Raw genomic sequence first — 56,104 nt, forward strand, 5'->3', positions numbered from 1 at the left:
CGTTCCTCGCCGCCGCCGCGCTGTTCGTCCCCGCCCTGCCCGCCGCGGCGCATGACGAGTTGATCTCGACGGATCCGTCGTCCGGAGCGGCCCTCGAGGCACTCCCGGCCGCGATCACCCTGTCGTTCAGCGCGGACGTCCTGCCCGACGCGGGCGCGACCGTGATCGAGGTGACCGACGCCTCCGGTGCCTCGCTGACCGCCGGCGTCCCCGAGGTCTCGGGCACCGAGGTGACCCAGGCGCTCGCGGGGCCGGCATCCGGAGCCGTCGCCGTGCAATGGCGCGTGGTGTCCAGCGACGGTCACCCGATCGACGGGGAGTTCGCCTTCACGGTGCCGGAGTCGGCACCGACCCCGACCCCGTCGCTCACGCCGTCCGCGTCGCCCACCGAGACGCAGGCCGCGGCCTCCTCCTCCCCCGCGGCGACCTCCGAGCCGGTCGCGGAACCGGTCGACACGTCCGCGCCCGCGTCGCCGTTGCCGTGGATCCTGCTCGCCGTGGCGCTGGTCATCGTGGCCGGTGTGCTGGTGTACGTCTTCGCCTCGCGGGGACCGCGAAAGCCCGCCGATGGCGGCACCGCCGGACGATAGGCTGGGAGCATGCCTCATTACGATCTGGTCATTCTTGGTGCGGGTCCCGGCGGGTACGTCGCCGCCGTCCGCGGCGCACAGCTCGGACTGTCGGTCGCGATCGTCGAAGAGAAGTACTGGGGCGGTGTGTGCCTCAACGTGGGCTGCATCCCCTCCAAGGCGCTTCTGCGCAACGCCGACCTCGCGCACACGTTCCACGCGAAGGCCGACCTCTTCGGCATCTCGGGCGACGTGCACTTCGACTTCGGCAAGGCGTTCGACCGCTCACGCAGCGTCGCCGCCGGCCACGTCAAGGGCATCCACTACCTGATGAAGAAGAACAAGGTCACCGAGTACGAGGGCCGTGGCTTCTTCGCCGATGACCACACGATCGACGTCACCAAGACCGACGGCTCGAAGGAGCAGGTGACCTTCGACAACGTCATCATCGCCACCGGCTCGACCGTGCGCCTCCTCCCCGGGGTCACGCTGAGCGAGAACGTCGTCACCTACGAGGAGCAGATCCTCACCCGCGAGCTGCCCGAGTCGATCGTCATCGTCGGCGCCGGCGCGATCGGCATGGAATTCGCCTACGTCATGACGAACTACGGCGTGAAGGTCACGATCATCGAGTTCCTCGATCGCGCTCTCCCCAACGAGGACGCCGAGGTCTCGAAGGAGATCCAGAAGCAGTACAAGGGCTACGGCGTCGACATCCTCACCTCGACCAAGGTGGACTCGGTCACCGACCACGGCGACAAGGTCACGGTCGCCTACACGGCGAAGGACGGCGCGCAGGGCTCGATCGACTCCGACCGCGTGCTCATGTCGATCGGTTTCGCCCCCAAGGTCGACGGCTTCGGCCTCGAGAACACCGGCGTCAAGCTCACCGAGCGCGGCGCGATCGACATCGACGACCACATGCGCACGAACGTCCCGCACATCTACTCGATCGGCGACGTCACCGCCAAGCTGCAGCTGGCCCACGTCGCCGAGGCACAGGGCGTCGTGGCGGCCGAGACCATCGGCAAGGCCGAGACGCAGACGCTGGGCGACTACCGCAACATGCCGCGCGCCACGTTCTGCAACCCGCAGGTCGCCTCGTTCGGCCTCACCGAGCAGCAGGCCCGCGACGCCGGCCACGACATCAAGGTGTCGAAGTTCCCCTTCTCCGCCAACGGCAAGGCGAACGGCCTCGGCGAGCCGGTCGGCTTCGTCAAGCTCGTCGCCGACGCTGAGACCCTCGAGCTCATCGGCGGTCACCTCATCGGCCCCGACGTGTCGGAGCTCCTGCCCGAGCTGACCCTCGCGCAGAAGTGGGACCTCACCGCGCTCGAGGCCGCACGCAACGTGCACACCCACCCGACGCTGTCGGAGGGCCTGCAGGAGGCCTTCCACGGCCTCACGGGCCACATGATCAACCTCTGATCGAGGGAACGACGAAGCCCGCCCGGTTGCTCCGGGCGGGCTTCGTCGTTGTACTCCCGCGACCGCGTGCCCTCAGCGCCCGAGAGCACGGCGCGCTGGTGTCGGTCCGGATCCCCGCGACCGCGTGCCCTCAGTGCCCGAGGGCACGGCGCGCTGGCGTCGATCCGGATCCGCGCGATCGCGTGCCCTCAGTGCCCGAGGGCACGGGCGAGCTTGGAACCGGATGCCGCGACGCGGCCGCCCGCCGCGATCACCGCCGCGTCCACGGCGGCGAAGAACGCGGCGCGTCCAGCGTCGTCGGCGGGGGCTGCGGGGCCGAGCTCCACCTCCCACTCGCGCCACGCGGACTCCACGCCGCGGCGCTCGTCGCGAGCGCGAACACGATCGTCGACGAACTCGGCGATCTCGCCGCCCTGGGTGTCGAGTAAGGCATACGCCGTCCGGTTGTTGCGCACCCGCGCCAACGGCGTGAAGGGCGGGGCGGCGACGGAGGCCACGGCATCCTGGACCGCCGGCGGGGCCACGGGATCGGCGTCGTGATCGAGGACGTCGCCAAGCGGCCACTGACGCTCGGTGCGCCCGCCACCCTGCGCCGGGCTCTTCACGTGCCAGCCCTCGTCGGGGCCGCCGCGCCGGCGCCGCACCGCGATCCCGGCTCGGGCGAGCTCGGTGGTCTCGGTGTCGATGTAGCGGGCGTCGAGATCGCGGGGCTCGGGGTCACCGATGCGTGCGACACCCGGCAACGCCGACCAGTCGGGTAGGGGGGTGTCGTCGTCGACGTCGTACTTCGCCTCGACCTCGACGCTCGAGGCGCCGTGGGCGGCTGCGCTCAATCGTCGCGTCCGTCGGCGTCGGGGTTGATGTCCTCGGTCTCCTCTGCGTACGCGAAGACGGCCTGGGTCGGGCCGTCGGATTCGCCGGTGCCGGTCGGTTCGCCCTGGCGACGGTAGACCAGCTGCCCCTCGCTGTAGGGCATGATCAGCGTGTCGTCGGTCTCGTTGTCGAGCGGGAGAACCTGCCCGTCGAGCGGGCCTCCGGTCAATCGTGCAATAGCCATTCCGAAAGCGTAGACCGCGGCTCCGACACCGCCCGGCACCTTGACACAGCTCGCCTAGAATCGCTCGGGTGACATGGACGGACCTGCCCGGCGATCGCCCGTTCGTCCTGCTCGCCACCCGGGCCGAGGACCGCCCGGCCGACGAGGAGTACGAGCTGTTCCTCCGCTACTCGGGACTGCCGCCCGAGCGTCTGCGACGGGTGCGCGTGGAACGCGAGGCGATGCCGTCGATCGACCTCGATGAGGTCGCCGGCATCCTGGTCGGCGGAAGTCCCTTCAACGCCTCCGATCCGGTCGCGAAGAAGTCGTCCGTGCAGCTGCGGGTCGAGGCGGAGATGGCCGCTCTCGTCGACGAGGTCGTCGCGCGCGACGTGCCGTTCCTCGGCGCCTGCTACGGCGTCGGAACCCTCGGCACGCACCTGGATGCCACGATCGACGGCACGTTCGCCGAACCGATCAGCGTGGTCGAGGTGACCCTCACCCCCGAGGGGCGCGTCGACCCGCTGGCCGCCGAACTCCCCGACACGTTCTCGGCCTTCGTGGGACACAAGGAGGCGATCTCTGCGCTTCCGGCGCGTGCCGTGCTGCTGGCCTCCTCCCCGACGTGCCCGGTGCAGATGTTCCGCGTGGGCCGAAACGTCTATGCGACGCAGTTCCACCCCGAACTCGACCTGGACGGCATCGTGACGCGCATCCACGCCTACGCCGGATACGGCTACTTCGCCCCCGCGGAATTGGAGACGACCCTGGCGGCGGTCGGTCGCGCTCCGGTGACGGCGCCGTCACGCGTGCTGCGGACGTTCGTGGAACGCTACGCGCACTGATCCCGGGGGCCGACCCGGAGTCCGCGCTACGCCGCCCGGCGGTCAGAACCGGTGACGCGCGGGTACCCGCACGACCGTGATCGGACTGGTCGCTGCGGGGTGCGCGCGCCGTAGAGCGGGTTCGAGTCCCAGGTCCACTAGATGCACCCGACCCGCGAGGTCGGGGCCGCGACCCCGGACGAGTCCGACCTTCACCGCACCGAACGTGACCGTGATGTCGGCGGGGAGGACTCCGGCATCCGCGGTCCCCTCATCGGGATCGAGGCCGCTGGGCAGATCGACGGCGACGACACGCGGGCGCTCGGCGAGGGCGAGCAGCGACTCGACGAGCGCTCGAGCCGATCCGCGAAGACGCCGGTCGCCGAGGCGTCCGATGCCCAGGATGCCGTCGAGCACGAGACCGTACTCGGTGAGCTGCGCGCGCGCGTCGGACACGGACACGACGCGTGCCCCCGCGGCGGTGGCGGAGTCCAGCGCGCCGCGGTGCACCCGGTCGCGCACGAGCACCGCGTCGACCTGCTCGCCGCGGCGTGCGAGGTCGGCCGCCGCGTAGAGGGCGTCACCGCCGTTGTCACCGGCACCGGTGAGCACGAGAACCCTGGCGGGTGTCGATTCGAGCTCGGCGGCGACGATCTCGGCGAGCGCCTGGGCCGCCCACTGCATGAGGGGTTGTCCCGCGGCGAGGAGCGGGGCCTCGGCCGCGCGGACGGCGTCGGCCGTGTAGGCCGGGGTGCGCTGGGGCACCGTCGGCGAACCATGCGTGCTCTCGGCGCCCGTCTCCCGAGCGCCGGGTGTCTCAGACATCGCGCGGCGTCCCGACGTCGTCCGCGGCATCCGGCCGGCGATCGCCCGGCGTCTCACGCACCACGCTTCGCCCCCGCGTCGCGCTCGGCATCCGTTTCGCGGGCTGCCGCGGCGGGGTCGCTAGCGGCGAGGGTCTCACGCTCCTTGGCCTCGGCTTCGCGGGCGGCGTCGAGCTCGCTGAGCGCGGCGCTCATGGCTTTCTCCGCGCGGCGGACGCGGAATTGGATCATGGTCGCTGCGCCGTACTTCGCGCGGACGCGGTCGTGATCCTCCTCGGTGGCGACGGTGATGTAGGCACCGGCGATGAGGATGACCTGGCTCGACAGGTTCAACCACAGCAGGAGGGCGATGAGCGAGGCGAAGGTGGCCAGCAGCGGGTTGCTGCTCGCTCCCCCGACGAACAGTCCCGACAACTGCTGGAGCGCGACGAGGCCGATACCACCCAGGAGGGCGCCGCGGATGAGGGTGCGGCGGCGGGCGCGCACTCCCGACAGCACCGCGAATGCGGCGGCGATCGCGGCGGAGTCGAGGGCGAGCACGACGAGCGTGGACAGCAGCCAGGTGATCACGGCGGTGACCCAGGAGTCGGCGGAGACGCCGAGCAGTCCGCGGACGAAGGTGAGTCCCGCCGTGGCGAGGAAGGTGACCGCGGCGCCGGCGACGAGGGCGACACCGATGCCGATCGCGAGGGCGAGGTTTCGCAGCAGGACCCAGACGATGAGCGTGTCGTCAGTGGTGACCCCGGCGATCTGTCGCAACGCCGTGCGCAGCGAGCCGATCGCCCCGATGGCGGCGCCGATCAGACCCACCGATCCGAGGATGCCGGCGATGGTGAGACCGCGGGGCGCCTCGATGTCCTCCACCTGGATCAGACCGTCGGGTCCGACCAGACCCGGAATCACGCTGTTCACCGAACGGACGAGGGCGTTCATCCCCTCGGGGTTGCCCGCCAGCCAGAGCGCGGCGAACGAGAAGCCGATCAGAACGGCGGCGAAGAGACTGAAGAGCGTGCGGTACGTGACGCTGTCGGCCAGTGCCGGACCGCGCGCCCCGGAATAGACGAGGAAGGCACGGACGAGGCGGAGCGACAGTGCCCACGCGGTCACGCGACGGAGGAGGTCGAGCATGCGGCCAGCGTATCGACGGAGCGGGATCGCTCCCGCAGGGTTGACCGCGGCGCGCGGGGAAGACAGCCGATCCCGGATGCCGCCGCCATCGAAGCAGGTCGACGACTCCCGCCGCGTCAGGGCCGCGGGCGCCGGTCACCACGGCCCCGCGACCAGTCGACCCCACGTCCCGAGCAGCAGGAACGGACCGAACGCGAGCGGGGCACCGCGCGCTCCCGCGAGCACGACGCCCGCCGCGGCGGCCCCGCCCGCGAAGAAACCGAGGGTGATTCCGGATGCCACGGCCTCGGGGCCGACCCATCCGAGCACGGCGCCGCACAGCCCCGCGAGTTTGACGTCGCCCCCGCCGAACGCGGCGGGGCGGGCGAGGTGCACGACGAGGCAGATGACGAACGCCGCCGCCGCTCCCCCACCGACTGCCACCACACGACCCGGTTGGCCGGTCACGGCCGCCGCTGCGCCCAGCAGGCCGAGCACGACGCCGGCACCCGGCAGCAGGATCGCGTCCGGAAGGCGGTGGGTGCGCACATCGATCACCGCCAGCGCGACGGCGAGCACCGCGAACGCCGCCAGCGCGGGGGCGAGGGCCCACGGCATCCGTGAACCTCAGGCGTCGAGCACGACGAGGTCGACCTCGACGCCGGCGCCGGGGTCGATCCCCTCGGCATCGCGCACCGCGCGCTTGAGGGGCAGAACGTAGACGCCACCGGCCTGCGGAAAGATCGAGGTGCGCCAGGTGGACCCGCCGATCGTCGCCTCCACCCGAACCCCACCGAAGCCGCGTCGGTACGTCTGCATCTCGCGGACGTCGTCGCTGAGCGCGGGCGGAAGAGCGACGAAGTACCAGTCGCTGTCGGTGCGGGCATCCCACCGGAACACGTCGCCCTCGAATCGCACGATCACACCGGCCCCTTTCGTCGCGGTCACCCTACTCGCGACGCCGGACCTCGGCGGAGGACCGCTCACCGGGGAGGAGGCGTGCGCCCACCACCGCGTCGACCGACGAGACGACGAGCACCGCTGCCGCGTAGACGGCGAGGTCGCGGGCGTCGAAGCCGGTTCCGAGCACGAGGGCGACGGGCGGCATCCGCTCGGCGAGGGTCGCCGGCACCCCTGTCAGCTGCAGCAGCTCGACGGCCCCGCACCACCCGGCTGCGGCGAGCGCGATCGCCCCCCGTCGCGCCCGGGGAAGGAGCAGGACGAGGCCCGTATAGACGGCGACGGCGTAGAGGGCGTCGCCGGCGATGTCGGTGGCCGGGGACGACGGCAGGCCCCGCGAGACGATGAGGCCCGCCACCACGACCACGACGAGCGCCCCCAGGGCGGCGGGACGCCGACGCGCCGGGGTCACGACAGCACCCCGGCCGCGCGGGCGGGTTCGGCGTAGGCCCGGGCCAGGGAGGCGACCGTGTCGTGCGCGTTCAGCCCGCTCGGGTTGGGCAGCACCCACGTGGGCACGCCGGCGATCGACTCGTCCTGTCGGCCGGCGACGGCGCGGGGGCGGTGGAACCCCTGTCGGTAGGCCGTCAGGCCCACGACGGCCACCACCCTCGGACGCCACATCGCAACGCGGTCCGTGAGCGCATCGGCCCCGGAGCGCAATTCGTCGCGGGACAGTTCGTCGGCGCGCGCGGTCGCACGGGCGACGAGGTTGCTGACCCCGACGCCGGCGTCGAAGATCATGCGACGGTCGTCGTCGCCCAGCTCCTCGGCGTAGCGCGGCAATCGGGGAAGCACGCCCGCCTCCACGAGCGCGGGCCAGAACCTGTTTCCGGGACGGGCGAACGGGGTGCCCGTCGCCGCGGTCCACAGCCCCGGGTTGATACCCACGAAGAGCAACCGCACCCCCGGTTCGACGAGGTCGGGGATCGTGGCATCCCGGAACGACTCCAACTCGGCGCGCGTGAAACCCATGAGACCACTATGACCACTACCCCGGACGTCGCCTGAGCGTCTGCCAGGATCGGAGGAATGGATGCCGTGCCCGCCCTGACCGAGATGCCCGCGCCGCAGTACGTCATCGTCGGCGACAACGTGCGCCTGGCGACGTACACCTGGGGTGACCATGAGGCGGATCCCGTGCTGTGCGTCCACGGTTTCGGCTCGAGCACGCGCGACAACTGGGTCAACACCGGGTGGGTGCGCGACCTGCTGCGCGGGGGGTTCCGCGTGGTCGCGGTCGACCAGCGCGGCCACGGCGCGAGCGACAAGCCGTTCGACGCCCTGGCGTACACGATGCCCACGCTGGTGTCGGATCTCGTCGCCGTGCTCGACACGTATCTGCTCGATTCGGTGCGTTACCTGGGGTATTCGCTCGGCGGCCGCGTCGGGTGGCAACTCGCGGTCGACGCACCCGAGCATGTCGAGCGGGCGGTCCTCGGCGGCATCCCCGACGGTCGCCCCCTGGCGCGGTTGAAGGTCGAACAGGCGAGGGCGTTCCTCGACCACGGCACCCCGGTCGAGGATGCGACGACCCTGCGATACGTCTCGCTCGCCGAACGGGTGCCGGGCAACGACCTGCGGGCCCTCGTCGCGATCGCCGAGGGGATGCGCCTGGGCGAGACCGATCCCGATCCGGCGTCGCCCCCGCAGCAGCCGGTCCTGATCGCCACGGGCACGCAGGACCCGATCCACGACCAGTCCGCGCGTCTGGCGTCCCTCCTGCCGCAGGGCGAGTTCGCCGACATCCCCGGACGTCATCACGTGAACGCACCCGGGGCGCGCACGTTCCGTGAGGCGGGCCTGGAGTTCTTCGACCGCGGCCGCTGACGCACGGAGGCACGCAGGGTCATCCCCTCGATCACGCACCAGCGACGGTTTCCGCGCCGTTACGTCCCCGTGAAGCTCGAAATCATCATTGATATGGGCGTGTCCACGCTGATACCGTCGCCCATCATGAGTCCCTCCACGGAACGCAGCGCGGTGCTCGACGACGTGTCGAAAGCGATCGTCGAGCAACTGCAGGAGGACGGGCGCCGTTCCTACGCCGTGATCGGCAAAGCGGTCGGTCTCAGCGAGACCGCGACGCGCCAACGCGTGCAGAGACTGCAGGATGCCGGCATCCTGCAGATCGTCGCGGTCACCGATCCGCTGCAGCTGGGCTTCGCGCGCCAGGCCATGATCGGCGTGCGCGTCTCGGGCGACACCCGGGTCGCCGCAGCGCATATGACGGAGCTCCCCGGCGTGACGTACGTCGTCTCGACCGCGGGATCGTTCGACCTCCTTGTCGAGGTCGTGTGCGAGAGCGACGACGACCTCATCGACCTGCTCAACGACCACATCCGCTCGCTGCCCGGCATCGTCTCGACCGAGACGTTCGTCTATCTCAAGCTCCACCGTCAGCTCTACAACTGGGGAACACGATGACCCTTCTCGACACCGACCAGAACTCCACCCTTCAGGCGAAAGCCCGCGACCACCTCTGGATGCACTTCTCCCGTCAGTCGGTGATGACCGACGGCCCCGGCGTCCCGATCATCGTCAAGGGCGACGGCCACCACATCTTCGACTCCACCGGCAAGCGCTACATCGACGGCCTGGCCGGGTTGTTCGTGGTCAACGCCGGCCACGGGCGACGACGCATCGCGCAGGCGGCGGCGAAGCAGGCCGAGGAGCTGGCGTTCTTTCCGCTCTGGTCCTACGCCCACCCCGCCGCGATCGAACTCGCCGAGCGACTCGCGCACCTCGCCCCCGGTGACCTCAATCACGTCTTCTTCTCCACCGGCGGCGGAGAAGCCGTCGAAACCGCGTTCAAGCTCGCCAAGCAGTACTGGAAGACCCAGGGCAAGCCCAGCAAGCACAAGGTCATCTCGCGGGCGATCGCCTACCACGGCACCACACAGGGTGCCCTGGCGATCACGGGGCTCCCGGTGATGAAGCACATGTTCGAGCCCGTCACCCCGGGTGGCTTCCGCGTGCCGAACACGAACTACTACCGCGCCGAGGAGTCGGGGTTCGGGGGCGGCACCCCCGAGGAGTTCGGCCTGTGGGCGGCCGACCGCATCGAGCAGATGATCCAGTTCGAGGGTCCCGAGACGGTCGCCGCCGTCTTCCTCGAACCGGTGCAGAACGCCGGAGGATGTTTTCCCGCCCCGGCGGGGTACTTCCAGCGGGTGCGCGAGATCTGCGACAAGTACGACGTGCTGCTCGTCTCGGACGAGGTGATCTGCGCCTTCGGCCGCCTGGGCCACTATTTCGGCGCCTCGGCCTACGACTACCAGCCCGACATGATCACCTTCGCCAAGGCGGTCACCAGCGGATACGCCCCTCTCGGCGGCACGATCATCAGCGACCGCGTCTACGAGCCCTTCGCCCACGGCGACGCGACGTTCCCCCACGGCTACACCTTCGGCGGGCACCCGGTGTCGGCCGCGGTCGCCCTCGAGAACCTCGACGTGTTCGAAGAGGAGGGACTGCTCGAGAACGTCCGGACCCACTCTCCGATCTTCCGCTCGACGCTGGAGCAGCTGCTCGACCTGCCGATCGTGGGCGACGTCCGCGGCGACGGGTACTTCTTCGGCATCGAACTGGTCAAGGAAAAAGCGACGAAGGAGACGTTCGACGACGACGAGTCGGAGCGCCTCCTGCGCGGGTTCCTGTCGAAGGCGCTGTTCGACGCGGGGCTCTACTGCCGCGCCGACGACCGGGGCGATCCGGTGATCCAGCTCGCCCCACCCTTGACCATCGGCCCATCCGAGTTCGTCGAGATCGAACAGATCCTCCGCGCGACCCTCACGGAGGCGGCGAACCGCCTCTGAGTATCGAGGATGCCGGGCCCACCCCGTCCGGCATCCTCCTCCGTCCTGCTCCACGGCCAGACCCCGGCCGACACGTCCGCTCCCACTCCGAGCGGTGCTCTGCGTGCTGTACCCCGCCATCAGCCCCACGGACGCGACACCCGATCGCACACCGCACCCGCTCGCGCGAACACCCGATCGCGCACCGCACCCCTTAGGAGGAGCCACGAACGAGAAATTCGCCGCTACGGCGGCATCGCCTGACACGGGAGCCAGACTCGCCCGCACCCTCGGCCTCTGGTCGATCGTCGGCCTGGGCCTGGGCTACATGACCCCCACCGTCGTCTTCGACACCTTCGGTCTCGTCGCCGAGGAGACGAACAACGTCGTCCCCGCGGCCTATGCGGTCGCCCTCATCGTGCTCGCTTTCACCGCCGTCAGCTACGGCAAGATGGTCCGCGTCATCCCGAGCGCCGGGTCCGCCTATACGTACGCGCGCGAATCGATCCACCCCGGTGTCGGATTCGTCGTCGGGTGGACCGCGCTCACCGACTATCTGCTTCTGCCGATGGTGAACGCGCTCATCCTGCGCAGCTACATGGAGGCGCTCTTCCCCGACGTCCCCGGCTGGCTCTGGGTCGTCGTCTTCACCGCGGGCGTCACGGGCGTCATCTACCTGACGATGCGCGGCACCTCGAACGTCAACATGATCCTGCTGGTGTTCTCGATCCTGGTCATGACGGTGTTCGTCGTCATGGTGCTCGTGCAGCTCGTCGGCGCCGGCGCCGGTACCGCCGTGTCGCTCGCCCCGTTCGCCCACAGCGACGTGCAGTTCGGCGCCGTCCTGGCCGGGGCCACGATCGTATGCTTCTCGTTCATCGGTTTCGATGCGGTGTCGATGTACTCCGAGGAGGCCAAGACACCCAAGATCATGCCCCGCGCGATCCTGCTGACCCTCATCGCCGGTGGCGTGATCTTCCTCATCGCGGCGTACGTCACGCAGCTGCGCTTCCCCGACTCCGCGGCCTTCCCGCCGGAGGCGGTCGAGAACAGCACGTTGCCCGAGATCGGCGTGCAGGTCGGCGGACCGGTGCTGCAGGCCGTCCTCACGGCGGCCGGATTCGCCGCCACCCTGGCCTCGTGGCTGGCCTCGCACGCCTCGGTGTCGCGCATGCTCATGGTGATGGGGCGCAACAACGTGCTGCCGCGTCGGATCTTCGGCTTCGTCAACCCCAAGACCCACACCCCGACGTACTCGATCGTCATCGTGGGCCTCGTGAGCCTGCTCGCGATCTCGTTCACGCTCGAGCAGATCGCGGCCTACATCAACTACGGCGCCCTGGTGGCCTTCACGTTCGTGAACGTCTCGGTCATCGCGTGGTTCGCCGTCCGCAAGGGACTGCGCAAGACCCCGGGTGACATCTTCCGCTACATCGTGATGCCGACCGTCGGCATGCTGCTCACGGGCCTGCTCTGGGTGAATCTCGACGCGCACGCGCTCATCGGCGGTCTGATCTGGTCCGGCATCGGCGTGGTGTACCTCGTCATCCTCACCCGCGGATTCCGCCGTCCGATCGCCTCGTTCGACGAGAACCAGCCCGTGACGGGTGTCAACAAGACGGTTTCGGGCCCGCGCTCAGACGTCTGACCGACGCCGGGGGCCCGGTGTCCGAGGAGCGGATGCCGCGCCCTTCGGCGTGAGCGGCGCGGTGTCCGAGGAACGGATGCCGCGCCCTTCGGCGTGAGCGGCCGCGGAGCGGATGCCGTGCCCTTCGGCGTGGTCGGCCGCGATGTCTCCGCCGCCCCGCGACGTCGTCGCGTCGGCCACCCGGAACCGCCGACTCAGGGCCCACTCGCGGTCACCGGTTCGGTGGTGACCGCCGCGCCCGACGGCATCCGCGCCGAGCCCGTGACGCGGACGGTGTACGAGTGCCCCGGCTGCACGTCGGTGAACACGGTCGATGAGCGCGTGGCGGAGACGGTGACCGGGTACTCCTGCCCGGTGGAGCGGTCGGTCACGGTCAGCGCGAATGCCGTGAAGACCCCGATCCGGTTCGTCGTCCACGCCACGGCGAGACCGGCGGGATCCGCGGTGGCCGTCACCGAGGCGATACGCGGAATCCCCGGGATGGCGGCGACGAGGTCAGGGGTACTGGGCGGAAGGTCCGCGATGTGTCCGGTCGCCGCGGCCGTTGTGAGCTCCTGCTGTACCTCGGTCGTCGTCCAGGTCGGGTGCAGTTGGAGCAGCCGTGCGGCGAGCCCCGCCACGTGCGGGGACGCCATCGAGGTGCCGCTGATCGTGTTGGTCGTGGAGCCGATCCACGTCGAGGTGATGTCGGAGCCCGGGGCGAGGATGTCGACGCACGAGCCCCAGTTGCTGTACCACGCGAGGGCGCGTGACTCATCGAAAGCACCCACCGTGAGGGGCGCCGCCGCGCTCGCCGGTGACACGTTGCACGCGTCCTGCGCCTCGTTGCCTGCGGCGACGACGACGACGAATCCCTCATCGGCGAGACCGTCGGCGAAGTCGTCGACCTGACCGATCTTCGGGCTCCCGAGGCTCATGTTCACCACCGACTGGGCGGGATCGTTGTTCTGGTAGATCCACAGCAACCCGTAGAGGAGATCGATGATCGACCCCGTGCGGCCGCAGCCGAGCACGCGGACCGGCACGATCCGCACGTCTTTCGCGACGCCGTAGGTCGCCGAGCCGACCGTGCCCGCGGCGTGGGTGCCGTGACCGTTGCAGTCCTCGGTGCCGCGGCCGTCGCCCACCTCGTCATGACCGGCGGCCGCGTCGACACGGCCGCCGAAATCGGGGTGGTCGGACTGCACACCGCTGTCGACGATGAACGCCGTGACCCCGACGCCGGTGGAGTCGTACAGGTACGCGCCGTCGACGACGGCCCCGGAGTCGTCGACGGCGTCCAGGCCCCACGACGGGACCGGTGTCTGCGCCTCGTCGGCGTGGACGACCTCGTTCGGGGTGACCGTCACCTCGGGCAGGGCGTCGCGCACGGTGCCCACGTCGACCGCGGCGACGGCCGCGAACGCCCGATCGCCGAACGTCCGGGGACTGACGACGTCGATGCCCGGGATCGACGTCAGCCGGTCGAGCTGGTCGACCGGCACGGAGACGAGGTCGTACGACAGCTTGATCTGCAGGCGCTCCTCATCGGTGGCATCCGCGGGGATGCCGAGGGGCGCCGACCAGGCCGCGGACGTCGCCGAGCGGGGTGTGGCGGACGCGGTCGGCGCGGCTGCAGGCCGTTCCGCGCCCGCTGGGGCGGTGATCGCGGTGCGCGCGACGTCGCCGGCGGGCCAGAGTACGGCCGTCACGCCCGTCGCGACGAGCAGCGCGGCGACGAGGCCGAGCGCCCACCGGCGCCGCCGGCCGGAAGGACGGGGACGATGCGACACGGGCTCTCCTTCTCGTTCGTTCAGCACGACGCCACCGCCGCGCTGAGGGGCACCACGACGCGCGTGTCGCCGCGCATCGCCGGCGACGCCGCTCCGACGGCGCGGACGTCGGAGGCGACGAGGCCCACTCCGTCTTGATGGATGGTCGTCCCCACGCGGAACAGGTCAGCTCCCAGCGGCGTCGCCCCTGACGGAACGACGCGGGCCGCCCGCACGGTGTTGCCGGACACCATGAACAGGGCGGCATCCCCGGTCGTCGTGGTGAGCGGCAGCAACCGCTCGCCGGCGTAGTACGGATTGGGGGTGAGCGCGCCCCAGGATGCGATCCCGGATGCCACGGCACCCGCGCCGAATGCGGTGGTCCCGTCCCAGCTGACGCGATGGATCGCGCCGGCGGCGAAGAACAGGTCGTCGGCGATGGGCGTCGCGCCGGCCGGTGGCCCCCCGGGGGAGCCGAACTCGAACGCCGTCCGGGTGTCGCCGTCGGGGAGGCGCAGCAGCCGCGGCGAGCCGTCCGTCGCGCGATAGGGAAGGTACAGCCGCCCCGTCGAGTCGGCGTCGTGGTCGATGAGCTGTCCGCAGAGGTCGACGTCGGAGGCGACGATGCCGGCACCACGATGAAGAGTGGAACCGGAGAGGAACAGGTCGCCCGCGATCGGCGTCGCCTGCGACGGGATGCCGGCGACGGCGCTCACCGCATTCGATGCGGTGTCGAAGACCGACGCGCTGCCGTCGTCGAGGCGCAGCGGGAGAAGAAAGGCCGTCGCGTCGTCCGCCGACGGGGCAAGCGCACCGAAGGCAGCGATTCCCGTGGCGACGACGCCCGCGCCCGCGCGATGCAGCACGCCCGCCGACAGGAAGAGATCGAGGGCCACCGGCGTCGCGCCGACCGGAATGGCGGGGGCGTCCGACAACCCGCGAGGGGATGCGAGGATCCGGGCGTCGAACGACGCGAGCGTCGCCGTGCCCCCCGTCGCACCCGTTGCAGTGGCGGCGATGCTGCCGGTCGCGCCGCCGCCGGGCACGTGGATCGTGCCGCAAGCCGCCCGGCCGTCGCCGTCGGTCACGACCGAGCGGGTGACGAAGCCACCGTCGAAGACGTAGCCCCCCGCGAGCTGCAGCACCACCCCGGCCCCGGCGACGGCATCGGCACCGTCGGCGAGCCGCACCTCGGCGTCGGTGATCACGCCGCACGCGACACCGGCGTACGACGTCGACGAGAACGTCAGCGCCGGGCCCGAGACCGCCGCCGCGGGCGATGCGGAGACGAGGACGATCGCCGGGACCGCCCAGGCTGAGGCGTGCAGGACGGCTCGGCGGTCGAGAACGGGAACGCCCGCAGCCCCGGGACCACCCGCAGGCCCGGGTACGGCCGTCGGCCCGGGGCCGCCCGCTGCTGGTGCGGCGGTCGGGACGGACGCGACATCGGGCGGGGCGGAGGACCGTCGCGGTGGATCTGGGAGGTGGGACACGAGCGTCCGTCCTTTCCGTGCCGGGCGCGCCGGGTGCGCGGCGGGGCAGTCGACGTGTCGCGAGCCTGTCGTACGGGCCGACCGCACCCGCGAGCGCGGGGACGGCGGTCCTCGGGGTGAGGGACGGGCGGGGTCTCATCCCGGACGCCGCCCGCCCCGGTCGCGCGCGCACCGCCTGACCTCCGCGGACGACCCGCCGCGGTGACGCGCGAGCCGCCCGACCTCAGCCGGCGGGGAGCCGCCCGACCGATTCACCTGCATGGTCACCCGCCGACGTGGTCGGGTGACCGAATCGTGGGCACACGGCCCCCGCCGGTAGACTCCTCTCAGTGACCCGTACCCGCGCCGAAGCCGCCTACCTGCGCTCGGTCACGGCGTTCAAGAACCCCACGCTCGACCTGCTGCACGGGCGTTTCGCGCCCTTCGTCGTGGCCGTGCTGTCGGTGGTGTTCTCACCCGATCGTCCCGCCGTCGCTGTCGCCGACGCGCACGTCGAGGTCGCCGAGGCGGTCGAAGAGCTGCGCGCGGCCGGGATCGACACCGACGCAGACAGGCGCATCCCCGCGGGCTCGGCGCGCGACATCTGCCGCGGATGGGTGCGCGTGGGCTGGCTGAGCCTGCAGATCGAGGACGACGCCGAGGTGTACCGCCTCTCGGCGCACGCGGTCGGCGCTCTCGAGATCGCCGGGCGTGCCGGCGGCGGGCGCGCCCGCGTCTCCCGCTCCCGGGTGCGAACCCTGCTGGACGCCGTCGAGCGCCTGGCCCGCGACGCCGAGAGCGACCCCGCGCGTCGGCGCGCGGCGTTGATCGAGGAGCGCGCGGCGCTGGATGCCGAGATCGCCGCGCTCGAGGACGGCATCGTCGAACCCCTCGACGACGACCACCTGCTGGAGGAGGCCGAGAACGTCATCCACCTCGCCCGCGAGCTCCCCGCCGACTTCTCCCGCGTCGCGGAGTCGATCGCGGCGATGCAGCGCGACGTGGTCGCCGAGCTCCGCCGCGACGTGCGCCCCACCGGCGACGTGCTGCGCGAGTACCTCGAACGCGGCCGCCACGTGATGCAGGCGACCCCCGAGGGCCGGGCGTTCCAGGGAGCTCTCCGCCTGATCGGCGACCCCGAGAACATCGACGACCTCACCGACCAGCTGCACGCCGTGCTCACCCAGCCGTTCTCGCGGCTCATGACCGCCGAGCAGCGAGCGGAACTGGACGCCATCGCCCGCCGCGTCGAGGCGGGTGTGCAAGAGGTGCTCACCACGCAGCGACGAGCCTCGCACGTCATCACCGCGCAGGTGCGCACCCACGATCCGATCCGCGATCGGCAGGTCGACGACCTGCTGCGCGGGGTCATGGCGGGGCTCCACCGCTGGAGTCAGACCCGCGCGCCGGGACGCGTGGACCCCGTGCGCACGCTGCCGCTGGCCGATATCGGGCACCTCCGACAATCGCTCAGCGACCTGCGTCCGCCCGGGGCGCCCGAGCCGCTGGCATCCGGAGAGGCCGACGCCGAGTTCGTCGATGCCGACACGCGCGCGTGGGGCGGGCCGCACTACGCCGAGCTCGAGGCGTACGTCGCGACCCTCGGCGAGGGCTTCGACCTCGCGACCGCTTTCTCGCGCGCCTCCGCCGACACCCGCCGTCCGGTCGACCTCGTCGGCCTGCTGGAGATCGTGCATCGCCGTGGACTCATCGAGACCGACGACGTCTCGATCGTCGAGGCCGTACGCCCCGACGGCACCACCCGGCGCTTCGCCTTCGGCGCGGTCGCCGCCGGAAACCCCAACGAAAGGGATGCCGATGACTGACGTGGACACGTTCGCGCCCGCCGCCGCGATTTCGGCCACGGGCGCCGACACGGCCGCGGGCGACGGAAATGCGTCTCGCGCGCGTCCCGACGACGCCGAAACCCCCGCGTTCATCGCCCCGGTCGCGATGGAGAACGACCCCGACGCGCTCTTCGCGGGCGATCGCGGCATCCTGGATGCCGACGTGCGGCGGGTGCTCGTGCGGATCCTGCAGCGCCGGTTCTTGCTGGCGGAGTCCTCGCCGGCGGAATGGAAGCTGCTGCTCGAGCACCAGCAGATGATCGAATCGCGCCTGAACGATCTGTTCGTGCGGCTCGTGGTCGATCACTCCCGGGGCGTGGCCTACAAGGAGCAGGTGCGGAGCGACGAGGTCGACGTGCCGATCCTGCTGAAGGACGAGGCGTACTCGCGCGCCGAGACGCTGGTGCTGGTGTACCTGCGCACGGTGTTCCAGCGCGAGACGACCGCGGGCACGGCATCCGCCCGCGTCGACGTCGAGGAGGTCGAGCAGACCGTGCTGACCTACTTCGCCGAGACCGACGGCACGCGCGCGAGCCAGCAGCGGGCCGTCCGCACGGCGATCGCGCGCCTGGACCGCGAGGGCATCATCGAGGAGGAGTCCGAGGGGCGCTATCGCATCGGACCGCTGATCGAGATCGTGCTGAGCGCCGAGACGCTGCGCGAGCTCCAGACATGGCTCGAGGAGCAGACGCGGGATGCCGCGACGCCGGGTCCGCACGGGCCCGGCGCGTCGGCATCCGCGGTGTCGGCTGGTGACCCCGAGATGCCGGCATCCGGGGTCTCCGACCAGCCCACGGGGTCCGACGCGACTTCTCAGGGAGGTCTTCTTTCATGACCATGCTCGACACCCTCTTCGGACTCATCCCCGCCGCCTCTCGCGGTCAGCAGTGGGTCGTCGAAGATCTGCAGTTGATCAACTGGGGCGGCTACGACGGCACGCATCGGGTGCGCTTCGCGCCCACCGCGACGCTCCTGTGCGGCGGGTCGGGGTCGGGGAAGTCGACCCTGATGGACGCGTACGTCGCGCTGATGATGCCGCACACGACGCCCTTCAACGGCGCCTCGAACGGCGCGGTCGTCGGGCGCCCGCGCGGGCAGGAACAGCGCAACATCCTGTCGTACGGTCGCGGCAAGCTCGACGAGTCGCGCACCGACGAGGGCACGAAGGTGCGGGTGCTGCGCGGCGACGGCGTCGACACCTGGACCGCCATCGCCATGACCTGGGCGGACCACGACGGCGCGCGGTTCACGGCCGTGCGGGCGTGGTACATCCCGGCGGCGGCGCGGACCCTCGACGACGCCGTGAAGGTACGCGCCACCGTGCACGGCCCGTTCGACCTGCGCGATCTCGACCGGGCGGCGCAGAGCCACCTCTCCGACTCCGCGGTGCGGGCGACGGGCCTGGACACCCTCGCGACCGACCGCGAGTTCTCGGCGCGGCTGCACGCGGTGCTCGGGATCGGTGCAGCGGGCGCGGGGGCGAAGGCCATGAGCCTGCTCGCGCGCATCCAGGCGGGCCAGCAGATCACCACGGTCGACGATCTCTACAAGCGCATGGTGCTCGAGGAGCCCGAGACGCTCGCGGTCGCCGACGCCGTCGTGTCGCACTTCGACGGCCTCGAGGGCACGCGCACGCGCATGCTCGAGGCGCGCCAGCAGGTGCGGGCGCTTCAGCCGATCCGCGCGATGAAGACGCGCATCGACGAGGCGGCCGAGCGCCTGCGCCTCATCGACGCGCTCGGGCGCTTCAGCGATCCGGAGTCGCGCGCGTCGCTGTGGCGCGCGCAGCGCCGCGTCGACCTGCTCGGCGACGTCGAGGCGGAGCTGCGCGACCGCACTCACGCCACCGACGCGCTCGTGCGCGAACGTCAGGCCCTCGCCGACGCGGCCGAGGCGGAGCGCGAGGGACTCGGCGACGTGCTGCGCGCGGCCGGTGGTGACCGGCTCGACGCCGCCCAGCGCGAGCTGCGGGGCCTCGAGCGACGACGGGCGGGCATGCAGCGCGACCGCGAGCGGTTCGAGGCGGCGCTCGCGGTGCTGTCGGTCGAGGTGTCGTCGGCCGACCGGTTCGCCGCCCTCGCCGACGAGGCACGACGCGCCCTCGCGGACGCGGATGCCAAGACCGCCGTCCGCGACGCGTTCGTCGCCGCCAGCAGCACCCACACGGAGCTGCGGCGCGGCCTCTCGTCCCTGGAGGCCGAGCATCGCCGGACGCAGACCCGCGACGACAACATCCCACAGCGCTTGCACGAGGCCCGCGAGGCTCTGGCCGAGGCCGCGGGTCTCACTGCGGCCGACCTCCCCTTCGTGGCCGAGCTCGTGGACGTCCGCACCGAGTACGAGCCGTGGCGTGGGGCGTTCACGCTGGCCCTCGGCGGGTTCGCGACGACGGTGCTGGTGGATGCCGCTCATCTGGCATCCTTCCGATCCGCGATCGACGGCGTGCGGGTGAGCGAGCGACTGCGGTTCGAGGGCGTGACGACCGGGCTGCCCCAACGCACCGGCCTCGACCCCGCGACCCTCCCGGGGCGCCTGGAGTACCGCCGCTCCCCCTTCACCGGCTGGCTGCAGGACCGCCTCGAGCAGCAGTTCGCGTTCGTCTGCGTCGACGGCACCTCGGAGCTGTCGGCGCACCGCCTGTCGCTGACGATCTCGGGGCAGACCTCCCAGGGGTCGCGGGGGGCGCACGGCGGGTCGGTCCGCCAGAGCGTGCTCGGTTTCTCGTCGCGGGTGCGCCTGACCGAACTCGGCGAGCAGATCGTCACGGTGCGACGTGATCTCGCGGCCGCCGCGGCCGCGGTCGAGACGGCGGCGGCCGCTCTCGACGCGTTCGACGAACGACGCACCGCCCACGAGAAGATCGCCGACCTCACGTGGGACCAGGTCGACACGGCATCCGTCCACCGCGATCTCGAACGCTGGACCGAGACCATCGCCGAGATCACCGCGGGCAATCCTCGGATCGCCGAGCTGCAGGAGCAGATCTCGGGGACGCGGTCCCGAGCCGCGCGATTGCGCGAGGAAATCGGCGGGGCGAAGACCGAGCAGCAGGCGCTCGCTGCACGGTGGGCCGGGATCACCGACGACGTGGATGCCGCGCAGATGCTGCTCGATCGCGCGGAAGACACGGGAGTCGCCCTCTCGCCCGAGGAAGCCGCGTATCTCGACGGCATGTTCGTCACGCCCTCCGGTGACGACGCCACCCCCTCGCAGCGGCTCGCCCGCTTCGACGCGGCGCTGGAGACCGCATCGAGACGGCTGCTCGAGGAGCAGCGGTCGGCGCAGGAGACCTGGGGAGACCAGCGCGAGAGCCTGCGACGCACGCTCATCGCCTTCACCGACCGCTGGCCGAGCCCGAACCTGCTGGCCGAGCCCGACGAGTCGCTCGGCGATTTCGAGCGGATCCTCGCCGACCTCGAGGCGAGCGGCCTCCACGAGCTCGAGGCGGAGTGGCGCGACAGCCTGCTGCGGCTGTCGGGCAACGACCTGACCAACCTCGACTCGGCGCTCACGCGCGCACTGCGCGAGATGCGCGAGCGCATCGCGCCGATCAACGACATCATGCAGGACCTGCCCTTCTACGACGACGAGCACCGCCTGCAGATCGTGCCTCGCGAGAGTCAGTCGGAGGTGCGGCGCCGGTTCCGCCGCGAGCTCCGCGACGTGCGGGCGGCGATCGACGCGGCGTCGTCGGAGGCGGAGCGCGAGGCCGTGTACGGGCGGATGGCCCGGCTCATCGGGAGGATCCGGCCCACGGCTCCCGACTTCGCCGATCTGGTCGATGTGCGCAACCACGTGCGGGTCAGCGCCGAGCGCTTCCGCGCCGACACCGGCGAGCACGTCGCGCTCTACGACCACATCGGCGAGAAGTCGGGAGGCGAGTCGCAGGAGCTCATCGCGTTCATCGTCGGCGCGGCGCTGCGGTACCAGCTCGGGGATGCCGGGGCCGAGCGGCCGCGGTACGCGCCGGTGTTCCTCGACGAGGCGCTCATCAAAGCCGACGCGCACTTCACCAAACGGGCGATCGGCGCGTGGCGCGGGTTGGGGTTCCAGCTCGTCATCGGTGCGCCGAACGACAAGTACAGCGCGATCGAGCCGCACGTGGATGTCGAGTACGACATCCTCAAGGACACGCGCGGGCGGTCGTGGGCGAAGGCGAAGGTGGGGGTGGCGGGCTGACTCGGAACACCCGGGGTTCGTCTGGCGACAGTCGCGGCGGAGGGTCGCGGGCGGACGCGTAGGCGCCGGGGTGTGGGTACGGCCTGTGAGTACGGCCTGTGAGTACGGCCTGTGAGTACGGCATGTGAGTACGGCATGTGAGTACGGCATGTGAGTACGGCATGTGAGTACGGCATGTGAGTACGGCCGCGGTCGTGAGCCGAGGAAAGCTACGACGGGTCGTCCCCGTCGCTAGAACGGCGGCGGGTCCTCGGCGATCTGTGCGCCCAGCGGTGACGTCCAGCGAAGGTCGCCGGTGTCGGGGTCGCGGGAGGGATGCCAGCGGGATTCGTGGCGGAGGCGGTGATGATGTCGACACTCCGGCGCGAGGTTGTCGTCATCCGTTCTCCCGCCGTCGATCCACGCCGAAAGATGGTCGAGGTCGTAATCTCGGGCGGACCGTCCGCATCCGGGGAACGTGCACGTCGGTGAGGTGACGCCGAGCCAGCGACGGAGGGCAGTCGGCACACGGTACGTCGTGCGGTCGAGCGCGAGCGGAACGTCGGTGAGCGGATGGGTGAGGACGCGGACCCAGGAGGTCGCCTCGCCCGCGAGCCGTCGCGCGGTGTCGAGGTCGATCGGGCCATAGCCGTCGAGGACAGCGGGCTCCGCGCCCGCGCCGAGCAGGGTGAGGGCGGGCACGGTGATCACGACCGCCGCGCGACGCGTCGACGCCGGAGTCGCCGGGATGGGTGAAGCACCGGCGCCCGAGGCGCGTGCCGGCGAACCACCGGCCACTGAACCACAGCTCGACATACCGCCGGCTTCTGGACCACCGGTCGCCGCACCCCCGCCGGCTGAACTACCGGCCGACGCTCCGCCGGCCACCGAAACGCACGTCTCCGGCCCGCCAGCCGCCCGACCTCCGCCCGCCGAAGTACACGTCGCCGAACCCCCGGACACCGGACCCCCGGTCACCGAACCCCCGGTCACAGAGGCATGCGACTCCGAAGCAGACGTCGCCGCCGACGCGGGCGGCGTGGTCAAGAAATCGGCAAACACATCAGCTCGTAGCTGCGCGAGCGTCCGCTCCTCGTCGGGCGCGACGCGCAGGTGACGGGCGGCCCGGTCGACGCGTGCCATCGCGGCGCTGGCCCGATCTGCGGGCAGAAGGGCAGAAAGCGTCGCCATGCCGTCGAGTTCGGCCGTGAGCCACACGCCACGATCACGCGTCGCCCGTTGATGCCGAGCTTCGAGCGACTCGCTGTGCACGCGTTCGCGCAGGGAGCGAGCGGCGACGGCGAAGCGGGCCGGAGGGAGCCGGAGCGCACGATCGAGCGCGCCCTCGTCGAAGGCTCGCCAGGATTCGTGCTCCTCGAACGGAGAATCGGCGGACGGCACGGCCTCGGTGGAACCCGCGGGGCCGCCCGCAACGAGGTCGTCAGGGGCCGACGGGTCCTCGCCAGAGCCGAACCCCGACTCATCCGATGACGCGATCGACGCCGCCGTCGTGGAGGCGTCGGCTTCCGGCAGCGACGTCGCCAACCGCGCGGAGTCGACCGCGTGACGCTCGGAGATGCGCCCCTCCGCGAACGCCGCCCAGACGTCGGGGCAGCGCGTCTGCAGCACGTCGGCGTGGGCGGCTCGGATGCGCACGGTCTGCTCCGACAGCAGCAGCCGCGTCGCGATTTCAGCGACCGCGGCGCGCTCCGCCATGTCGCGACGGTCGCGACGAACCGCGGCGGTCGTTCGGCCGCGCGAGTCGGTCCACGCCATGTCGAGCGTCGGATCGGAGCCGACCCACGGCACGGGGTCTGTCGCGGACTGCTCGAGAACCAGACGGATCAGCCGGTACTCCTCGGCGGTCGCGCGTTGGCGTGCGCGAGCCTGGTGCTCCAGCTCTCGCAGCAGCGCCTCGGGACCGGCCTCCGCGGGAACGGGCTCGCCAGGGCTCGGCGCGGCATTCTCGGAACGGGTCTGCGTCAGAGGGCTGCCGTTCTCCGGAGGCGCGGGATCCACCAACGCCCACGGCTCATCCCCGATGGCGCCAGCGCCGCGCACGTCCGGATCGATCAGACCGACCTCGACCGCCCACGCCGTCTCGGCGTCGGCTCGCAACTCGTCGTCGCTCGGCCACGGCACACCCCACGCCGTGCACACCGGCTGCGCCCGGTGGCTCGGAGGTGCGGTGGGGTCCATGATTCAACGCTAGCGAGGGGGTCCGACATCGGCTCGAGCCCGTGCCCGGCCCACAGGCGACGCGCGTCCCGCCCCCTCAAGCGCCCCGGCTCCGACACGCGCCCGCACGACGCGCGCCCGCGGCCGAAACTGCCCCGGCGCGGACACATGCCCGCACGACGCGCGCCCTGCGGCCGCAAGCACCTCGGCGCCGACACCTGCCGAGCACGACGCGCGCCATGCCCGCGGCCGCCCCAACGCCGACACCTGCCGAGCACGACGCACGTCACACCGCCACCAGCGCCCCGGCATCTCGCACCGATCCCGCGGGCGCACCCACCACCTCGCCCACCCTCCGCTCCCCCGACCCGGGCTGCGCGGAAACCCGCATCGCAACCGTGCGCACGAGTCCCACCACGCGTCCCGTCACGGGCGCGGCGCCGGGGTCGAGCGCACGACGGACGGCATCCAGAATTCCCGCCAGTCGCTCGTCATGGCAGCGCGCGTCTTCCGCACCGATCCATGCGAGCATCTCGGCAATGGTCCAATCGAGGGTGAGTGGACCGAAGAACAGGGATTCGGCGGCAGTGGAGTGTGTCATCGCACCAGAATCAAGGGCTATGACCCTCGTCGACAGAGCCACTTCCGCCCTGGTGGACCATCGCACGGCCACCGTGTCTGCGGAACGCCTCGCCGAGCGTCTGGGCAGATGGGCCAGCGCCGACACCACGCTCGCGGCCGGCCTCGCCGACGGCATCGCGCGCCTCGTCCGTGAGGGCGAACTGCGCGGCGGCGATCGCCTGCCCTCGGAACGCACCCTCGCCGCCACCGTCGCCGTCTCGCGCGGAACGGTCGTCAGCGCGTACGCACGACTGTACGACGACGGCATCCTGGATCGACGCCAGGGAAGCGGAACACGCATCGCCGGCACCGCCCCGACCGCCGCACGCCATGTCGCCGGGCGGGGAGAGGCGTTGTACGCCACCCTCCCCTCCAGCATCGACCTGCTGCGGGCCGTGCCCGCGATCTCTCCGTTGGCCGTCGACATCGTGCAGCGCCACCGTCCCGTGCTCAACGCCCACACCGTCGAGGCCGACCCCGCCGGTCTCGCGGACCTCCGTGCGGCCATCGCCGCCGCGATGGCGGCCGACGGCACCCCGACGACCTCGGCCCAGATCCTCGTCACGCACGGCGCGCAACAGGCGCTCAGCCTGCTCGTCGACGAACTCGTCTCCCCCGGCGACACGGTGCTCACCGAAGAGGTGGCCTGGCCCGGACTCACGGATGCCGTACGTCGGCGCGGCGGCCTCGTGCACGGCATCCGCCTCACCCCGTCCGGCATCGATGTCGGGGCACTCGAGGCGGCGATCGTGGTGCGAAGGCCCGTCATGATCGCCCTGAACCCGCACAACCACAACCCGACCGGCGTGCAGACGAGTCCTCCGGTGCGTCAGCGCATCGCGGAGCTGTCCGCCGAGTACGGGGTCACGGTGGTAGAGGATCGCGTGCTCGCCCACGCGTCGTTCGACGGGGTCACCCCGCCCTCGCTCGCCGCCCTCCGACCCGACGCGCCGATCGTCGTCGTCGAGTCGCTGTCGAAGTGGGCGTGGGAGGGTCTGCGGGTCGGCTGGTTGCGCGCGGACCCGGTGCTCGTCCGCCGGCTGCGCGGCTTGCGTCAGAGCAGCGACCTGTCGACCAGCGTGCCCGCGCAACTGCTCGCGCTCGACCTCCTCGCCGAAGCACCGGCACTCCGGCGAGATCTCGCCACGGTGCATCGCGAGGCGGCCGTCGCCGCGGGGAGGCTGCTCTCGGCGCACCTGCCCGACTGGGAATGGCGACCGCCGCGCGGCGGCCTGTGCCTCTGGGCGCGCCTTCCCTCTGGCTCAGCGGGCGCGTTCGCGCGACACGCGGCGGGCTTCGGTGTGTCGGTCGCGGGCTCCGCGCAGTTCGCCTCCGATATGGATGCCGATGACCACATCCGGATCCCGGTCACCCCGCCTCCGCAGGTGCTCGAGGCCGGGGTGGAGCGACTGGGCCGGGCGTGGGCGGGATACGTGAGACAGGACTGACACCGCTATTATGAAGCGGTGACTTCAGATCTTCCGGAGCGCCGCGTCATCCCCACCTCCGACATGCTCGCCGCCCTCGCGGTGCCCTCTCGCCTGGCGATCCTGTCGCACCTGCTGTCGGTCGGGCCGCAGACGGCCACCCAGTGCGCCGAGATCGTCGGGCTCACGGCATCCAATTGCTCCTGGCACCTGCGGGAACTCGCTCGACTCGGGCTCGTCGAACGGGCGGATGCCGACACGGGCGACGCCCGCAAGCGTCCGTGGCAGGCGACGATCACCGGGATCGACCTCGACGCCGGCGGTGGTCCCGGCGACGACCTCGCGCGAACCGCGGTGCGCTCGGCCTGGTTCGCCGACACCGACGCGCGCTTCGACGACTACCTCCGACACGAAAAGGCACTGCCCGCCGCCTGGCGCGACGCGGCCGTCATCAACGACTACGCCGTTCTCGTCACCGCCGACGAGCTGGCCGAGATCGGCGCCCGCATCGACGAGATCGTCCGCCCCTACATCCGCGCGACGCGAGCGGAGACCCCGACGGGCAGCGCGGTCGCGTCGGTCTCGGTGCGCGGCGTCGTCGATCCGCGGTTCGTGGAGGGTGCGCCATGACCGGCGGCACCGAGCGTCATCCCGATCTGGTCAGTCCACGGTTCGACGAGGGTGCGCCATGAGCGGCGGCACCTGGCGTCCGCGCGATCTCTTCGGTCCACGGTTCGCGACGCGCGCCACGAGCGGCCGCGCCCGGCGTCAGCACCATCCCGTCAGTCCACCATTTGACGAGGATGCGCCATGAGCGGCGGCACCTGGCGCTATCCCGGTGTTCTCCGCCTGATCTCGGGCGGAGCCATCGCCGAGTCAGCCGATTGGATGCTGCTCGTCGCGCTCCCGCTCTTCGTGCTGGGCGTCACGGGCTCCCCGCTCATCACCTCCATCGTGTTCGTGCTGCAGGCGGTGCTGTCGGTCGCGGCCGCGCCCCTCGCGGGCCTGCTGATCGATCGCGCCGACCCGTGGCACCTCATGGGCGGCACGGCCGCGCTGCAGGTGGTCACGGTGCTCCCGCTCGTCTTCGTCGACCCTGCCGCCGACCTGTGGATCGTCTACCTCGTCGCCATCGTGCAGTCGATTCTCGGTGCGATCATCGAGCCGGCGCGTCCGAGCGTGGCGGCCTCCCTCGTGCCCCCCGCGCACGTCGCACCGGTGAACCAACTCCTGGGCGTCGGGTCGGGCCTCGCCCGCCTCGTCGGCGCACCCGTCGGCGGGCTGGTCCTCGGGCTCGGCGGTGTCGACGCGGTGGTCGTGGCGACCGCCGCAGCCTACGCCGTGGCATCCGTCGTGCTTTTCATCCGGGTGAAGAAGCGACCGGATGCCGCGGTATCCCCGCCCACCGACATCCCGGTGCCGCGCACGATCGAGGTGGACGCGGCCGGCGCCCCGCCGCGGCTCACCTTCTTCGCCGAGCTGGGATCGGGTGTCGCCATCGTCACCGCCGACCGGGTTCTTCGGCGGCTGATGGTGGTCGCGATGCTGATGTCGCTCGCGCAGGGCCTCTTCACGATCCTCTTCGTGCTGTTCGTGCAGCGCGCGCTCGGCGGCGGCGACACCGAGGTGGGCATCCTCCGCGGCATCCAGGCGGTCGGGGCCTTGATCGCGGGGGTCGGGCTGCTGGGCGTGATCGGCCGGGTCGCACCGTGGCGGCTGGCCGCGGCATCCATTCTCGGGTTCGGGGTGCTGACGCTCGTGATCTGGAACCTCCCCGCCGTGACGACGTGGTTCCCGGTGTACGTCGCCCTGTTCGCCCTCGTGGGGGCTCCCGGCCTGCTGGCGATGACCGCCATGCTCACGATCGTCGACCGGGAGACGCCCGCGACCCACCGCGGTCGGGTGACGAGTCTGCTCTTCGCGGCCCTGACGGCGCTCCAGGCGGTGGGGACCCTGCTCGGCGGGTTCGTCGGGTCGGGGCCGGCATTCGAGATCTCCCTGCAGGTGCAGGGGGCGCTGTACCTGGCCGCGGGGCTCCTCGCGCTGACCATGGTGCGCCGCAGATCCGTGTGACCCCTCGGGAATGTCCGACCCCCTCTCTACGCTGAGGTGAGGGGCGCGGCGAAAGGCGGACGCATGCAGGGACTCGAGATCACGGTTCTGTTAGGCCTCGCCATGCTCGTGGGGACGGTGCTGGCGCCGCGTCTGCGTGTCGCGACGCCGCTGGTGCTGCTCGTCATCGGCCTCGCACTCGGATTCGTCCCGGAGCTCCGGCAGATCGAGTTGCCGCCCGAAACCGTGCTGCTGCTGTTCCTGCCCGTCATGCTTTTCCGTGAGGCGTGGACCACGTCTCTGCGATCCGTGCGCCGGTCACTGCGCTACATCATCCCGATGAGCACGCTGCTCGTCGTGGCATCCGCCTTCGCCGTGGCGGGGGTCGCCACGTGGATGGGCGTGCCCTGGGAGGCCGCGCTCGTTCTGGGCGCCGCGGTCGCCCCGCCCGATGCCACCGCGGTCGCCGCGCTCGGTCGTCTGCTGCCCGCCAAACTGTTCATGAAGCTCAAGGCCGAGAGCCTCACGAACGACGGCACGGCCCTCGTGCTGTACGCCATCGCCGTCGCTCTTCTGCTCGGCGATCAGATCACGCCTCTGCAGATCACGGGCATGGTGCTGCTGTCGTACCTCGGCGGCGCCGCGGCGGGGATCGCCGTGGCCGTGCTCGCCTTCTTCGCGCTTCGCCGCATGCAGTCCACGCTCACCATCAACCTCACGCTGGTGCTCGTGCCGTTCGTGGCGTTCCTCATCGCCGAGCTCATCGAGGCGTCGGGCGTGCTCGCCGTCGTCTTCGCCGGACTCATCGTCGCGTGGGTGTCGCCGCGCATCACGACGGCCATCTCGCGACGGGCTGCGGATGCCACCTGGCCCTTCGGTGTCTACCTGCTCAACGGCGCACTCTTCGTCCTCATCGGGCTCGAGGTCCAGCTCGTCCTGCACGAGATCTCGTCGTCCGAGATCGGCATCCTCCTGCTCATCACCGTGGCCGCGTGGGTCGCGCTGTTCGTCGTGCGCTATCTCTTCCAATGGATGTTCTCGCCCTTCTCGCGCCCACCCGCGGCGTCGACGCGTTCGCTCCGTCACCGTTCTCGAGTGGTGAGCACGGTGGCCGGCTTCCGCGGGGCCGTCTCGCTCGCGATCGCCCTCTCGGTGCCGACCGTCACCGCCGCGGGCGAACCCGTGCAGGGCAGGGATGCCGTCGTCTTCGTCACCGCGGGGGTCATCGTGCTGACCCTGCTGGTGCAGGGTCCCTTGCTGCCGGCTGTGATCCGCTGGGCGAAACTGCCGACCGACGACGCGGCCGTCGAGGAGTACGAGCTGGCCGAGCGGGCCATCTCGGGCGCCGCGCTCGCGGCCCTCGACGAGCTCGCCATCGAGCACGGTGTGAGCGACCGGGTGCGCGACCGCGCGCGGCGCGAGGGATACGAGCGTCTTGAACTGGCGAATGCGCGGGCCATCGCTCGTCAGCGCGCGTCCGAAGAGCGCGACCTCGCCGAGCTCGATGCGTCGCTCGACGGCGGCGCGCCGTCGGCGATGGGCCCGATACCGCCGGGCGACGGCGAGCGCGCAACCTCCCCGCGCGCGGTCTCGCGCCCCACGTCCGACGCAGACGCGACGAGTCAGACCGTCACCGAACCGGACGGCGGTGAGAGCCGACTCCTATCGGGACCGCTCGAGATGATCGCCGTCAGCGACGACATCGACATCACCCAGCGCTCTCCCCTGCTGCGACACAAAGAGGCGCAACGGTTGCGGTTGGCGATCCTCGACCGCAAGCGTGAGGTGCTGTTGCGCCTGCGGCGGGAGGGCACCATCGACGACCTTGTCGCACGCAGGATCCTCGCCGGCCTCGACCTCGAGGAGATCCGCGCCCGCGGCGCCGACAAGACGGTGGAGTAAGCGCGACGCGTCGACCCGCGGCCGTGGCGCCGACACGATGGTGGAGAAAATGCGGCGCGTCGACCCGGGCCCAGGGCGCCGACAAGACGGTGGAGTGACGGCGGCGCGCCGACCCGCGCCCACGGCGCCGACACGACGTCAGAGAGAAAGCGTTCGTCGGCAGAGCCCCTCGCGGGGAGCGCGCGACGTCTGTCGGCAGCGCTCCGCACCCGCTCCGGCGTCAGACGCGTGAATGCGCCGACGCGCGCTGCACCTGGTCCGCCGTAGGAATCACGCCCGTGTAGCGCGCAAACTGGCCCGCCGCCTGCAGGGCGATCACCTCGGCTCCCGTGATCACGCCCTTCCCCGCGTCGCGGGCGGCGCGGATGAGCGGTGTCTCCGCCGGGAACGCCACGACGTCGAACACCGTCTCGGCCGCGGCGATGTGCGCGGGCGAGAACGCCAGGGCATCGGCATCCGGTCCCTGCATCCCGATCGGCGTCACGTTGACGAGGATGCGGGCGCCCGGTTCGGAATCCCGGTCCACCCATCGAGCGCCGTAGGCGTCGGCGAGCGCGGGACCCGCCTCGGGATTGCGGGCCACCACCGTGATGTTGGTGAATCCCGCACCGTGGAACGCGGCGACGACGGCCTTGGCCATGCCGCCCGATCCGCGCACGACGACGGATGCCGCGGGCTCGAGGCGGTGGCTCTCGATGAGGCTGGCGATGGCTTCGTAGTCGGTGTTCGAGGCGGTGAGCACTCCGTCATCGTTGACGATGGTGTTGATCGAGCCGATCGCCGCGGCCGACGGCTCGATGCGATCGACGAGCGGGATCACGGCCTCTTTGAACGGCATCGACACGGAGCACCCTCGGATGCCGAGGGCCCGCACTCCCCCGATCGCCGCCGCGATGTCGGTGGTCGTGAACGCCTTGTAGACGAAGTCGATCCCGAGCTCGGCGTAGAGGAAGTTGTGGAACCGGGTGCCGATGTTCGACGGCCGGCCCGACAGGGAGATGCAGAGGGTGGTGTCTTTGCTGAGCTCGGGCATGGGTCTCGTCTCGTCGCGCGGGCGGGTCTCTCATGCTACGGCGGGTGCGCGGTCCACACGGATGCCGTGGCACCCGCACAGGGCACGACGAGGCGCCGGAGCCTCGCGGCATCCGCTCACGTCCCAGACCCCACGTCCGCGACCCGCACGACGAAGCGCCGCAGCCTCTTCGGCATCCGCTCACGTCCCAGACCCCGGTTCCGCAAACCGCACGACGAAGGGCCGGAGCCTCGCGGCATCCGACCCTGTCGTGGGGAACCTCACGAGGAGGTTCGGGCGACTACGCCCCGCCGTTGATGACCGACAGGTACGACCCGAAGGGACGCTCGGTCTGCATGGCGGTGAAGTCGTCGGCGATGCCCTCGTGGGGCGTGTTCTCGTTCTGCATGTACCGAGTGTCGCGGACGCACCGCTGGGGAAGTCGGCGCTTGACACGCGCCTAATATCTCGCCTAGCTAACTACCTGAGCCTCGAGGCCCTCGATCCGTTGCTCGAGGTAAGCGATGTACTCCGCCATGTAGGACAGTTTCGCCTCGAGCCGGTCCAGACGGGGGCTGATATGCCCCTGGTTGAAGCTGAAGGGCACCTTGAGGGGGTTGTCCGAATCGATCTTCGCGATCACGGCGCGCAGTCGGTTCACATCTCCGGGCACGTTCGTCATGATCGTCAGCGTACGCGTGCGGCTCACTCGGTTGCAGGTGTTGACGGAGCCATCATGATGATCCCCGCTCCCAGCAGGGCGACCGCCGAACCGATGTAGTCCCACATCGTGGGCCGGAACCCGTCCACGACGATTCCCCACGCGAGCGACCCCGCCACGAACACGCCCCCGTAGGCGGCGAGCACGCGCCCGAAGTGTGCGTCGGGCTGCAGAGCCGCGATGAAACCGTAGGCACCGAGGGCGAGAATGCCGAGCAGCGCCAGCCACCACCCGCGATTCTCGCGGACCGCCTGCCAGATGAGCCACGCGCCGCCGATCTCGGCGATGGCGGCGAGCGCGAACAGGATGACGATGCGGGCCGTGGTCATCCCGTCATTATCCGGCGGCCAGGCCTCACAGTCCCTCAGCTCGGCGCGGCTGCCGGCGTCACCGCCCGGGCGGCACGGCTGCCGGCTTCACTGCCCGAGCGACGCGGCTACCGGCATCACCGCCCGGGCGGCACGGCTGCCGGCGTCACCGCCCGGGCGGCACGGCTGACCACGCGAGCCCGTCGCACTCGATCGGAGGTTCGCTCGCTGGACGCGGTCGGCGACGTTGCCGCGGTGAGTCCCTGGTAGCCGCGTTACGCGAGAACGCACGGCACATGACGCTTGAGGAACATTCGGCGCCGGCCGACGCTCCCTTGGCTAGGTTTCGGATCGGAGGTGCACATGACCCGACCCCGAACGGTGACGCACACCTACACGCTGCAAAGCGGCTGGCAGAAGTCGTCCGAAGGCCCGTTGACCGCCGAGCTCGCTGAAGCGCTGCGCAGCAGGGGCGTGTCGATGGTGCGCGCACGGCGCGGACTGTTCGACGTGCGCGAGGTCTCGCTGCTGAACGACACGCCTGTGCGATGAAGCGGAGTGCGGAACCGCCGCCCGCAACCCGGCGGCAATCCTGCCCGCGCTCTGCCAGGCTCACCAGGTGAAGTCGTTCCGGTGCCGCGTGTGCGGCAATGACCTGTATTTCGAGAACTCCGTCTGCCTCTCCTGCGGCACGGGCCTGGGTTTCTCGCGCGAAGAGGCCGACATCGTGCCGGTCGACGGGTTCGGTCGGTACGTGGATGCCGCGGGGCTCATCTGGCACGTCTGCCGCAACCTGAACCTGTCGGGGTGCACCTGGCTCTCGCGTTTCGAGGGCGGTCAGTGCTCGGCGTGCGAGCTGACCCGCATCCGTCCGAACGATGCGGACGCGAAGGGACTCGCGCAGTATCCGGTCGCCGAACGTGCGAAGCGGTGGATGCTGATGGACCTCGATCGTCTCGGCTTCACCGTGATCGGCAAGGCCGAGGACCCGGAGCGCGGCCTGTGCTTCGACCTGCTGTCCAGCGTGGCCCAGAACGTCACGATCGGCCACGACGACGGGGTGATCACCATCGACCTCGCCGAGAGCGATGACGCCTACCGCGTGCGCGTGCAGGAGCAGCTCGGCGAGCCGTACCGCACCATGCTCGGCCACTTCCGCCATGAGGTGGGCCACTACATGGAGTGGCGCCTCGTCGAGGGCACCGACCGCCTGAGCGAGGCGCGCCGACTCTTCGGCGACGAGAGGGCCGACTACCAGGCCGAGATCGACCGCCACTACTCCCAGGGCCCGCCGGACAACTGGTGGGAGCGCTACATCTCCACCTACGCCACCATGCACCCCTACGAGGACTTCGCCGAGACCTGGGCGCACTTCCTCCACATGACCGACACGATCGAGACCGCGCACATCTACGGGCTCGCCCCGACATCCGGCATCCACGATTCCTCCTCATTCCGCGCGTTCGTCACCGACACGTGGATGCCGCTGTCTACAGCCCTCAACATGGTCAACCGGTCGATGGGCAAGGCCGATCTCTACCCCTTCGTCATCCCCGACCCGGTGCTCGACAAGCTCGACTTCATCGCGTCGCTGCGGCCGGGGAGCTGACGGCGGGGGTTGGGCTCGGGGGTTGAGGCTCGGGGGTTGAGGCTCGAGGGCTGAGGCTCCGGGGCTCGGGATTCGGGGGCTGAGGCTTCGGGGCGGGGCTCTGGGCTCTGGGCTCTGGGCTCTGGGCTCGGGGCTCGGGGCTCCGGGCTTCGGGGCTCGGGGCTCCGGGCTTCGGGGCTCGGGGCTCGGGAGCGGAGCCGAGGCTCAAAGCGCGGCGCCCCGGGCCTGCTGCTCGCGGACTCGAAGCCCGCGGCGCGAAGCCCCACGCGCTCGGCGCCGGTAGTCTCGCGGCGTGCGCATCGTCGTCTCGGGAACCCACGCCAGCGGGAAAAGCACCCTCATCTCGGACTTCGCCCGCCGGCATCCGGGGTTCACGGTCCTGCCGGATCCGTTCGAGCTGCTCGACGACGCCTCGGACTCGCCCTCAGCGGCGATGTTCACCGCGCAGCTTCGCCTGTCGGCCGACCGCCTGACGGAGGAGACCGCGACGGACGTCATCGCCGAACGCGGACCCCTCGATTTCCTCGCCTACCTCCTCGCCCTGGCCGAGCTGTCGGGCCGCCCCCTCGACGTCGGGATCCGCGAGCAGGCGATCGCACTCGTCGTCGCAGCGATGCGGACCGTCGACGTGCTCGTCGTCCTCCCGCTCACCGGGCGGGATCCCATCCACGTGTCCGACGATGAGCACCTCGAGCTGCGCGAGACGATGAACGATGTTCTGCTCGAGCTCGTCGACGACCCCGACCTGGTCGGCGGGCATCTGCTCGTCCGCGAGATCACGGGAACGCCCGAGGAGCGGGTGGCGGCGGTCGAAGCGCTGCTGCGCTGACCGGGCACCGCACCATGGTGTGGACGCCCGGCGGCTGTGCACGTCGAAGCCACGGCATCCGGGCCTCCCCCGCTTACTTGCCCGCGACGCCGCCCCGCACGGTCCCCGGTGGGCAGGGCGGCAGGGACACCCCTCGCCTGGGGGCGGGTGTTCGCCTACGCTCGCGGCATGAGGAAGATCGGTGCCATGGCGGCCGCGGTCCTGGCGGTCGGGATGCTCTCGGGGTGCGGCGCACTCCCCGTCTCGCCGTCGCGGTCGGCCTCGCCGGCGCCGACGCAGACGAGCTCGATGACCGAAGACGTCCTCGCGCAGGAATCCGCGTACTTCCGAGCCCTCCGCCAACAGTTGCCGCAGACCGATCTGTCCAACCCGGGCCTGTGGATCGACCTCGGCCAGGCGGTCTGCAAGGCGTTCGACGAGGGCCTCACTCCGAAAGAGGTCTTCGACTCGATCAAGGGCGGCGCGATCTCGGAGCCGGAGGCCAGCGCGGTCGTCGTGCTCTCCGGCATCCATCTGTGTCCGGAGTACGCGCCCGCGCCGTGAGCGCGCGCTGACGCATATCGCCGCCATGTACGACATGCAGTCGGAACGCCTCCGGCTTCGACCCTGGGCCGTGGAGGATGCGGCCTTCCACCGCCGGCTGTGGGAGGAGCGCGACCCGCGGGTCCCCGCCCGGCGGCGGATCAGCGCCGACGGTCACCCCACCCTGGCCGACATGCAGCAGTGGCTGCGCACGTACCGGCCCGAGCCCGCGCCGGGACTGTGCGTCGTGGAGCTTCGGGAATCCGGCATTCCCGTCGGATACTGCGGTCTCGTTGCGAACAGCGTCGGCACGCCCGAGGAGCCGGAGCTGGCTTTCGAGTTCCTCCGTGCGTTCTGGGGTCGCGGCTACGCGACGGAGTCGTCGCGGCTGATCGTCGACCGGGCGGCTTCTCTCGGATACGACCGCCTGGCCTCGACCGTGCGCGCCTGGAATGCCGCGTCGTTCCACGTGCTGGACAAACTCGGGTTCGTCGACACCGGGGAGCGGGAACGGGATGGCGTTCACGGGGACTCGGTGCTGATGCGATTGGCGCTGAGGTGACGACGGACGGGTGGTTCCGTCTCTCTGCGCGGGGAGCCCGCCGCGCGGAGGTTCGGCACACGGCGCGGGAGTAGCGTGGGAGGGGTGACGGAACCGCAGTGGCATCCCTCGGATGACGGCATCAACTTCCACACCCGCAAGTGGGTGAAGCCCGAAGACCTGAATGCGAACGGCACGCTGTTCGGCGGCAGCCTGCTGCGCTGGATCGACGAGGAAGCGGCGATCTACGCGATCATCCAGCTCGGCAACTACCGCGTGGTGACCAAGCTCATCTCGGAGATCAACTTCGAGGCATCCGCTCTGCAGGGCGACCTGATCGAGATGGGCCTGACCGCGACGAACTTCGGTCGCACGTCCCTCACGATGCGCGCCGTCGTGCGCAACATGATCACGCGCAAGCGGATCCTCACCATCGAACGACTCGTGTTCGTCAGCGTCGACGAGGACGGCCGCCCCACGCCCCACGGTTACACCGACATCACCTTCGACCGTGACAGGATGCCGCACGAGCACCCCGCGACCGGGAGCATCTCCCTGGAGTGAGGTCGGCTGCGACAGGTCGCCGTTGAGGGGTCACGCCGAAGGCCCGTCGCTCGGGCACCGATACCGCTCACGGAAAGATGAGGGTCTCATGACGCACACAATTCGAGTCGTGTACTGCACGCAATGCGCGTGGATGCTGCGCGCAGCGTGGATTGCGCAAGAGCTGCTGACCACGTTCCAGACCGAGCTCATGGGCGGCGGAGCGACGCTCGAGCCCGGCACCGGCGGGATCTTCGAGGTCTACGCCGACGAGGAGCGCGTGTGGTCGCGCAAGGACGACGGCGGGTTCCCCGACATCGTCGAGCTGAAGCGCCGCGTGCGCGATCGCATTGCGCCGGAGCGGGACCTGGGGCATGCGGACCGGGCGGCGCGGAGGCTGGAGCCGTGATTCGATCGTTTCGGAAAGCGGCCACGGGAGTCGTATTCATCTCACCGAAATATGACCGGGAATAGGTCCCTATAGCATCGGCCTCATGCCAGGCGCCGGAGCATTTCCCACCCCCGCTCGCAAGGGTTACCCGTTCCTCGATGGCGTGCGAGGACTCGCCGCTCTTGCTGTGGTGGTCTACCACACGTTCCTCTTCACCGGCCTGTCGAATCAGTCGGAGGAGCAACTGCCGATCATCCACGCGATCGTCGGATGGGGATATTTGGGCGTACCCGTCTTCATCGTGCTCTCAGGATTCCTGCTGCGCTATTCGTGGCAGGCCGGCGCCAAACGCTACTTCCGCAGCCGCGCGCGCCGCATTCTCCCGCCCTACTGCGCGGCGCTGGCCGTGTCACTCGCCCTGATCGCGTTCGTCCCCCTGCTGCAGGCGGAGGGCGGTACCGATTGGGACAGCAAGATCCCCGTCACGATCCCCTCCGTGATCGCGCACCTGTTCCTGGTGCAGAACTTCTCCGGCGCGTGGGCCGTGAACATCAACGGGCCCATGTGGAGTATCGCCGTCGAATGGCAGATCTATTTCCTTCTCCCGCTCCTGCTACTCCCCCTCCGGAAGGTTCTGCACCCGCTCCTGCTTGCGGCGTTGATCCTCACGGTCACGGTCGTACCGCCCGTCGCCATCGGCGCGGGCACGGTGGCGCACCCGTGGCTGATCGGACTGTTCGCCGCCGGCATGGCGGCCGCCGAGTACGCACGCGGCGCCCACTACAAGGCCATGCACGTCGGCGCAGCCCTCGCCTGGGTCGCGCTCGTGCTCGGCATCACCTCGCTCGTCAAGAGCGACGAGGTGTCGGGGCTCTGGTTCTCCGAGACCGGCGCCGGCGTCGTCGCCGCGATCGCCATCGCTCTCATGGCCCGCGCCTACAACGAGAACCGCGCGCCTCGAGCGGTGCTGCTGCTCGGCAGTAAGCCGCTCGAGTACGCGGGCTTCGTCTCGTACAGCGTGTACTTGCTGCACAGTCCCCTGCTCGCCCTCGGGAACCTCCTACTGCTCCCCCTGGGGCTGCCCATCCTGGCGCACTGGGCTGCCATGACGTTCGTGGTCGCACCTCTGGCGATCGCCGCCTGCATCGGCTTCTTCTACCTAGCGGAGAAGCCGTTCATCAATGACCGCCAGAAAGCGATCCAGCGGGAACTCCGGGCAGGGTCGCGGACGCCGACGGCTTCGAGCCAGCCGACAGCGACAAGCCGACCTGCCGGGTGAATTGGGGGCAGGCCCCGTCAGCAGTCCCTGCAGTCAGTCGACGCGCCCCGGCTCACCCCGAGCGGCGACGGCCTGACGACGCGTCTACACAGCAAACGAAAGAGGCCCGGAACCCTGCATCTCTGCGAGGCCCCGAGCCTCTTCTCGACCTCTTCGGTGGGCTGTTGGCACAACCTGATGTGACGCGGGCGAGGGCCCGAGCTGTTTCACCTGTTTCCTGCCCGCGGTGGCGACTTTTCCTGCGCAGGTCGGACCTTCCACCCCAACGCAGCGCTCCTGAGACCGCGCCTAGCTTCATCCGTCCGAGCTCAGTCCGCATCTGGCAGCCACCAGTCCTCGGCAGGCTCCCACGTAGGAGGACCACTTCCTTCCGCGGGGAACCGCGTACGGCCGGAGACTGTCGACAAGATCGCGCTTGTCTTCCACACCAGCCCGATGTCCAACGTTTCGGGCGGAGCCGCGCAAGCCTGATCCGCCTGACCTGGTTCATTCTCGCCGGAGATCCTCACCCGACCGGAGTACAAGCCCGCCACCCAGGAATCGTCGATGGACGTCGTATGGTCAGAGCCATCTCTCATACGCACCGTTCGCCCCCGCCCAGGCCGTAACACGACCGGCGATCCTGAGTGTCCCTTACGCGTTCGCGCATCTACCAGGTACATCGGACGGTTGTCGTAATCCAACGCCGGTTCCGAGGCGACCGATGCACGCGTCCAGATAGGCAGACCGACGTATGGCGTAAAGCCCCGTGGGAATCCGACCACGAACAAGTCATCCCCGGCTGAAAGCATGGGCTCGTGCTCCGCATCGGGCTTTGCAATATCGAACGCGTCCACGAACCACTGCTCGTCGTCCTCCAGAGGCAACACGGCGATATCGGCGCCTCGGCCGAGCGTCGGGTGTTCATACCAGAGGGGCGCTCCGTCATCGCCTAGAACGCGGACCGCGCGGTCCGACCATGCGAGCACCCCCGCAGCAGCGACTTGCATCTTCATGACGACGCGATCTGGTTCGACCGACCATTCCGACATCAACGCGTTGCTCGGCCAGTCACGACCGGACAGGTTATGCCTGGCGGTCACCAGGAAATTCTCGCCGCCGTACGTTGCGATGAATCCGCTCCCGACGGCAAGTCGCTGATGTTCCCACCACATCTCTAAACGGATGGTTCGGCCGGACACTCCTCGCATTGCATCAATGTAGCCCTCAGACGACGGACCATCGGACGTCGATGGCGCTCCCGGACCCTCCGGAAAGATGTCCCCCTCCTCAGGTGGCGGCGAGTCGCGATACTTCTTGATCATGCGAACCAACTCTGCGTCGTTCGCACGCCTGCGCTCCTCACGGGCCAATCTCAAGTCAGTAAGTTCCCTCGCCACCCCATCGTCGAGAGCTGCACGCTTCGCCCAGTAGGACGATGCATCGCTGATCTTCTCAGCGAACACCGTCCTGAGTGCGAACTCGACGAAGGTTTCTACACGGGGGCCTCCATCATCGAGCGGCAGATGGGTGCACGCCGTCCGACCGAGGCGACGAAGGAACCATCTGGGTCACCGGCCAAACGACGACCGATAGGCTCACGGCATGACGATGGTCGAGCCTCCCGCGCTGGACCCGCTGACCGGCGACGAGCGGCTACTCGGAGTCAACGCGTCGGTCGCTGACTTCTGGCGGTTCGCGTTGCCCGACGTGACGACGAACAATGTTCGTGGGTGGCTGGCCGAGTACCTCGTCTGGCGAGCCACGGGCGTGGAGCGGCCGGTGCGCGTCGAGTGGGACGCGTTCGATGTGCTCTGGGGCGACATCCGCATCGAGGTGAAGTCCAGCGCACTCGTGCAGCGGTGGGCGCAACGCCAACCGTCCACGCTCGCGTTCTCAGGCCTCCGCGGAAAGCTCCTCGACCCTGAGACGAATGCGTGCGCTGCCGAGTCGACCTACAACGCGGACGTTTACGTTCTCGCGGTGAATCTCGCCGGGCGAGAGCAGTTCAACCAACTCGACATCGCGAACTGGCGATTCGCCGTGCTCTCGCGCCTCGCGCTCCAGGCAACCGGGCAGTCAACTCTCACCTGGGTACGAGCACAGCAACTCGCCACCGCGGTCGTCGGCTACGACGAGCTCGCGGCGGCGATCCAAGAGGCTGCCTCGGGTTAGCGTGCGAGACCGGATTGTCGTCGGGCAGGTTTAACTCTGAGGAAGAGGCCTGGGGCATGCACGGTCTCTCACGGTTGGATAAACACGCTGAGCGATTCCGTCCAGCGCGATGTCTCCGATTTAACGACCGTTATGGCAGTTCCGCCTGCTTCGTTGATCGCGAGGAGCACGTCGCCGTCCGGATGTAGCACGGCCTCGGCGCGCTCGATTGTCGAGTTTCTGGTCCGGTACGCGCGATGGGCCGCGCCGACAGGTGGGCCCGAATAGAGCATGAGGGAGGTGAGATTCCGCGTGAACGATCTCCCGACAGTCTTCACCGCGTCGTCATATGCCTGCGCAAGCTCCTTGCGGTGGTGACGCACTATCAGTTCGAGTCGGCTTGTATCGTGTAACTCCGACTCGCTTGAGATCAACCCGCGCCGGATCAGCGCCTTGATGAACTCTCGCGTCGCTCCTGTGGCTTGCACTGCGACGTATGGAAACCATTCCCACACCACGTCCTGGTCCACTTTGCACACGGTCCGATCAGCCTCGAATCGCAGCGTGATCGCAGCGCTCGGCGTCGCTCCGCCGATCTTCGAAGGGGATAGAAGCTCTGGGGACTCCGCTCCACCGCCTTCCGGCTGGGCGGTGGCGGGCGGGATGATCTGAACTTCCGCGGGTGATCCGGCGTTCTCGGTGAGCGTCGCGAGCGCTGTGGAGGGATCCACGATGAAGTCGCTGTAAAAGTCCCCGCCAGGTGGTTCACCGTCAAGATCGCCATCTGAGATGCTTCCGCGGAGGACGAGCAATCTCTCAGAGACGGGGACCAAGGGGATGATGAAACGCCCAATGCTCAGTCTCTTCGCGAGCAACGGTATGCCTGAGACATGATCGAAGTCGAAGTGCGAGACGAACATGAAGTCAGCCTTCGTGATCCGCTCGGCCAACTCTTCGGTTTCCCGGTTGAGCTCGCCCTGAGTATCTGCGCGAGCTCCACAGTCGTAAATAAAACTCACAGACTGGCCATCGGAAGAGACGGTGCCACTGTGGAAGAACCCGTTTCCGACAGCCCACTGCGTTCGCGATACATTCAATTTGATCACTCTCGGTTCCCCCTCAGTGTTAGACCGTAGTTACGCCGCGAGCACTAGCTCTGACGGCCAGCGCGCCCATAAGGCTCCGCGGCGGATGCCGGAGTTTTCTTATCGCAGGTATGCCGTTCACGATTGCCCCGTCCACGTACCGCCTCGTCCATTGGGAGAAACAAGGTCGTAAAGAGGCACTGCTCGAGATCGCTCAAGGAAACCAGACCCGAGGAGCTCGTGCGGGGTCATGGCTATGACATCGAGCAGAGGTGAAAACTCGAGTCGGTCAGTCTCCTCCTGGAACGCGTAGTACTCCTCGATGGTGGAGTACACGGCGAGCGCGTCAAGATCGTTCGGCGGGCGGTTGCCGTGCACCGTCGATCCGAACAGGTAGACGGCGACATTGGGATGACGTCGGGCGACGTCCGCTAATGCCAGGATCCAATCCCGGGTCACGGGTGATTGAGCCGTGCGAGGGTAGAGCCCCACCGTAGGATCTCCACTTCCGCAAGTTTGGCCGCTTCCTTCGCGTTGTCCGTGGGACCGGCGTTGGGGTTGGTTGCCACAAAAACGTCGAACGGGGAGCATCGATCAAGCGCAAAGTTAACGGTGACGACTTCGGCCTGGTACGTCTCCTCGATGTAGAGCACAAGGTCAGGCAGGCCGCCCGCGCGACTCACTCGGAGCCGGCGGCTGTCGACGTAAGCGACGGACTCGACTCGTGAGTGTCGAGTCAGTCCCTTCATGACGAACTCGTAGGGGAACGGGACGTATCCTCGCGGGTTAGCGAACCGTGCTGCGCGTATACCGTCGGCTAGACCTCCCCATGGCACTCCGTGCTTCTTCATCAGGTCGATGGCTTCGCCTTGGAAGATGCCAGCCTTCGGAATGTTGACGATGAAGTCGACGTCCCCATCCAGCAACGCCTCGACGTCAGAAGCGGCGACGTCCTGTGATTTCAGGATCCCGAACCGGGTCGGCGGGAGGCTCTTTCGAGTCAATCGGACGTGGTCACCATCGGCCTCCGCGTCGGTAACTACGTCCTCGTGAAGTTCCTTGAAGCGGCTCAGAACCCACTTATCAGCTGTCGGCAAAGATCTTGTCCATCTCTCTAGGGAACAGTACTGTCCTGATGCCGCCGTCACCATGATGGCGTCTAATCAGGCCGCCGATGTGGACCCGATAGGCAGCGACGGTCTCTTTCTCAGCGTGTGTCAGGTGAGCGGTGTTGGCGTCGATGATTCGCAGGATCCGTCGGTGGTTGGGAATGATGGTGTCAGTCATCTCACGTTGCCAGACAATTGCTTCCTCTGCTTCCGGGTCAATTCGGTAGTCGTTGTCCGGCCCGAAGGTGGCGTGCAGGTAACGGTTTTGTGACGCGTAGGGCTCGATGGCATCGCAGGCTTCGGCCCTAGTGGCGAAGGATGCGATGCCGAGGGATGCTTCGACTCGCCTCAGCCGAGACTCCTTCCATTCGAGCAGGAGCTCGATGGGGTGGTCGGCTGGCGCCTTGTCGGCGATGGTGTGGCAGTTGGCGCACAGCAGAATCAAGTTGTCCCATGCACCAAGGTCGGCTTCATCCGCGGTGTCATCGCCTCTGGGGCCATCAGCGCTCGCAGCGATGACGTGCGCGACCTCCCCAAAATGGGCAGCAGACCCACTCTTTAAGTCAACAAACAGAGGTGCCTGGCAATCTGGATTCTGGCAGTACCCAGAGGAGTCCGCCCACAGCCGGAATTTCGTGGGCTGCGTCGGGTTCGCCTTGCCTCTCACACATTTGGTCATGCCACGAGTATCACCAGGCAGAGAGCCAGTTTTTGGTAGAACATTCTTCCTCGCAGATCGGCATCGTTTTACAGCCCGCGACAAGTGCGGATCGTCTGCTGGGAAGACGGCTCCCCACCCGCCTTCCCAGCGAACCCGCTACGTGAGATCGACCCGGTCGTGCCCCGTCCGGACCTGTCCCCTACAGGTTCGGCAGATAGTCGAGGTTGTTCCGGGTGGTGGAGTCCCGGTCGGTGCGCAGGTACTTGCCCGTGGCGCCCTGAACAATGCGAACCTCGGTGCGCTTCTCCGGCCACTGCACGAAGTACGTGTGCGCCCGAGACTCGATGTCACGGATCGCATCGGCCGTCGACCTCGGCGACCCGTCGACACCGATTTTCCTGCGGGCGGTTTTAGGCGGAGCCAGCGCACCGCTGCAGGCAACGCTCCCACGCGCCTCGGCGACAGCTGGAGCTCATAGTTCTGTTCATCTGGGGTCAATGGAGCGTAGCCAAGACCTCCGCTCCAAACGGCATGATGAGCGCGGCGCTGGCGGAGCCCATTCGGAGAGCGACGCCGCGCGGCGCCGTTGTGAGGCGCGGCTCACAACCCCCAGCTCGCTGCTGCTCCAGGCAACAGCCGCAGTGTTGCCCGGTTGTTCTCGATACCGCCGCTGAAGTTGATGCTGACTCTGGTGACTTGCCCGACTTCCTCGACCAGCGGATCTGAAACGAACACAAGCATTCCTGTCGAGAAGATTGGAACCGTAGGGCGGAAGGCGATTCGATCCATCTCGAGCAAATCGAGGTCCAGTGCGGCACCAACGTCCATTGGGCGTCCGAAAGTGACGAGCTGCGGCAGCACCTCATCAATTGCCAGATCAACAGTGTCGGCCGCTGCATCGAAGGCCTGCGCATAGGCCGCGGCACCGCCCGAGAGTCGAGTGATGGCCCTCTCTGTCTGCTCTTGCCGATATTGATCCCGCTTCAGTGCAAGATGCGGTTCGAACTCGTCGACTCGTTCCGGAGACAGCGCGGCCCGCAGCTCCCGGCACACCGAACCGAGCTGCTGGTGGTCGACATCGACCAGGGCTGCCCGCGTCGCACCGAGTTCTTGCCACGTCGTCGATGCGCGAAGCGCGACGGCGAGTTGCTGAAGCTCACGACTCGCATCGATTCGTTCGGCCGCGAAGGCGAGGCTGGGCGGGGGCGCGAGTTGGAGTCCGCGTCCCATATCGCCACGTTGCCACGCCGCCTTCCAGGTGAACTCCTGCGTGGTGAACGGTGTGTTCCTCACAAGCTGGGGAACACGAAGAAGCGGGTACCCCGGGAGCTGAGCGCGAAGCCACGCGAGTTGAAGGCGGAAGGCAACCTCGACCTCATAAGTTGCGAAGAACCACGCTTCGAACGTGTCAGGCCTTTCAATGTCTCCCAACATCGGCTGACCGATGAGATATTGCAGTTCGGTGTTGAGGCGGAGAGCGTGCGCACGCATCGACAGTGCGCGAAACTCTTCCAGCATCTTTGTGAGCGGGTCTTTCGACGTGGCGAGGTCGCGCGGCATCGCTGAGATCACTCGCTGGACCGTCTGCGAGCTTCGCCACTTCTCGGCGAGGTCGCTTACTGCTGCCCAGATTTCTCTAGTCATGAAAGCCATCCCGACGTGTTGATGAGTTCTTCGACCGCTTTACCGACATCCGAGGCTGCAGCATGTGCTGGGCCGCCGTCGAGGAAGTGCGATGCGGATGTTTGGCCCGGACGCCCTTCGGGCTCATTCGGAAGCAGGCGAGTTTCCGGCGATGCGAGGTACGACATTCGCCAATCTACTGTTCCCCAAGTCTCATCGGGTTCGCCGATAAAGAATGTGAGGCCCAGCGGGCGCAGTCGGTTCAATAGCTGAGAACGCTGAGTGACAGGAAAGCTTTCCAAGAGGGCGTTGACCTCGTGCTGTCGTTGGCGGACGAAGGTCTTGACTCGCGCTTGCGCATCTTCGCGCGAACTGGGACGCATGGAGAGCTCTGGCCGAACCTCATTGAATCGGGTGCGAAGGGCCAGCCGCCACAGGCGCGTCGCAGCGTACAGCGGCCCCCGCTCACCCTCGATGACCGTTCTCCCGAGGAACGTGCCCGAGGAATCGAGCATGCTCAAGACCCAACGACCATCCAGAACTTCCTTGGCTTCGACTGTGACGCCGCTCATGCCTAGCAGCGTCCCAAGCAATGGTGCGATCTGAGTGACGTAGTCAGTGGGGCCCGGGAAGTGGTGATCTGCACGTCCTACGCGCACGGACAGGAACGGCTGATCTCGAGCGACGATCTGAGAGACGTCGACTCCGAGTTCGCTGGCGAACACCACCCATTCTGATTGTGTGTCTCGCAGCGTGAAGGGAAGAGGAGCGTGCCCTGCTGCTACTGCGGTGGCTGCAAGGTAGTCGGCAAGAGAGTCGTGGAAGGGAGCCAGTACCCCCATCCCCACCTCGGTCATCAGGCCGATGCGCACCGCGGTAGCGCGGGCTTTTTCACCATCAACCGAGGACGCAAGTGTCGCTGCAGCGTCATCGGTGCGGGCCACCCACTCGTATCGGTCCGAGTATCGCCGCTGAGCACTCAGAAGCTGCGCGAAAACGACCCCGAGGACGGGTAGGTAGGTACCAGCGTCGACCATCGGGGCACGCTCACTCAGATGGGTCAGGAACTTCGCGTAAACGTCGCTCCTCGACAACTCGAGTGCCCCGTCCGTGTCAGCTTCCAAGAAGATGGTGAGCAGCATAGGGTTTCGCGCCCCATCACCGAGGACGCGCTCAGCGCGCGCGCGAATCTGCGTGGAACTGCCTTCGCTGGCACCGACGACAGACGCGATAAGGCGCTCTTGAGCGGAATGGTCCAACGGTGTGACGTGGAACGCTACGTGTTGGGGAGCAGGGTCTAGTACCCGGCGCAACGCGGTGCGGTCACGCCCAACCAAGACGATGGAGGCGAAGCCCGGCCGATTGAGGACCTGCTTGAGGTCTTCCGCGAGGTGCTCGAGCGTAGCGTCGGGAATCTCTGAGACTCCATCGAGAACGACAACGGCGTCCGGGTCGGCGAGAACTTTGCGGCCGGCGTATGTCGGCACTGCAATGCCCACAACGAAGCCAAGCGCGTCTGCAACGAGAGCACCGAGCTGCCCTGGAACGTATGTCTCGGCTCGACAGACGACGACTGCGCGGCCAGACGTTGCAGCCGAAGCTTGAAGAATTTGCACCGCGCTGGACTTGCCGGTGCCAGTTGGGCCAGAAAGCGACGCTGCGCGCGTGAGGAGCAGAGCCTCAGCCTCGACCGGCGGGTGTCCTCCGTGCTCGGTGATCGTGAGGGGAAGGAGCGAGGGCGTGCCATTTCCGACCGTCGCCATGTACGAGTCCTTCAGGGTGCCGGCCCACTGGAACTCAGGTCGTTCCCCGTACTCTCCACCGACCAGCTCAAGAAGCTCAGATGCTGTAAGCAGCCGCCCGGCGGGTTCGCTCAGCGACGCTCGCTGCATGAGCACTCTGAACAGAGCGTCGACCCGTTGCACCGCCACTTCTTCTCGGTCGCGCAAAAGTGGATCAAGCCGTGCAGCAATTCGTCGTTCGGCGGCGGCGAGCAGCACTCCCACCGAGGACGGGTCAACGCGGATGCTCGCGAACGCGAGACGATCCGCGAGCATCTCGGGGATGTCAAGCTCTTTCGCCAGGCGTGCGGCCCGTCCCGGCTCGGAGCTTGCCAGAACATCACTAAGAGCCTGCGCGCCGGGACCCAGCTCTCCGTTGGTAACGAACGTGAACGCGGAGTTGGGCGCGTCGAGACTAACCCATCGGCGGAACACATCAGCGACCAGCTTGGGGGTCCATGGGGCGCCTGAATGGCTCTTCATCTGGTGTGCGGCGACCAGAACTCCGTCCGCGTCGAGCACCTCAACGTCCACTACGTCGTCCGTGCCTTCGACGCGAAGCTGATGCTCGGGCCCCTGCTCCACGAGGTCAATGGCCAGGTGGATGGCATGCGCCTGCTGGTACGCGATCCCGCGTATCGTGTCGGTGCCTGCCATCTGTCCCCTGCTTGCGACCATAGCGGATGTCGCCGACACAGGACGTCATGCTCCGGGAGGCATAGCCCGTCAAAGCGCCTCGACATCGAGGCCCTACCATGGCCTCTGTGCACTGAAGGCGATGTTCGACGGGCGCTGGACGTCTCGGATGAGCGAGTAGATACGGCACTCCCACCACAGCGCTAGTGGTTTTCCTGTTTGGAGTCGATACCTCCTAGAGCGTCCAGTCGGATAGCGCGTCGCTTCCTAAGTACCTGCTCGCGGAACTGAACGGCGGAGACTCCTCGAGGGTTGGTTCGTTTCGCGTGCCCCGCCCGTGGATGAGCGTTTCGGAAAGCGCGATGGCGATGATTGCCCAGCGGAACGAGATCGGCAAGGTCGTTCGCGAAGTCCCCCAGAGCAGTCACGCTATTCTGCGGGGCTGCTTGTCCAAGACTCTGAGAGCCTCCAGACCACGCCCGCAACACCGTCGAGTCCGGGAACCATCAGCTGAAGGCATCAGGCGACGCAGACGTCGAAACCGCCGGCCGTCGCCGCGTCCGCGGCGTCGCCGCCGCACAGATCCTCGTCACTCTCCTTGTTGTCGCCCAGCTGAAGGCATCCGGCGACGAGGACATCGAGACATCGGGTCGCCGACGCGTTCGCGGCTTCAGCGCGGCGCAGATCATGGTCACGCTGCTGCTCGTCAACCACAACATCCGCAAGATCGCTTCGTTCATCGACGACCTTCGCAAACGCACCGCGAAGAGCGCGCCCGCCGAGCCCGCTCCGCTCCGCCGCAGAGACCGCGTGTGGGCCAACCGCTACACGAAGACAACCGGCAACGGCGATCTCACCGTCCCTCGCGGAGGCAGAGGGCCGCGGCCGACACCGACCAGCCCAGGTAGCGACCACGCCCTCATGCACCCGCTGAGAACCTGACGCCTCGCGCGTCACGCCTCGTCAGCCGGAAACGGCACTCACCCGCTCAAAGGACAATTCGTCGCGCCCGAAAAACGGCGGATCAACGAAGAAAGCCCCCCCGACGCCCCCGGACCGCCCTGGCGGACGTCCAACGTCGGGTGAGATGCAACGAAAACAAGAAAGGCCCCTGCGGATTCGCAGGGGCCTTTCTTGTTTTCCGACTTCCTCGAACTGTTTTGCAATCAGTTTTGCCAACAGCCCTTCGGTCGGGATGACAGGATTTGAACCTGCGACCCCTTGACCCCCAGTCAAGTGCGCTACCAAGCTGCGCCACATCCCGTTACCCGCGAGCGGGCAACTCGTCTATCTTAGCCGCTCCGCGCTCGTCTCGCGAACCAGCGCCGCCCCGGGCGTGTGGGGACCACGCGGGCCGGCGGACCAGGGCATTGCCGATGTCCGACCCCCTCGCTACCGTCTCGACCATGACGATCGAGATCCTCCCCGCCACCGGTGACCGATTCGACGACGCCGAGATCGCCCTCGACAGCGGCGACGGCCCCGAATGTCAGTGCCAGTGGTGGCTCCTGCCGAACGGCCCGTGGAAAGACGCCTCCATCGACGACCGCACCCGGATGTTCCGCTCTGAGCTCGAGGGGCACCGCCCACCCGGACTCATCGCCTACGTCGACGGCGAGCCCGCGGGCTGGGTGCGGGTCGGGCCCCGCACCGCGCAGCCGCGCCTGACGCGCACCCGTGACGTCACGGCATCCACCGAAGAACCGCTCGACGACGACGACGTCTGGGCCGTCTCGTGCTTCGTCGTCCGCACCGAGCACCGCAAGAAGGGTCTGACGGCCCGACTCCTGGATGCCGCGGTCGCCACCGCCCGCGAGGGAGGCGCCCGTGTGGTCGAGGGCTATCCGCTCGACCCCGCCGCGGCGAAGAAGTCGTCGAATCAGCTGTTCCGCGGCATCCTGCCCGTCTTCGAAGCGGCGGGGTTCACCGTGGTCGACCGGCCGAAACCCGACCGCGCGCTCGTCGCGCTGACCCTCCGCGACTAACAGGCCGGGTTCGCCCAAGCCGGCCAACCGAAACCGACCCCGCGCTCGTCTCCCTGACCCTCCGCGACTGACCGGCCGACTTACGATGGAGGTTCGCCGAACGGGGACCACACATGACGGATGCCAGCACCACCGCGCGCGTCGACGCGTGGCTGTGGGCCATCCGCGTCTACAAGACCCGCTCGGCGGCGACCACGGCGTGCCGCGCAGGACACGTGCGCGTCAACGGCGAACGGGCGAAAGCAGCGCAGCCCGTGCGACCCGGCGACGAGTTGCGCGTACGGATCCAGGGGTTCGATCGCATCCTCGTCGTGAAGAAGACCATCGCGAAGCGCGTCGGCGCGGCCCTCGTCGCCGAATCGGTCGACGACCGCACTCCGCCGCCGCCGTCGAAAGAGAGCATGCCGTTCGTGCCCGTCCGCGACCGCGGCGCCGGGCGCCCCACCAAGCGCGACCGTCGCGAGATCGAGAAACTGCGTGGGCGGGAGCTCGACTGACCCCTCACGCCACGCGGGGCGATCTCCCGCTGCGGACCTTCTGTCATGATTTCCTTCATCGTTCGGAAGGAACCCGATGCCGTCGTTCTTCGACCTGCCGGTCTGGGTGGGACTCCCCATCTTCGTCCTCGTCGTCGTCGCCGTGTCGAGTCTGCTGGTCCTCGCCCTCCGCGGGTGGGTGCGCAGGGCGTCCGCGGGCCGGGGCGAGTGGGACCGGGTGCTCAGCTATGCGGTCGGCGCCTACGGCATCATCTACGGCGTGACGCTGGGCCTCATCGCCGCCGGCGCGTACGGCAACTTCGCCCTCGTGCACAGCGTCGTCGTCAAAGAATCCTCCTCGGTCGCCGTCCTCTACCGTGACGCGGCGTTCCTCAGCGAGCCCGCTTCATCCGAGCTCAAGAGCGCTCTCGTCGCCTACACGAATGCCGTCATCGCCGAGGACTGGCCTCTGCAAGAGCAGCAGATCACCCCCGAGACCACCGACGAGCACGTCACGGCCATCCAACGGGCCATCGCCGACTTCGAACCCGCGACCGACTCCGACGTCGTCGCGAAATCTCAGACCATCGGCGCCTTCAACACCTTCATCACCGACCGGCGCGAGCGCATCTCGCTGACGCACCTGTCGCTGCCGTGGATGCTGTGGATCGTCATCGGCGTGGGAGCGCTGTTGAACGCCGTACTGCTCGCCCTGATCGAGGTGAGAGACCTGCGCATCCACCTGCTCATGAGCGGGCTGATCTCGACGTTCCTGGCGATCCTGGTGTACTCGATCGCCGGCTTCGACCACGTCTACTCGGGTCCGATCGCGGTGACGCCGGAACCCTTCCGGGAGCTGCTCACCGGCTTGTTCCTGCAGTCGCCGTAAGCGCCGGCCTGTGAAGCTGGCCGAGGCAGCGTCTCACCCCAGCCACGCCGATGGGTGCAACCAGCCACGACAGCTTCTCGCGTCAGCCGCGATCGGTCCAGCCGGCCGACAGAGCGTCCCTCATCAGCTCAGACGGTCGCGCAGCCAGCCCGCACCACGCACCGTGGCGCCGAGCGCCTCGACTCGCGCCGCCAGGCCGCGGTCGCTGGTGACCACCACGACCGGGTTCCACCTCGCCACCAGGTCCTCCGTGACGGCCACGATCTGATCGTCGCCCGACGCGGGTGCCCGCCACACTGCCACACCGTCGTGATCGACCTCGGCCGCACGCGCCTCGCCCTCGAGCACGGCGCCGACGAAGGGGAACCAGCGCGTGGCCGGGAGCCCGAGCTCCTCGGCATCCACTCCCCCTTCGGCCAGGGCGGACAGGCGCGTGAGCAGGCGGCCGGCGGCTCCCGCGCGGTCCTTCCACCACCCGTCAGGCACCGAGCCCACGACGTTCGCCGCGTCGACGAGGATCGCGGGGCGCACCTCCAGCGCCGCGCGAAGTGCGGGCCACGCGGACGCGAATCCCGGATGCAGCGGAAGCGTGTCGACCTCGTCGACGGGGACCCACTCCAGAGCCACGCTCTCGGGGTCGCTGATCACCGGCTCGAACGGCGAGGTGACGTCGGCGACGAGGGTCGTGTACGACCAGACGCCGAGGTCGAGCACGCTCTCGAAACGGGCCTGCACGGCATCCTCGGGCACGCCCGCCTCTTCGCCGGACTCGCGAAGCGCGCCGTCGCGCGCCGACTCGCCCTCGTGCCGCGCTCCACCGGGGAGCGCCCAGGTGTCGCCGAAGTGGCTCCACGACACACGGTGCTGCAGCAGGACGCCCCGCTCGGCGTCGAGGGCCAGCAGTCCCGACGCGCCGAAACGGCCCCAGTACTTCTCGCCGGTGGGCGCGACGACCCACGCGTCGCCGGGATCGCGGGGACCGTGCGGACGTCGCGGCTCGCCCGGGGCGGGAGGCTCGATGGTCATCGGTCTCAGCCTCGCACACCCGCACCGCGCGGGCGGCGGCGAACGTCACATCGCGCCGCGCAGACCCGCGCGGGCATGTCAGCGCGAGCCCCTCGCACACCCGCACCGCGCGGGCGGCGGCGAACGTCACATCGCGCCGAGCAAACCCACGCGGGCCTGCCGGCGCGAGCCCCCTGCCCACCCCCACATGCACGGGCGGAGGCGCCGACCGGCGCCCTCACCCCGACCCGCTCGCGGAGACACCGGATGCGGGGTCGAAGCTCACCGATCGAACCGCGCGCCCTCGGGACGCGGCCCGAGCACCGTGAAGACGACGAGCACCAGGATGCCGATCAGGGGCACGAGCCCGATGAACACCCAGAAACCGCTGCGGCCCGTATCGTGCAGTCGGCGGACGAGCACGGCCAGCGTGGGAAGGAACGTGGCCACGGCCCAGACGAGCCAGACCAGGCCGAGGATGACGCCGAGGGGGCCGGTGATCGTCGCCGACCCGTCGGCTTCGATGCGGATGCCGTCGGTCAACGTCGGCAGGGCGTTCAGCACGGTACCGACGACCGCGCCGACCAGGACCCACCACCAGTACTCGCTGCGGCTCGCCCGGCCCGTGAACGTGGCGTACTTCGCGAAGAATCGCCGGACGGCCGCGCCGAGGGACGCCCCGTAGTACGGCTGGTCGAGCGGTGGTGCGACGTGGGTCATGACGTGTCTCCCGTGCGGATCCCGGATGCCGCAGCGGCTCCGTGGCCCGACTGTACCGACGTCTCGGCATCCGCCCCGTGCCCTTGCGCTCACGCGCGAACGCCCCGACTCCCTTCGAGGGAACCGGGGCGTTCGCGAAACGGATCAGCGCTGGCGCTTCTCGCGGATGCGCATGTTGAGCACGATCGGGCTGCCGTCGAAACCGTAGATCTCGCGCAGGCGCCGCTGGATGAATCGGCGGTAGCCGGGGTCGAGGAACCCGGTCGTGAACAGCACGAACGTCGGCGGACGCGTCGCCGCCTGCGTGCCGAACAGGATGCGGGGCTGCTTGCCGCCGCGCAGCGGGTGCGGGTGCTCGGCCACGAGCTCCGAGAGGAACGCGTTGAACTTGCCGGTGGGGATGCGGGTGTCCCACGACTCCAGCGCCGTCTCGAGCGCCGGGACGAGTTTGTCGAGGTGGCGGCCGGTGCGCGCCGAGATGTTCACGCGCGGGGCCCACGCCACGTGCGCGAGGTCCTGCTCGATCTCGCGCTCGAGGTACCGGCGACGGTCCTGGTTCTCCATGTCGTCGTCGTTCAGGCGGTCCCACTTGTTGAACGCCAGCACGAGAGCACGACCCGACTCGAGGACGAGGTCGATGATGTTGAGGTCCTGGACGCTGATGGGCTGTGACACGTCGAGCACGACGACCGCGACCTCGCTCTTCTCCAGCGCCGTCGAGGTGCGGAGAGAGGCGTAGAAGTCGGCACCCTGCGACAGGTGCACGCGGCGCCGGATGCCGGCGGTGTCCACCAGAGTCCAGAGCTTGCCGCCGAGTTCGACGACCTCGTCGACGGGGTCGCGCGTGGTGCCGGCGAGCTCGTTGACGACGACGCGCTCTTCGCCCGCGGCCTTGTTGAGCAGCGACGACTTGCCGACGTTCGGGCGGCCGAGGATCGCCACGCGACGCGGTCCGCCGATCTCGTACCGCGCCACGGCCGAGATCTCGGGCAGCACCTTCATGATCTCGTCGAGCAGGTCGGCCACGCCGCGACCGTGGATGGCCGAGACGGGGTGCGGCTCGCCGAGGCCGAGGTTCCACAGGGCGGCGGCCTCGGGCTCGTGGCGGGCATCGTCGACCTTGTTGGCGATGAGGAACACCGGCTTGCCGCTCTTGCGCAGCAGCTTCACGACGTGCTCGTCGGTCGAGGTCGCGCCCACCGTGGCATCCACCACGAACAGCACGATGTCGGCGAGGTCGATCGCGACCTCGGCCTGGGCGGCGACCGAACGGTCGATGCCCTTCGCGTCGGGCTCCCAGCCGCCGGTGTCGACCAGCGAGAAGCGGCGGTCCAGCCACTCGGCCTTGTAGGTGACGCGGTCGCGGGTGACACCCGGGGTGTCCTCCACGACGGCCTCGCGGCGACCCAGGATGCGGTTCACCAGCGCCGACTTGCCGACGTTCGGCCGGCCGACGATCGCAACCACCGGCAGCGCGGGCAGGAACTCGATCGCCCCCTCGCCCGAGGCGAGACCGGCGAGGAGCTCGGCGTCTTCCTCGTCGAGGTCGAAGTCCTCCAGCCCCGCGCGCAGCGCTTCGGCCCGCTGTTCGGCGAGCACCTCGTCGAGCTGCTCCATCTTCTCGGCGAGCTGGTCGGGCCCGCCCTCGTACTCGTCTTCAACGCCCATCGCGGGCTCCCATCGTGGAGTCGACGACGCTCAGCACGGCGTCGACGGTCTGTTCGAAATCAAGGTGGGTCGAATCGACGACCTGCACGCCGGGAGCGGCGGTGAGGAAGTCGACGACCGTGGAATCGGCGGCATCGCGCCGGTGGAGGGCTGCGGCGACCTTCGCCGCGTCGTGCCCGGTGAGCTCGGCGCTGCGTCGTGCGGCCCGCACCTCGGGGGCCGCCGTCAGCAGGATGCGCACGGGCGCATCGGGGTAGACGACCGTGGTGATGTCGCGTCCCTCGACCACCACGCCTGTGAGATGAGCGGATGACACGAGCCGGCGGAACAACTCGTTCACGGCCTTTCGCACCGGGGCGACCCGGGCCACGCCGCTGACGGCGTCGGTGACCCGCGGCTCGCGGATCGCCGTGGTGACATCGACTCCGCCGACGCGCACCCACCGGTCGTCGGTGTCGAGCGAGATGGCGTAGTCGAAGTCGCCGAACACGTCGAGCACGGCCGTGGCATCCGAGGTGTCGGCCCCGTGCTCCAGCGCGTGCCACGCGAGCGCCCGGTAGGCGGCGCCGGTGTCGAGGAAGCCGTAGCCGAGCCGCACGGCCACGGCTTTCGACACGCTGGACTTGCCGCTGCCGGCGGGGCCGTCGATCGCGACGACGACGGGTGCGGCGGCCGAGGACCCCTCGGCGGGGGCGCCGAAGGCGGGCTTGAGGAGGGGCTCAGTCATGGGTGGTGCTCGCAATCCGCCATCCGCGCTGCTGGAGGCCGTCGACGGCGCGACGGACCGCGTCGGGGACGACGCTGATCTCGGCGAGGCCGAACGGGGCTCCGGGCGAGTGCTCGAGGCGCAGGTCTTCGACGTTGACGTCGAGGTCGCCGAGTTCGCCGAACAGGCGCCCCAGCTGGCCGGAGGTGTCGTCGATCATGACGACGAAGCTGTCGAAACGGCGGTTCTGCCCGTGTTTGCCGGGCAGACGCTCCACGCCCTCATTGCCGCGGCGGATGGTGTCGGCCACCGTGCGGCGTGCACCCGACACGTCGGGATCCCGCAGGGCGTCGGCGACGTCGCCGAGGTCGGCCGCCAGCTGGTCGAGCACCTCGACCACGGGAGCGGCGTTGGCCCCCAGGATCTGCACCCACAGCTCGGGAGCGGATGCCGCGATGCGCGTCGTGTCGCGCACGCCCTGCCCCGCGAGACGCAGCGACCCGTCGGGCGCCTCGACGAAACGGCCGGCGAGCAGGCTCGCCACCAGCTGCGGGACGTGCGACACGAGGGCGACCGACTCGTCGTGCTCCTCGGGAGTCATCTCGACGAGGGTCGCGCCGAGGTCCAGGGCCAGCCCCTCGACGAGCGAGAGGTCGTGCGCCGAGGTCTCGCCGTCGCGGCAGACCACCCACGGGCGACCGATGAAGATGTCGGCGCGGGCGGAGATCGCTCCCCCGCGTTCGCGTCCGGCCATCGGGTGCGAACCGATGTAGTGCCTCAAGTCGACTCCGCGTTCGCGGAGCGTTCGCAGTGGCTCGAGCTTCACGCTCGCGACGTCGGTGACCACGGCATCCGGGAACGCCTCCAGCTCGCGCTGCACCACGTCGGCGATGACGTCGGGGGGCGTGGCGACGATGATGAGCGAGGGGGTGTCATCGGGACGCTCGGCCCGGCCGGCTCCGTAGTCGATCGCGAGCCGCAACTGCGCCGGTGAGGCGTCGACGAGCACGACGTCGACACCGCGGGCCGTCAGCGCGTGGCCGATGCTCGCGCCCAGCAGCCCGGAGCCGACGACGCGGACCGTGCCGCTCGTGCGGGTCGCCAAAGGTCCGGCCGCGCGCGCGGACGTTCCGTTCGGTTCGCTCATCGGGTCTCCTGCTGCCCTGGGCGGTGCTCGACGCACCGCGAGACGCCCGGGAGGCTCACTCCGCGGGAGCGTCGCCGTCCCGACGGGACAGCGTGAGCAGGGCACCGCGTTCTACTGTAGTCAACTCGCGCGCGGCTCCCACCGGGAGTGTTCCCAGGTGGAGGGGGCCGAACTGCCGCCTGACCAGCTCGACGACCGGGTGACCGACCTCCGCCATCATGCGGCGGACGATGCGGTTCTTCCCCGAGTGCAGCGTCAGCTCGACCAGGCTCTCCCCCCGCGAGGCATCGAGCAGCCGGGCTTTATCGGCCGCGATCCGCCCGTCGTCGAGCTGGACGCCCTTGATGAGCCGCTGGATGGTCTGCGGGAGCACCTGCCCCTCGACCTTGGCGATGTACACCTTCGTCACCCCGAACGAGGGGTGGGCGAGCACGTGCGCGAGGGCGCCGTCGTTGGTCAGGACGAGCAGGCCGCTGGTGTCGGCATCCAGTCGTCCGACGTTGTAGAGGCGCTCCTCCCATTCGTCGGCCCACTCCCGCAGGTCGGGACGACCGCGGTCGTCGCTCATCGAGCTGACGACTCCGGTGGGCTTGTTCAGGACGACGTAGCGCTTGGTCTCGTCGAGCTGGATCGCCGTGCCGTCGACGTCGACGAGGTCGGACTCGGGGTGGATGCGGCGGCCGAGCTCGGTGACGGTCTCGCCGTTCACCCGGACGCGTCCCTCGACGATCATGTTCTCGGCCACGCGCCGCGAGGCGACGCCCGCGTTGGCCAGCACCTTCTGCAGGCGGATGCCGTCGTCGCTCGCCGAGCCCGTGCCGGGGCCCGTGTCCGTGCCCCCCGTCGCTGAGCCTGTCGAAGCGTCGCTCATTTCAGTACCTCTCCGTCGAATCCGTTCGAGCCGTCGTCGAGCAACGGCGAGATGTGCGGCAGCTCGTCGAGCGAGTTGATGCCGAGGTGGACCAGCAGCTGGTCGGTGGTCCCGTAGTGGATGGCGCCCGTGTCGGGATCGGTGAAGACCTCGGTGATCAGGCCCCGCCCGAGCAGAGTGCGAACGACCGAGTCGACGTTGACCGCGCGGATGGATGCCACCTGCCCGCGCGTGACGGGCTGCTTGTACGCGA

At 69.3% G+C, this 56,104-nt stretch carries 56 protein-coding genes and 1 tRNA gene (2 of these 57 running past the window's edge); 26 read left to right on the top strand and 31 right to left on the bottom strand.

Features of this window, described 5'->3' with window-relative positions:
- Positions 1-590 carry the 3' portion of a copper resistance CopC family protein gene (locus tag MT347_RS10145; protein WP_243500728.1) on the top strand. It extends 55 nt beyond the left edge of the window, so only the last 590 of its 645 coding nucleotides appear in the window; its start codon lies beyond the left edge, outside the window; it ends in the stop codon at positions 588-590.
- Positions 591-599: 9 nt separating this feature from the next.
- Positions 600-1,997: a dihydrolipoyl dehydrogenase gene (lpdA, locus tag MT347_RS10150; protein ID WP_243500730.1), complete on the top strand. Its 1,398-nt coding sequence runs from the start codon at positions 600-602 to the stop codon at positions 1,995-1,997.
- Between the two features lie 188 nt (positions 1,998-2,185).
- Here the strand turns inward: lpdA and MT347_RS10155 are convergent, their stop codons facing one another.
- Both MT347_RS10155 and MT347_RS10160 read right to left on the bottom strand, forming a co-directional pair.
- A complete protein-coding gene (locus tag MT347_RS10155; protein ID WP_243500732.1) occupies positions 2,186-2,830 on the bottom strand; it encodes a CYTH domain-containing protein in 645 nt (214 codons plus the stop codon).
- Positions 2,827-3,054 (bottom strand): response regulator, encoded by a 228-nt coding sequence (locus tag MT347_RS10160; protein ID WP_243500734.1) that lies wholly within the window; start codon positions 3,052-3,054, stop codon positions 2,827-2,829. The genes MT347_RS10155 and MT347_RS10160 overlap by 4 nt, the downstream gene beginning before the upstream one ends.
- A gap of 68 nt (positions 3,055-3,122) precedes the next feature.
- Here MT347_RS10160 and MT347_RS10165 point away from each other — a divergent pair, with 68 nt between their 5' ends.
- Positions 3,123-3,878 (top strand): glutamine amidotransferase, encoded by a 756-nt coding sequence (locus MT347_RS10165; protein WP_243500736.1) that lies wholly within the window; start codon positions 3,123-3,125, stop codon positions 3,876-3,878.
- 42 nt (positions 3,879-3,920) lie between these two features.
- Here MT347_RS10165 and MT347_RS10170 read toward each other — a convergent pair whose 3' ends face one another.
- From MT347_RS10170 to MT347_RS10195, 6 genes are all read right to left on the bottom strand, one after another.
- Entirely contained in the window at positions 3,921-4,622 is a 702-nt protein-coding gene (locus MT347_RS10170; RefSeq protein WP_243500738.1) for an NAD(P)H-hydrate epimerase, read from the bottom strand.
- A gap of 113 nt (positions 4,623-4,735) precedes the next feature.
- Positions 4,736-5,809, bottom strand: coding sequence for a YihY/virulence factor BrkB family protein (locus MT347_RS10175; RefSeq protein ID WP_243500740.1), 1,074 nt, complete (start codon positions 5,807-5,809; stop codon positions 4,736-4,738).
- Positions 5,810-5,944: 135 nt separating this feature from the next.
- On the bottom strand, positions 5,945-6,406 hold the full coding sequence (locus MT347_RS10180; protein WP_243500743.1) for an A24 family peptidase: 462 nt from the start codon (positions 6,404-6,406) through the stop codon (positions 5,945-5,947).
- Positions 6,407-6,415: 9 nt separating this feature from the next.
- Positions 6,416-6,712 (bottom strand): DUF1905 domain-containing protein, encoded by a 297-nt coding sequence (locus MT347_RS10185; protein WP_243500745.1) that lies wholly within the window; start codon positions 6,710-6,712, stop codon positions 6,416-6,418.
- A gap of 25 nt (positions 6,713-6,737) precedes the next feature.
- On the bottom strand, positions 6,738-7,160 hold the full coding sequence (locus MT347_RS10190) for a DUF2809 domain-containing protein (protein ID WP_243500747.1): 423 nt from the start codon (positions 7,158-7,160) through the stop codon (positions 6,738-6,740).
- Positions 7,157-7,723 carry a mismatch-specific DNA-glycosylase gene (locus MT347_RS10195; protein WP_243500749.1) on the bottom strand — a complete coding sequence of 189 codons (567 nt, stop codon included), beginning with the start codon at positions 7,721-7,723 and terminating at the stop codon, positions 7,157-7,159. The genes MT347_RS10190 and MT347_RS10195 overlap by 4 nt, the downstream gene beginning before the upstream one ends.
- Before the next feature lie 57 nt (positions 7,724-7,780).
- Here MT347_RS10195 and MT347_RS10200 point away from each other — a divergent pair, with 57 nt between their 5' ends.
- The 4 genes from MT347_RS10200 (at position 7,781) to MT347_RS10215 (ending at position 12,193) form a co-directional block, all read left to right on the top strand.
- Entirely contained in the window at positions 7,781-8,578 is a 798-nt protein-coding gene (locus tag MT347_RS10200; protein ID WP_243500751.1) for an alpha/beta fold hydrolase, read from the top strand.
- A gap of 126 nt (positions 8,579-8,704) precedes the next feature.
- A complete protein-coding gene (locus MT347_RS10205; protein WP_243500753.1) occupies positions 8,705-9,175 on the top strand; it encodes an Lrp/AsnC family transcriptional regulator in 471 nt (156 codons plus the stop codon).
- Entirely contained in the window at positions 9,172-10,566 is a 1,395-nt protein-coding gene (locus tag MT347_RS10210; RefSeq protein WP_243500755.1) for an aspartate aminotransferase family protein, read from the top strand. Before MT347_RS10205 ends, MT347_RS10210 begins: the two co-directional genes overlap by 4 nt.
- Positions 10,567-10,669: 103 nt before the next feature.
- Positions 10,670-12,193, top strand: coding sequence for an APC family permease (locus MT347_RS10215; protein WP_308194231.1), 1,524 nt, complete (start codon positions 10,670-10,672; stop codon positions 12,191-12,193).
- Positions 12,194-12,387: 194 nt separating this feature from the next.
- Here the strand turns inward: MT347_RS10215 and MT347_RS10220 are convergent, their stop codons facing one another.
- Positions 12,388-13,965 carry a S8 family serine peptidase gene (locus tag MT347_RS10220; RefSeq protein WP_243500757.1) on the bottom strand — a complete coding sequence of 526 codons (1,578 nt, stop codon included), beginning with the start codon at positions 13,963-13,965 and terminating at the stop codon, positions 12,388-12,390.
- Positions 13,966-13,985: 20 nt separating this feature from the next.
- The gene (locus MT347_RS10225) at positions 13,986-15,437 is read right to left on the bottom strand and encodes a hypothetical protein (protein WP_243500759.1); all 1,452 of its coding nucleotides are present in this window, start codon (positions 15,435-15,437) and stop codon (positions 13,986-13,988) included.
- Between the two features lie 329 nt (positions 15,438-15,766).
- Here MT347_RS10225 and MT347_RS10230 point away from each other — a divergent pair, with 329 nt between their 5' ends.
- From MT347_RS10230 to MT347_RS10240, 3 genes are all read left to right on the top strand, one after another.
- A complete protein-coding gene (locus MT347_RS10230) occupies positions 15,767-17,242 on the top strand; it encodes a DUF3375 domain-containing protein (protein WP_243500761.1) in 1,476 nt (491 codons plus the stop codon).
- A gap of 127 nt (positions 17,243-17,369) precedes the next feature.
- Positions 17,370-18,098 (top strand): DUF4194 domain-containing protein, encoded by a 729-nt coding sequence (locus MT347_RS10235; protein WP_243501119.1) that lies wholly within the window; start codon positions 17,370-17,372, stop codon positions 18,096-18,098.
- Positions 18,095-21,442 (top strand): ATP-binding protein, encoded by a 3,348-nt coding sequence (locus MT347_RS10240; RefSeq protein ID WP_243500763.1) that lies wholly within the window; start codon positions 18,095-18,097, stop codon positions 21,440-21,442. Before MT347_RS10235 ends, MT347_RS10240 begins: the two co-directional genes overlap by 4 nt.
- Positions 21,443-21,673: 231 nt before the next feature.
- Here MT347_RS10240 and MT347_RS10245 read toward each other — a convergent pair whose 3' ends face one another.
- Positions 21,674-23,620, bottom strand: coding sequence for an HNH endonuclease signature motif containing protein (locus MT347_RS10245; protein WP_243500765.1), 1,947 nt, complete (start codon positions 23,618-23,620; stop codon positions 21,674-21,676).
- Positions 23,621-23,885: 265 nt separating this feature from the next.
- Positions 23,886-24,200 carry a hypothetical protein gene (locus MT347_RS10250; RefSeq protein ID WP_243500767.1) on the bottom strand — a complete coding sequence of 105 codons (315 nt, stop codon included), beginning with the start codon at positions 24,198-24,200 and terminating at the stop codon, positions 23,886-23,888.
- Between the two features lie 19 nt (positions 24,201-24,219).
- Between MT347_RS10250 and MT347_RS10255 the strand changes: the two genes are divergently transcribed.
- The 4 genes from MT347_RS10255 to MT347_RS10270 all read left to right on the top strand — a co-directional run bounded on the left by MT347_RS10255 (position 24,220) and on the right by MT347_RS10270 (position 29,601).
- A complete protein-coding gene (locus tag MT347_RS10255) occupies positions 24,220-25,668 on the top strand; it encodes a PLP-dependent aminotransferase family protein (RefSeq protein ID WP_243500769.1) in 1,449 nt (482 codons plus the stop codon).
- A gap of 18 nt (positions 25,669-25,686) precedes the next feature.
- Positions 25,687-26,277, top strand: coding sequence for a winged helix-turn-helix domain-containing protein (locus tag MT347_RS10260; protein WP_243500771.1), 591 nt, complete (start codon positions 25,687-25,689; stop codon positions 26,275-26,277).
- Between the two features lie 180 nt (positions 26,278-26,457).
- A complete protein-coding gene (locus MT347_RS10265; protein ID WP_243500773.1) occupies positions 26,458-27,720 on the top strand; it encodes an MFS transporter in 1,263 nt (420 codons plus the stop codon).
- 63 nt (positions 27,721-27,783) lie between these two features.
- On the top strand, positions 27,784-29,601 hold the full coding sequence (locus MT347_RS10270) for a Na+/H+ antiporter (protein WP_243500775.1): 1,818 nt from the start codon (positions 27,784-27,786) through the stop codon (positions 29,599-29,601).
- A 220-nt stretch (positions 29,602-29,821) separates the two neighbouring features.
- On the opposite strand, the gene MT347_RS10275 is transcribed toward MT347_RS10270, so the two are convergent.
- The 3 genes from MT347_RS10275 to MT347_RS10285 form a co-directional block, all read right to left on the bottom strand.
- Positions 29,822-30,634, bottom strand: a complete 813-nt coding sequence (locus MT347_RS10275) for a shikimate 5-dehydrogenase (RefSeq protein ID WP_243500777.1) — start codon at positions 30,632-30,634, stop codon at positions 29,822-29,824.
- A 451-nt stretch (positions 30,635-31,085) separates the two neighbouring features.
- Complete coding sequence (locus MT347_RS10280) at positions 31,086-31,322, bottom strand: hypothetical protein (RefSeq protein WP_243500780.1); 237 nt, start codon at positions 31,320-31,322, stop codon at positions 31,086-31,088.
- Complete coding sequence (locus MT347_RS10285) at positions 31,319-31,663, bottom strand: YnfA family protein (RefSeq protein ID WP_243500782.1); 345 nt, start codon at positions 31,661-31,663, stop codon at positions 31,319-31,321. Before MT347_RS10285 ends, MT347_RS10280 begins: the two co-directional genes overlap by 4 nt.
- Positions 31,664-32,005: 342 nt before the next feature.
- Here MT347_RS10285 and MT347_RS10290 point away from each other — a divergent pair, with 342 nt between their 5' ends.
- From MT347_RS10290 to MT347_RS10325, 8 genes are all read left to right on the top strand, one after another.
- The gene (locus MT347_RS10290) at positions 32,006-32,194 is read left to right on the top strand and encodes an alternative tryptophan synthase beta-subunit (RefSeq protein ID WP_243500784.1); all 189 of its coding nucleotides are present in this window, start codon (positions 32,006-32,008) and stop codon (positions 32,192-32,194) included.
- A gap of 67 nt (positions 32,195-32,261) precedes the next feature.
- Entirely contained in the window at positions 32,262-33,251 is a 990-nt protein-coding gene (locus MT347_RS10295) for a putative zinc-binding metallopeptidase (protein ID WP_243500787.1), read from the top strand.
- 292 nt (positions 33,252-33,543) lie between these two features.
- Positions 33,544-34,080, top strand: a complete 537-nt coding sequence (locus MT347_RS10300) for an AAA family ATPase (RefSeq protein WP_243500789.1) — start codon at positions 33,544-33,546, stop codon at positions 34,078-34,080.
- A 168-nt stretch (positions 34,081-34,248) separates the two neighbouring features.
- Complete coding sequence (locus MT347_RS10305; protein WP_243500791.1) at positions 34,249-34,623, top strand: DUF732 domain-containing protein; 375 nt, start codon at positions 34,249-34,251, stop codon at positions 34,621-34,623.
- A gap of 25 nt (positions 34,624-34,648) precedes the next feature.
- Positions 34,649-35,164, top strand: coding sequence for a GNAT family N-acetyltransferase (locus MT347_RS10310; RefSeq protein ID WP_243500794.1), 516 nt, complete (start codon positions 34,649-34,651; stop codon positions 35,162-35,164).
- Positions 35,165-35,248: 84 nt separating this feature from the next.
- A complete protein-coding gene (locus MT347_RS10315) occupies positions 35,249-35,707 on the top strand; it encodes an acyl-CoA thioesterase (protein ID WP_082485024.1) in 459 nt (152 codons plus the stop codon).
- Between the two features lie 88 nt (positions 35,708-35,795).
- Positions 35,796-36,095 (top strand): SelT/SelW/SelH family protein, encoded by a 300-nt coding sequence (locus MT347_RS10320; RefSeq protein ID WP_243500796.1) that lies wholly within the window; start codon positions 35,796-35,798, stop codon positions 36,093-36,095.
- A gap of 85 nt (positions 36,096-36,180) precedes the next feature.
- Positions 36,181-37,356, top strand: coding sequence for an acyltransferase (locus tag MT347_RS10325; RefSeq protein WP_243500798.1), 1,176 nt, complete (start codon positions 36,181-36,183; stop codon positions 37,354-37,356).
- 308 nt (positions 37,357-37,664) lie between these two features.
- Here MT347_RS10325 and MT347_RS10330 read toward each other — a convergent pair whose 3' ends face one another.
- Positions 37,665-38,660, bottom strand: a complete 996-nt coding sequence (locus MT347_RS10330; RefSeq protein WP_243500800.1) for a serine protease — start codon at positions 38,658-38,660, stop codon at positions 37,665-37,667.
- 280 nt (positions 38,661-38,940) lie between these two features.
- On the opposite strand from MT347_RS10330, the gene MT347_RS10335 reads away from it, so the two are divergent.
- Positions 38,941-39,510, top strand: a complete 570-nt coding sequence (locus MT347_RS10335) for a hypothetical protein (protein ID WP_243500804.1) — start codon at positions 38,941-38,943, stop codon at positions 39,508-39,510.
- 68 nt (positions 39,511-39,578) lie between these two features.
- Here MT347_RS10335 and MT347_RS10340 read toward each other — a convergent pair whose 3' ends face one another.
- From MT347_RS10340 to MT347_RS10375, 8 genes are all read right to left on the bottom strand, one after another.
- Positions 39,579-40,595, bottom strand: a complete 1,017-nt coding sequence (locus MT347_RS10340) for an MBL fold metallo-hydrolase (RefSeq protein ID WP_243500806.1) — start codon at positions 40,593-40,595, stop codon at positions 39,579-39,581.
- Positions 40,596-41,029: 434 nt separating this feature from the next.
- Positions 41,030-41,671, bottom strand: coding sequence for a hypothetical protein (locus MT347_RS10345; protein WP_243500809.1), 642 nt, complete (start codon positions 41,669-41,671; stop codon positions 41,030-41,032).
- On the bottom strand, positions 41,658-42,362 hold the full coding sequence (locus MT347_RS10350; RefSeq protein ID WP_191916808.1) for a hypothetical protein: 705 nt from the start codon (positions 42,360-42,362) through the stop codon (positions 41,658-41,660). The genes MT347_RS10345 and MT347_RS10350 overlap by 14 nt, the downstream gene beginning before the upstream one ends.
- A 181-nt stretch (positions 42,363-42,543) precedes the next feature.
- The gene (locus tag MT347_RS10355; RefSeq protein WP_191916813.1) at positions 42,544-42,768 is read right to left on the bottom strand and encodes a DUF3892 domain-containing protein; all 225 of its coding nucleotides are present in this window, start codon (positions 42,766-42,768) and stop codon (positions 42,544-42,546) included.
- 176 nt (positions 42,769-42,944) lie between these two features.
- Positions 42,945-43,988, bottom strand: coding sequence for a hypothetical protein (locus MT347_RS10360; RefSeq protein ID WP_243500811.1), 1,044 nt, complete (start codon positions 43,986-43,988; stop codon positions 42,945-42,947).
- A complete protein-coding gene (locus MT347_RS10365) occupies positions 43,985-46,405 on the bottom strand; it encodes an ATP-binding protein (protein WP_243500813.1) in 2,421 nt (806 codons plus the stop codon). The genes MT347_RS10360 and MT347_RS10365 overlap by 4 nt, the downstream gene beginning before the upstream one ends.
- A gap of 498 nt (positions 46,406-46,903) precedes the next feature.
- On the bottom strand, positions 46,904-47,098 hold the full coding sequence (locus MT347_RS10370) for a hypothetical protein (RefSeq protein WP_243500815.1): 195 nt from the start codon (positions 47,096-47,098) through the stop codon (positions 46,904-46,906).
- Positions 47,099-47,574: 476 nt separating this feature from the next.
- Positions 47,575-47,648 (bottom strand) — tRNA-Pro (locus MT347_RS10375).
- 142 nt (positions 47,649-47,790) lie between these two features.
- Between MT347_RS10375 and MT347_RS10380 the strand changes: the two genes are divergently transcribed.
- From MT347_RS10380 to MT347_RS10390, 3 genes are all read left to right on the top strand, one after another.
- Positions 47,791-48,369, top strand: a complete 579-nt coding sequence (locus tag MT347_RS10380; protein ID WP_243500817.1) for a GNAT family N-acetyltransferase — start codon at positions 47,791-47,793, stop codon at positions 48,367-48,369.
- 113 nt (positions 48,370-48,482) lie between these two features.
- On the top strand, positions 48,483-48,866 hold the full coding sequence (locus tag MT347_RS10385) for an RNA-binding S4 domain-containing protein (protein ID WP_055957691.1): 384 nt from the start codon (positions 48,483-48,485) through the stop codon (positions 48,864-48,866).
- Between the two features lie 76 nt (positions 48,867-48,942).
- On the top strand, positions 48,943-49,734 hold the full coding sequence (locus MT347_RS10390) for a DUF4239 domain-containing protein (protein ID WP_243500819.1): 792 nt from the start codon (positions 48,943-48,945) through the stop codon (positions 49,732-49,734).
- A gap of 123 nt (positions 49,735-49,857) precedes the next feature.
- Here the strand turns inward: MT347_RS10390 and MT347_RS10395 are convergent, their stop codons facing one another.
- From MT347_RS10395 to scpB, 7 genes are all read right to left on the bottom strand, one after another.
- On the bottom strand, positions 49,858-50,760 hold the full coding sequence (locus MT347_RS10395) for an NUDIX domain-containing protein (protein ID WP_243500821.1): 903 nt from the start codon (positions 50,758-50,760) through the stop codon (positions 49,858-49,860).
- Between the two features lie 261 nt (positions 50,761-51,021).
- Positions 51,022-51,459, bottom strand: coding sequence for a DUF805 domain-containing protein (locus MT347_RS10400; protein WP_243500823.1), 438 nt, complete (start codon positions 51,457-51,459; stop codon positions 51,022-51,024).
- 144 nt (positions 51,460-51,603) lie between these two features.
- Positions 51,604-53,127, bottom strand: coding sequence for a ribosome biogenesis GTPase Der (der, locus tag MT347_RS10405; RefSeq protein ID WP_243500825.1), 1,524 nt, complete (start codon positions 53,125-53,127; stop codon positions 51,604-51,606).
- Positions 53,117-53,854 (bottom strand): (d)CMP kinase, encoded by a 738-nt coding sequence (gene cmk / locus MT347_RS10410; protein ID WP_243500827.1) that lies wholly within the window; start codon positions 53,852-53,854, stop codon positions 53,117-53,119. Before cmk ends, der begins: the two co-directional genes overlap by 11 nt.
- Positions 53,847-54,980, bottom strand: coding sequence for a prephenate dehydrogenase (locus tag MT347_RS10415; RefSeq protein ID WP_243500829.1), 1,134 nt, complete (start codon positions 54,978-54,980; stop codon positions 53,847-53,849). Before MT347_RS10415 ends, cmk begins: the two co-directional genes overlap by 8 nt.
- Positions 54,981-55,035: 55 nt before the next feature.
- Positions 55,036-55,851 (bottom strand): pseudouridine synthase, encoded by an 816-nt coding sequence (locus MT347_RS10420; RefSeq protein ID WP_243500831.1) that lies wholly within the window; start codon positions 55,849-55,851, stop codon positions 55,036-55,038.
- Positions 55,848-56,104, bottom strand: partial view of an SMC-Scp complex subunit ScpB gene (gene scpB / locus MT347_RS10425; RefSeq protein ID WP_243500833.1) — the final stretch only. 325 nt of this gene lie beyond the right edge of the window; only the last 257 of its 582 coding nucleotides appear in the window; its start codon lies beyond the right edge, outside the window; it ends in the stop codon at positions 55,848-55,850. Before scpB ends, MT347_RS10420 begins: the two co-directional genes overlap by 4 nt.

The organism is Microbacterium sp. VKM Ac-2923 (assembly GCF_022815605.1).
GTDB lineage: Bacteria > Actinomycetota > Actinomycetes > Actinomycetales > Microbacteriaceae > Microbacterium.

What these genes read in the sequence shown, in the direction of transcription:
- MT347_RS10285 (WP_243500782.1), bottom strand. Translation starts at nt 31,663, where the DNA reads ATGACCACGGCCCGCATCGTCATCCTGTTCGCGCTCGCCGCCATCGCC.
- MT347_RS10325 (WP_243500798.1), top strand. Translation starts at nt 36,181, where the DNA reads ATGCCAGGCGCCGGAGCATTTCCCACCCCCGCTCGCAAGGGTTACCCG.
- MT347_RS10245 (WP_243500765.1), bottom strand. Translation starts at nt 23,620, where the DNA reads ATGGACCCCACCGCACCTCCGAGCCACCGGGCGCAGCCGGTGTGCACG.
- MT347_RS10390 (WP_243500819.1), top strand. Translation starts at nt 48,943, where the DNA reads ATGCCGTCGTTCTTCGACCTGCCGGTCTGGGTGGGACTCCCCATCTTC.
- MT347_RS10420 (WP_243500831.1), bottom strand. Translation starts at nt 55,851, where the DNA reads ATGAGCGACGCTTCGACAGGCTCAGCGACGGGGGGCACGGACACGGGC.
- MT347_RS10265 (WP_243500773.1), top strand. Translation starts at nt 26,458, where the DNA reads ATGAGCGGCGGCACCTGGCGCTATCCCGGTGTTCTCCGCCTGATCTCG.
- MT347_RS10205 (WP_243500753.1), top strand. Translation starts at nt 8,705, where the DNA reads ATGAGTCCCTCCACGGAACGCAGCGCGGTGCTCGACGACGTGTCGAAA.
- MT347_RS10160 (WP_243500734.1), bottom strand. Translation starts at nt 3,054, where the DNA reads ATGGCTATTGCACGATTGACCGGAGGCCCGCTCGACGGGCAGGTTCTC.
- cmk (WP_243500827.1), bottom strand. Translation starts at nt 53,854, where the DNA reads ATGACTGAGCCCCTCCTCAAGCCCGCCTTCGGCGCCCCCGCCGAGGGG.
- MT347_RS10380 (WP_243500817.1), top strand. Translation starts at nt 47,791, where the DNA reads ATGACGATCGAGATCCTCCCCGCCACCGGTGACCGATTCGACGACGCC.
- MT347_RS10290 (WP_243500784.1), top strand. Translation starts at nt 32,006, where the DNA reads ATGACCCGACCCCGAACGGTGACGCACACCTACACGCTGCAAAGCGGC.
- MT347_RS10400 (WP_243500823.1), bottom strand. Translation starts at nt 51,459, where the DNA reads ATGACCCACGTCGCACCACCGCTCGACCAGCCGTACTACGGGGCGTCC.
- MT347_RS10210 (WP_243500755.1), top strand. Translation starts at nt 9,172, where the DNA reads ATGACCCTTCTCGACACCGACCAGAACTCCACCCTTCAGGCGAAAGCC.
- MT347_RS10330 (WP_243500800.1), bottom strand. Translation starts at nt 38,660, where the DNA reads ATGATCAAGAAGTATCGCGACTCGCCGCCACCTGAGGAGGGGGACATC.
- MT347_RS10310 (WP_243500794.1), top strand. Translation starts at nt 34,649, where the DNA reads ATGTACGACATGCAGTCGGAACGCCTCCGGCTTCGACCCTGGGCCGTG.
- MT347_RS10335 (WP_243500804.1), top strand. Translation starts at nt 38,941, where the DNA reads ATGACGATGGTCGAGCCTCCCGCGCTGGACCCGCTGACCGGCGACGAG.
- MT347_RS10305 (WP_243500791.1), top strand. Translation starts at nt 34,249, where the DNA reads ATGAGGAAGATCGGTGCCATGGCGGCCGCGGTCCTGGCGGTCGGGATG.
- MT347_RS10255 (WP_243500769.1), top strand. Translation starts at nt 24,220, where the DNA reads ATGACCCTCGTCGACAGAGCCACTTCCGCCCTGGTGGACCATCGCACG.
- lpdA (WP_243500730.1), top strand. Translation starts at nt 600, where the DNA reads ATGCCTCATTACGATCTGGTCATTCTTGGTGCGGGTCCCGGCGGGTAC.
- MT347_RS10195 (WP_243500749.1), bottom strand. Translation starts at nt 7,723, where the DNA reads ATGGGTTTCACGCGCGCCGAGTTGGAGTCGTTCCGGGATGCCACGATC.
- MT347_RS10240 (WP_243500763.1), top strand. Translation starts at nt 18,095, where the DNA reads ATGACCATGCTCGACACCCTCTTCGGACTCATCCCCGCCGCCTCTCGC.
- MT347_RS10275 (WP_243500777.1), bottom strand. Translation starts at nt 30,634, where the DNA reads ATGCCCGAGCTCAGCAAAGACACCACCCTCTGCATCTCCCTGTCGGGC.
- MT347_RS10175 (WP_243500740.1), bottom strand. Translation starts at nt 5,809, where the DNA reads ATGCTCGACCTCCTCCGTCGCGTGACCGCGTGGGCACTGTCGCTCCGC.
- MT347_RS10385 (WP_055957691.1), top strand. Translation starts at nt 48,483, where the DNA reads ATGACGGATGCCAGCACCACCGCGCGCGTCGACGCGTGGCTGTGGGCC.
- MT347_RS10365 (WP_243500813.1), bottom strand. Translation starts at nt 46,405, where the DNA reads ATGGCAGGCACCGACACGATACGCGGGATCGCGTACCAGCAGGCGCAT.
- der (WP_243500825.1), bottom strand. Translation starts at nt 53,127, where the DNA reads ATGGGCGTTGAAGACGAGTACGAGGGCGGGCCCGACCAGCTCGCCGAG.
- MT347_RS10235 (WP_243501119.1), top strand. Translation starts at nt 17,370, where the DNA reads ATGGAGAACGACCCCGACGCGCTCTTCGCGGGCGATCGCGGCATCCTG.
- MT347_RS10395 (WP_243500821.1), bottom strand. Translation starts at nt 50,760, where the DNA reads ATGACCATCGAGCCTCCCGCCCCGGGCGAGCCGCGACGTCCGCACGGT.
- MT347_RS10180 (WP_243500743.1), bottom strand. Translation starts at nt 6,406, where the DNA reads ATGCCGTGGGCCCTCGCCCCCGCGCTGGCGGCGTTCGCGGTGCTCGCC.
- MT347_RS10415 (WP_243500829.1), bottom strand. Translation starts at nt 54,980, where the DNA reads ATGAGCGAACCGAACGGAACGTCCGCGCGCGCGGCCGGACCTTTGGCG.
- MT347_RS10200 (WP_243500751.1), top strand. Translation starts at nt 7,781, where the DNA reads ATGGATGCCGTGCCCGCCCTGACCGAGATGCCCGCGCCGCAGTACGTC.
- MT347_RS10250 (WP_243500767.1), bottom strand. Translation starts at nt 24,200, where the DNA reads ATGACACACTCCACTGCCGCCGAATCCCTGTTCTTCGGTCCACTCACC.
- MT347_RS10350 (WP_191916808.1), bottom strand. Translation starts at nt 42,362, where the DNA reads ATGACCAAATGTGTGAGAGGCAAGGCGAACCCGACGCAGCCCACGAAA.
- MT347_RS10320 (WP_243500796.1), top strand. Translation starts at nt 35,796, where the DNA reads ATGACGCACACAATTCGAGTCGTGTACTGCACGCAATGCGCGTGGATG.
- MT347_RS10270 (WP_243500775.1), top strand. Translation starts at nt 27,784, where the DNA reads ATGCAGGGACTCGAGATCACGGTTCTGTTAGGCCTCGCCATGCTCGTG.
- MT347_RS10360 (WP_243500811.1), bottom strand. Translation starts at nt 43,988, where the DNA reads ATGACTAGAGAAATCTGGGCAGCAGTAAGCGACCTCGCCGAGAAGTGG.